We start from the raw sequence: 57,671 nt of genomic DNA on the forward strand, positions 1-57,671 counted from the left end.
ATCTCCCCACTAAACTATAGAGATCTTGTTATCAATAATCTCGTGCTCACTGTTTACCAACAATTCTATACTATAAAAATTTTAATTTTTCCTCTAATTCTCTACACACCTCTATTGTGGTAGAAAATACATGAAATAAATTCCTACTTCTATAAGCATCAAACATTACTGAAGATCCTAGGTAATAAACTGGTAAATCTATGAAATGTATCTCTCTATCCATTATAAAGTCAGAAACCTGATTCAAATAAGAGAATATCGATATATCCACAGAGAAATCTGGTATATCTAGGGAAACGAAAAGAGCATCTCTATGGAATATGCAGTAATTGTAAATAGATGGATTAATGTATCAGTACTCAGTATACAGATATACCATTATTTGTTATCTATATTTGTGTATCGATTTTAATTCCTATACACCTACATAGAGTTTAACTAGGTAGAATTAAGACCAGTATTTTTATGGTGATAGAGCTATTGGGGTTGCTTAACTTACCATACCGATTTGGGTTTTTATTTATGTCATTCCGGCGTAGGTTAAAGATCAAAAGAATGCGAAGGATATGGCAATCTTTGTAGCATTATTAGTAATACTCTGTTAGTTTTCTACTGCTAAAAGTAGTTTGCGAGCTGATGATTGTTGTTAGACTCTATGTTATCTCTATGAGCTCTTCTGGTTTAATGAACTTCACGCAGCATTTCTTGAAGGTTTGTCTATCAACTATGTGTAGCTCTATTGGGTATCCTCTATACCTACTCTTAATATATATCTTTAAAGTGTCTACATCTATATTATGGAGGTTTTCGAGAACTGTTGGTATATCTATATCGCTTAAATATGTATATCTACCTCTGGCTACTGAGCTAAAGAGATAGATCTTAGCCCTTGGCACAATTTTCTCAATATCTTTTTAACAGATAATAAGATGTTTTGTGGGTTCTTAAATAAATCTTTTATCTCTTTAGCATACCTAATATAGATTTCAAACTCCTTCGACAATCTTCTGAAACACCTCTACCATAAATTTATAGAGTGTTCGAACCTCTACTTATACAACAATAACAGCAGTACTCCAACTAATTATCATAATGTAAATACCAATATCATAATTCTTGCTAAAACAAATGACGTGATACCCAGTACACCTTTAAGATACTTACGGTGATCTAATAACACAATCAGATTCGCTCTTGAAGTCAAGTAACCACGTTATTAAGGTTATTGATGGTTTTTGGTAGCTATAAATATTTTTAATACTTTTCTCCTTGGGAATACGGATTCCGCCAAAACATGTATTACATCTGTAGAACAATACAATGCATAGTTGTGAACCGTATATAGTAAGCTGGTAAGAAAAACTCTGTACAGGTTCAAGTCCAGCTCCTGGGGAGCCGCTACTTATAAGCATTAGCGGTATTGCAGGATCAAAGTATCTTTCTTATAATGTGTATAGCATCTGTTTTTCGTGTCTATAGTTGTTAATGTTCTAGTGCGAGATGGGTATAGCTATGGCTAGAGTTATTTGAGTTCGTTATGATGAGAGGTTCTTAAGTCTTTAGATGGCTGAGACCAGAGGAGAGAGAAAACGCTGCTGAGGTAATTAAGGAATATGCTAGAGTATTGTGGAAACCGGTGCTGAGGAGTTAAAAAGCTTGGGGAAGAGGCTTGGATCCTGTAGCTGGTATTTTCATTGTTACACAGTATATGTCTAGAACATTGTTTATAGATAGAGTTAGGAGTTATTGAGATACTGCTAAGATATACCATGGCATAAAGTATTTTCACAAGGGTATGTGTTTAGATGATGCAAAGACCTTTGATCAGTTATCTTACTCTATGAACACAACCTTAACACCATTTCTTAAAGCTACATCCATCTGCTTTCTATCACTTGTTATAAGCTCTATCTTAAGCTCTTTTGCTGCTACAATGAATAGCGCATCATATACAGTTATCTTTTCGTTAACCGCTAGAGCAAAAGCTTGGGCAATAAATTTTTCTTGGTTTATAATAGGTATAGCTTTTTCTTCGGTAAGATCTTTAATTATTGTTTGCGCAATACCATAGCTCATCTCATTTTTTAGAACCTTTTTCCATAGAGTATTGACCACTTCTTTAATACCTAGATCAAGTATAACAACACCCTCTATCATCAGCTCCTTAACCTTATCCCACCCCTCTTCACGTGAAAAGAACTTAGCTAAAGATGATGAGTCAATGACTCTCACGATCCTCCCTCACAGATCTAGCTGCGAATCCTTTCTCACTAGGGGTAGTATCTTCTAAAAGCTTAACCCACTTCTCTACATATCTCTTAATCCTTATCTTAAGAACTAGCTCCTCTAGAAATCTCCTAACCTCTTCACCTATATCAATACCCTCCTCCTCTAGAAATCTCTTAACATCCTCTCTTACACGAACACTAACAACACTAGACATAAACCCACCACGTAGACTCAAACATATACAAACATATAAACATTTCTAATATACAAAAAGATAGACCTATAGTAAGCAAACTTATATAGTCTACTAATCTTGAGCTACGATATAAAGTCTTTAGCACCTAGCTACTCTCCTGGTGTAGGGTTCATCAAGGTTGATCTGAGGTACCTGCAGAGTTTGAAGATTACCTATGAGGAGAAGAAAGCTACTGCTCAATCAATTGGTAAGAAGAAGCTATTCGAGAAGTACGCTAAACGAGAGAGAAACAGGGAGAGGGACTACATAAACAAGCTCGTTAAGCAGATAACCACCTTACTCCCCAACGCTGCCCACGTTGTTGAAGACCTCAAGAAGGAAGACTTGGTTGCCAAGGGGAGAACCAGTAAAGAGAGGAGGAAGAGAAACGCTAGAACACCATGGGAAACAATACACAGAAAACTCTCAGAGAAAGCACTAATGGTTAAGATTTCTCCACACAACACCTCTCGAACCTGCCCACGATGCGGGTACGTGGTAAAGACCCGAGTGGGCAGGGTATTCAAATGCCCGAGGTGTGGTCTCGAACTGAATAGGCAGAAGCTCGCATCCGTAAACATCTACCTCAAGTACACCAAGATGTGGGGGTTTCCCCACAGCAATGAACCAGAGCTAGATGAAGGTGAGCTGTGGGTAGGGGTTATCCTGAACGGGTGGAGACCAATGACATGGGCACCGATGAAAGGTGCCCCAAGGACAATGAAGCCAAGGGTTGATATCAAATCACATCAACCAGCATGAAACCCAAACCTCTCTTTGCGAGAGTCTTTCTCAAGGTGTTTGCCTCTAGTTGCTGGTCTGGTAGTTTTGTTCTGAGCTTTTCTTCAGTGTATCTCTGATTTCTTTATTTCTTTGAATGCTGCTTTTATGTTTGGTAGGATTTTCCCTGTTATGTAGTTTATTGCTTCTTCTCTACTGATGCTATTCGTAACTTCGTTGATCAGTTTTTTTTTTGAATACAATCACGTATAACTCTGTATTGTCTTCTTTGGTCTTCTTCATTGTCACAGCCTCAATATAACTAGTTGCTGTTGCTCTCTATATGTCTTGATGGTTGATATCCTGCTAACCATAGACATACTGAACTAGTGTTTGGTCTCGGTAGATTTGGGCTGTTTGGCATACTTCTATGCGAAGTTTAACTCCGTCGTCTAGTATCTACGCCAGCTTTCTCTTGTGAGGTGAGAAAGTTGATGTTATTAGTATTCTCTTGATCTCTGGGTAACCTAGAGCTGGGATTCAGGGGTACTGTATGTTTTTAGCTGGCTTATGGTCTTCTTAAGTCCTTCTTCGATTGGTGTTGGCTTGAATTGAGTAAGCCTCGATATCTTACTGATATCGGCTATGCTGTGTGTTATGTCTCTAGGTCTTGGTGGTATGTGCACTATCGGTAGCTCTTTACCCAGTAGCTTCATGATGGTTCTAGCGAGTTCCTTGATTGTGGTAGGCTTCTCTGAGCCAACGTTGTAGACATCGTTGTTGAAAACCTCCTCTCTAACTATTACTTCAGCTACACCTCAGCATACACAAAGTCCCCTGTCTGAGTTCCGTCGCCATAGATTACTAGTGGCTCATCCCTTGAGGCCTTCTCTAAGAAGACCGTTACGACATTGGCGTATGAAGAGTTTCTGGCGAGGTCCGTACGTGTTGAATAGCCTTAGGGTTATATACTTTAAGCTGTACGTAGATGTGAAGACCTTTAGTACTTCTTCTCCCTGGAGCTTGCTCAACCTGTAGAACAATAGAGGTTTTGTTGAGTGGCTTTCATCTATGGGTAGCTTCAGCGGTTCTCTGTAGATTGTTGCTGAGCTTAGGTATACTAGGCTTTATGTTTCTCTTTCCACACATATACCAGCTTTGGCAGTACCCAAGATGTTGTTCTCTCGAGGTGCTTAATATGCTCTCTAATGGATTCCTCAATATTTGCGTAAGCTGTAGTGCGAATCTTATGTCAATGTTGTTGCAATCGTCATGTTATTTCACATCAGTTCTTATGATAGATATCCCAGGTTCATTGAGTCTTCTCCTAGCCGAATCAGCAGGAAACACTCGAAAGAGAGTAGAAAGTGAGGAAGTTAAAATATTCAGTTATGCTTTAATCTATTGTGTTGAAATCTCTAGTCTCAACAGTAGTTTATAGAGTGTTTCTACATCATTTTCCAGCTCTTTAGGCACCAAGCCACTGGATTCTTTACTATAATTAAACTCTACTATGTGTTTAGCAACAATAAACATTGTCTTAACAATTTTCTCTACATTCTTTGCATGAACAGGGTGAGAGGGGTGATAAGCATAGTCTTATATTCTACTGGTATAGCCGTTAATACTGTTTTCCAAGATTCGGAACATAGATTCTCCATCTCTAACTTTCATCTAGAATCCATATAACAAGGATCATAACGTTTAGCTTCAAACTCTGTATTCAATAGATCTAGGTTAATACTAGCTTTCTATCTACATTGAGTTTATCTAGCAGAGGTTCTAATTCTTCCTCTCTTTAAAGATCGTTCATCATTACGATGAAATAAATCCTACAAATACGGCTCTCTAGAATGAGATGGAGACATACCCCATGGTTTAGGACCATATATAATTACGATATACATATGGATCCATTAGCCTTATAGTAATATAATAGAAATCGTTATTAGCAATAACATTACCATTTTTGCACATCATTTTCAGCTTTACCTGAAAACTTTTTGCATTCTCCAAAGATTTAGATCAATACTTGCTAATCCTATCGATGCTATACTGGTTTCAAGAGTTGATACGGTATCAACCTCTCTATCATAGGGAACAATAATTATTTTTCTATGAACTTGCCTTAAGTCAATTAGACGCAACAAGCTTTAGAAACTAGCCAGACATAAGATTAGATGATTTTATCAGCTCTTATATAGAAAGTTATTTGAATCATCCAAGCTTATGCTATGGATATGTAGATAACTCTATAAGTATATGGTGAAGTATTAGGTGTTTAATAGTCCAAAGACTTAATCGAGCTTATTAACGAATATATAGGGTGGGTATAGAGCTAGTCATAATTTAAATTTAGTATCTCTTCTTAATGTGTAGAGGTGGTTATACACGAATCTACAGACACATGACATTAGCGAACTAGCCTATTTTTGGGAAAATTTAGGTGTATTGTATGGTAGTATAGATTCTCCTTGGGTACCTACTCCAAAAGAAGTAGTGGACTACGTTATGGATATAGCTTCGGTGAGTTATGGCGATATTGTCTATGATCTTGGCTGTGGTGATGGTAGAATAGTAATAGAGGCTGCTAGACGTGGAGCTAATGCTGTATGTGTAGAAATAGATACTAAGCTTATTGAAATTGCTAAAAGGAATACTGTTGAGATGGGTGTTAGCAATAGAATAGAGTTCATTAACGATGATATAATTAATGTTGATCTGTCTCGAGCATCAGTAATATACCTATATCTAACATCTAAATCAATTGAAAGAATAAAGCATAAAATGTTAAATGAAGCTAAACCAGGGACAATGATAATAGCTCTAGATTACGGTATAGAATATTTGAACTCTACAGCCATTCTAGCTATTGACGTAAATAACAAAACCTATAGAGTTTACATATACATAGTTTAGATAGAGCTAAACATTAAAATAAGCTTTAGACTAAAACACTAGAGACCATAAGCATTGATTAACTACAATAAAGATTCTAACTAGGTAACAATGCATCAGCTTAGTAAGAGATCTAAAACCTATCTGGAGATAAATGAGACAATATGTAGATTACTATATTAAGGATCTAAAAACTATATGTGTTAGTAATGTTATTAAGTAGTTCTAGGATGAAGAGTTAGCTGAGCGCTGAATAGATGATGTACCCGGTATAACTGATTAAACAATGTAGCTATAAATCATTGTATTATTTTACAACATAATTTTGATACTACACATAATGAACATTTAGGATTTCTCGATGTGCATACCCGTCTTCCATGCATAATTAACAACATATGTAATTTTGATAAACTATCAACATCACCTTCTAGGAACTTAACTACCTTTAATCTGATATCCTCGTATCCATCTCCAGGATTCGCTATACCTAGTCTTCTCACGATTCTATTTATATGTGTGTCTATTGGAAATGTAGGCTTCTTTAATACCAAGAGCAGAAACACGTCTGCTGTTTTAAAGCCTATGCCAGGTAATTCCAGAAGCATCTTTCTCGCCTCCTCAACATCAAGGGGAGCAATCTCTCTAAAAAATTCAGGTTTAGAACTTATGACATAAGCTAACTTTTTTAGGATATCGCTTTTCCTATTAGCTAAACCTGCTACCCTTATAGCGTTTTTTAGACTCCCATCATCTATTGCAAGTATATTTTTAGGTGTTACTTCTTTAACCATATTCTTTAAAGCATTAAATGCTCTTATAGCATTTCTATCACTCGTGTTTTGACTTAGTACTATTGTCACTAATATTTCAAAGTAGTTCAATTCTGTATTTTGATTAGACTTTATAGCAATATTTACAACAAATTCATTAAGATCCATAGCATAGATGTTAGATAGATTGAATATGAGTTTTTTCACCATATCTTTATTCCATAGACATTCTCTAGCCACATGCTTCACCTAAAACATGCTAGATAAAACATATCTCAAAGTCCATAGGATATACTGTCTAGTGTTTTTATGCAGATACACATAAATATTCTTAATAATTAATATCGCTCTAGAAATATCTAATATACAATAACTTAATTTTAGAAAAACATATACATATTTCTAGTGGTTAGCTAGATATTGATGTAAATAACTCATGCTAGATGGTGAACTAGGCAATGTCGTTATCAATAGTCATACCAACATTCAATGAAAGAGAAAACATAGATATACTTGTGAGAGAGATAAGGGAAAAAGTAGTATTGACACACTACGATATGGTTATGGTTGATGACAATAGTCCTGATGGTACTTGGGCTATAGCGCTAGAAAATCTAAAGAATAATGATGTAGTCATTAGAAGAATTAATATGAAAGGCTTATCTTCTGCTGTTATTGACGGTATTATTTTCTCGCTGACAGAGTATGTAGTTGTTATGGATGCAGATCTACAGCATCCTCCCGAAGTTATAAATGATATCATCAGAAAGTTGAAGGAGGGACACTATGATCTTATTGCAGCATCTAGATATATACCTGGAGGAGGTGTTAAAGGATGGTCTAAGTCAAGGTTAGTGATATCGAAAGGCGCGACCTTAATAGCTAAACTACTGCTTCCAAATGTTCGAACCTTATCAGATCCTATGTCGGGGTTCTTCATGGTTAAAAGAGATATTGTTGATAGAAACAGAGATAAGCTAAACCCCATGGGCTTCAAGATACTTCTGGAAATTGTTGAGAGATGCTATCCTAAAAAGGTTGCTGAAGTACCTTATACCTTTAGGGCTCGTGTCTATGGAAAAAGTAAATTGGGTATGAAGACTATAGCTAATTTTCTTATACATGTGCTAAGGTTATCTAACTGGAGACCAGTTAAATTTGGTCTTGTTGGTCTTAGTGGTACCTTTATAAACCTAGTTACCCTATGGCTCTTGGGTTTGGTTTCTCATGTAGTTGTTGAACAACTATTTGTATTAGGAAGTATTATAGCTATAGAGGTGAGTACTTTATGGAATTTCTTTCTACATGAGATATGGACGTTTAGGGATAGAAGAACAGGCTCAATGATGAAAAGGATTTCATTGTTTCACGTAGCAGTATTGCCTGGAGTAGCTGCACAATATATATCAGCTATATCGATTAAATACGGACTTGCTCTAAACCCCATAATTTCTCAAACAATAGGTATCGTTATAGGATTTCCAGTTAACTACATATTTAGCGAGTTAGGTATATGGAAAAGCTATAGATAGTTCTATAATCTACATATCTTCTTCACTTATTTAGACAAAAGTTCTACATACGCTTTCAATCTACTTAAAATATCCGTTTTTTGATTCTCATCTAATGTAGATAGGTATGTTGTTGCTATAACATCGAACCAGTCTAGTGCTGCCAGCATAGCATCATAAGGACATAGGTGGCTTTCTTCTGAATCTAACAGAGATTCATCTCTTGCACATGATTTATGCATAGAGGCTCCACATACAGAACATTTAATGGCTTCTTCATCTGAAACATGTTTACCACAAATGACACACACGCTCTTTGACTCCATTACTGGTCACCTGGTCCGTGAATTCATCATTTATCAGTTAACCCAGCGTTAGCTCATCTATGAATATTTAAATAGTTGCCATATAATAGGCTTATATGGTGAGTTTAATGAAAGCGGTAATTCTTGCTGGTGGTTTCGGCAAGAGATTGAGACCTTTAACTGACGATAGACCCAAATCCATGGTGGAAATATGTGGAAGACCGTTGGCTGAGTGGCAGATTCTGTGGCTAAAGAGATATGGTATTACTGAGTATGTGTTTCTCCTAGGATATGCAAAAGAGAAGGTGATAGAGTATTTTGGGAGTGGTAAAAAATTCGATGTTAGTATAAGTTATGTAGTTGAGGACGAACCCTTGGGTACTGGTGGTGCTATTAAGAATGCTGAACCAATTCTCAAAAACGAAGAGGTTTTCATCATAATTAATGGTGATGTAATAACAGATCTAAATCCTCTTGAAATGTCTAAAAAACTTGAAGATAATTCTTTAGCCGTTATTGCATTAGTTTATATGAGGAGTCCTTATGGTATAGTTAAGGTTGAGGAAGATTATGTAGTAGAATTCGTAGAAAAACCTGTAATAGAACACACGATAAATGCTGGTATATACATCATGAAATCACAAATACTAGATTATTTACCGGTAAAAGGAGATATCGAAAGAACTACATTTCCATTACTTGCAAGTAAGAAACTTCTAAAAGGCTACATATATAGAGATGCGTTTTGGAAATCCATAGATACTGTTAAGGATCTAGAGGAAGTCACACAGATTCTCAAGAATATGTACCCGGATATCTGTCTAGATGATAGATCTAATAGAGCTCGAGCCATGTAGCAGTCACATTTTATTTAAGTTCACTTAAAATACCATCGTACAGTATGTACTTTCGTGTAGCAAAATCGAGTACTCTTGGATCATGTGATACAATTACTATAGATGTTTCAAAATCTTTGCTTATTCTATTCATTAATTCGAGAACTCTCTTAGCATTATCCCAATCAAGATTAGCAGTAGGTTCGTCAGCCAAAAGGAGAGAAGGAGTAACTGTTAGAGCTCTAGCTATTGCCACTCTTTGTTTTTCCCCGCCACTAAGAAGCTTAACTTTAGTGTTTTCTTTTCCCTTTAAACCCATGTACTCTAGCAAGCTCAATATTCTGGACTGTCTCTCGTATTCGCTCAAGCCCGCTATCGCTAATGGGATCTCCATATTTTCGTACACGTTAAACTCATCTATAAGACCATAGTCTTGAGGAATATAGCTAATTACATTAGATCTAAGGGCCGCTAAACCATCTTCGTCTAACATAGATAGATTATAGCCGTCTACTATTACTTCTCCTTGATCCGGTTTCTCTAAACCGGCAAGAATTTTGAGGAGCGTAGTTTTACCGGCACCACTAGGTCCATGTATACAGACTATTTCCCCTCTATAAACATAGAGGTTGATGTTTCTCAGTACAGCAATATTTTTACCTTCAATTGTATAGTACTTCCATACATTTTTTGCAATAACAACAATACGCTTCATCTTCTAATCACCTTGTATATGACTTCGGCTACTAAGATTGTATTTACTAGATGTACCAAAACCATAACTATATATGTAAGAGTGAAACTGGTTATAAATAGAGAATATGAAACCGAAATAATAATTATACGAACTAATAGATAAACAAATAGACAGAAGATTACAGCAATCCTCTTTGCACCCGATAGAATTAATGTAATTACGAACTGTTTAACAATCTTTTTATCAGCTAGATAAGAGGCTAAAATCATTATTATGGATAATACGACCATTGATGTAAATATCTCAGGAGCTCTGTAAACAAAAAGATACATTAATGATGCAATACTGAAGAACATAGTATAAATGCTTCCCCGCCCCATTAGCGAGAGTTTTATTGATTTAAAAGCTATCTCTCTATACAACTAATAACACCACCCACAGCCTTAGAGAGTGCTAAACGTTGGATTGACGATAAGGTTCTGGTGGTGAGATCCTCAATGCTCCATACATCGACAATAGTTGTATACTTTACTCCGTGGTCTATTCTCTCAACATATATCTCTACTGATGATACTGTAGTTAGAGCTCTTCTATATATAAGCTCTATCCTGATCATGTAGTAGTTCTCTTCAACTACGCTTTCTATTTCATCTATATTAAAGAAATCATCGTCAATCAAGAAAGATTTAAGGCACTCTACCAGTACATCATTTGGCACATATTTATCAACAATATAGCTAAAGGTGCTAGAAATACTTTGTGGTTTGTATTTTCCTATTCTACTAGATAGTTGTGATGTTATAATGTAGGTGGATGCTATAGATGAGATAAGGTAGGTAACTATAGCCAAACTCTTTAGTATTCCTAAAGAAGATACTACTAGTATGGGGAAGATCATCGATGTTACTGTCAACAATATACCTAGAGTTGCTATGGCTATGAAGAGCTCTTTTGTGATTCCCTCAATAAAAAGGGTGTGACCCATATCGATTAATTTCTCTACTAAACCTCCGCTAACAGCATATACCATTATTACTGATATCATGAAAGATATAACTAGGCTTATAATTGACTTAACTGTTGGAACATAAGTTCTACTGTAAACCTTAACTCCAAACTGAGTAGGCTCTTTAAGAACTACATAGTTAAATTCTGTGACAAGGTCATCAAAAATGTCTCTATAGAGGTTGTAGTCATCAAAACCTATTATAATGGTTTTCAAACTACAGTATCTTGGACATATGTTTTCGATAACACTCCTCGTAAAAGGCATTATTATAAGTTTTTCTGGATCTTCAATCTTAAGGCTTAAACCACCTATAGTTCCTATGCTGTGAACTACGTATACACCTGGTATAAGCTCTATGTCGGTCAAAGGAGTCATGCTAGCCTTAGCAATAGTGATATTATATCTACCTAGAAGTTTAATAATAGATTTCTCTGACACTTCAGAGTTTCTATCAATTAATACTGTACCTTCATTTACACAATACTCTAAAAGTATTGTGAGGAGTTCATTATTTGGATAGTAATCAATGTCACATCTAGTTAGAAGTGAATAAAAATCTTTTCCATCAATTTGAAGTGGTGTAAAAACTTGGACTACAGCTACATACTTATGTCCGATTTTGTCGAGAATATCTGAAGGTACTATTGTATCAGATACAGTTAATAGACTAAAATTGGGTTCTATATTTAGTGAATATGAAGAGAAACTGAAGGTTGTAGCATATGATGAATTGAATGCTGAAACATATAGCGTCAAGAATATCAATAGCATCTCGATTGAGATAAAAGACTTTTTAACAATATTTTTAACAAGTTTCAATGTTGGAGAAACTAGTCTTATTTCTCCTAAGTGATCTTCTTCAACAAAACCTTGATACTTCTTTGCAATAATAAATAAAGATATAGCAAAAAGGGTCAAAGGAGGTAAGAGCACTAATAGGCTTTGATTCATATCTTTACCCTACACCGACTACTAGATACAAAATAGTGTTGAAAATTACAGCTATTCCGCATCCTAATAGGAACAGTATAGCGAATATTATCATTTTTTCATGAACCTCTACACCCAGCCTCACCATCAACATCTTTATTGCATAAACAACTAGTGAAAGCACCCCGATATCTGGAGGCATAGTCATACCCACAACAAACCCAAAGGGAGAAAGAACCTTCCTAAGTCCCGCAATAACAATCAGTAAACCTATAAAAGCACCTAGGACAATTACAGATATGGAGGTTGATCCTAGTTTTCCGCTATATATAGATGCCATCCATATTACACAAGGTATCCATCTTGTCAAAGGCATATAATCTGATTCAAATCCATATACATGTGTCATTATATTGCCGTAGATATATGTCGTGAAACTTCCTACAAATATACCTATACCAAAATATAGCAAAGCCTTCACAACACTATACTTAAAGAGTCTAGCAAGTCTTAGAAGATTCAATGAGGCACCACCAATTACTTGAGGCATAGGTATACCTGTATACGGATCTAGAGTAGCGTATATCTTAATATCTCTAAAACCAAAGAAATACATATAGAAAGTTACAAGAGGTAAAAGTGCTTGAGATCCAGTACCTGTTTCACCTACAACCCGAAGATTAGCTAAAGTTAAAAGAATATGGATGAAGATCAGAGGAAGTGTATGTATAAGAATGGTAGAGATACCACCAATTACTAGAGCGAGGTATAACATCAGCAAAATCATTGCGACACCTAGGATGAAGGCTGTTCCTTCCATTCTCATTTTCAAGATCATGTTCAGGCTCATGTAGAGAGTCGTACTGTAAATGATGAGGTAAAATAATGTGACTATTAGCACCACACCTATATTCAATCCTATAGATATTGGTGAATAATTGTAGAGAGCTTCTTCATAGCTTATGGCAGGCGCTGTTTTTACACTAAATAAAGCAATAGATAAAGGAATTAAAAGTAAATACGTAGAAACAGAGCCCATAGAAATACTCTTTAACGGATATAAGGGAATTAAGACTAGAAGACCGATAAGTATGGGCCAAAATGATAATGCTAAAACAGCACCGGGAGCCACTGTTGAGACTATAGGTGTAAGATCCAATACTAGGTTCATCCTCATGGCTATAAACTGTAATGAAAAACCTAGGATAATGAGAGTAACAACAATTTTAATGGATATTGAACTCTTCTGCAGAAGTTTAATCAAGATTGCCGAAGCCAATCCAATCGGGTACTTAAGTCTTTCTTTTTCTATGAAATGATTCCTGAATGCAAAAGCTATTAATGCTCCACCAAATGATATGAGAGCCAAAGCTATATATGTAGGTAGTGCTACGAGATCCGGAAAAGAGCCACTAAATATATATTCTGGTATGGCTATATCCATTCCATAAGCGTTCAATCTATTCGATACATGTCTTAGAAAACCAAACGTTATATACATTCCAGATGATAGTGTGGTTGTCATACAGATACCAAAAGCCAGAGCTATAGCTGTGATAAGATCGTAGCTACTATACCTAACGTCAATAATCTTAAATATAGCCATTACGAGAAAAGGCACAATAATTAAAGATATTTCTGATGTCGTATAGCCCGAAATAGCATATGTATAACTATCAATGAATCCTAGCAAAAGTCCTATAAAGAGTCCAACCAAGATGCCTTTCTTCATATTAATCGCCATAATCTTTCTGAAGACAAACCCAAATTACTAGAATATAAATGTACTTCACGACCTTATTAATTGGTGTTAATGTGACCATAAAATTATGTATTCTATTATCAACTTAATCAAAGTCTGCTACTTAGTATGTAGAATGTATGTTTATTGTTCTTCACGCTTCTCTTCTGTTTCTCTCTTACGTTGTTCTGGTACCTGCTTAAGCATTTGTTTAATTCTTTCAATTCTTTCAATTGCTTCGAGCCACATAACAATATCGCGAGCCTCATCATATGAGGCTTCATCTTCACTAATCTTCTTAACACGATTAATTAATAGATTTGATATTTTCTTCTCTAATTCAGTTAAAACACCTATTACACTAGCTTCTGCTACTTCTTCCTCGGTTTTAACTACCATAACTCTTCCATGTATAGGACACATTATTTCACCACTACGAAGTTTAAACAAAGGCGACCTACATAGGGGACATACTTCAGCTAATAGTATAGCACCACTACGCATTAATTCTACTGAACGTTTCACTACAGTATCTCTATCAATATCGCTCACCATTCTTCATACCCATGGCGAGTGATTCAACAATTTGTACTTCCCGTTAATTAGAATATAAAGACATCTGCTGCATTAACCCTAGAATAATGACACAAAGAAATATATACCGAGAACATAACCTATAGTATATGGGGGTAGACATATGGGTAAAATAGGTATAAGGTTTGGTGAGGCACTAGTAGGTGAAGGTAATGAGGTAGCTCACATCGATTTAATAATTGGTGATAAAGATGGACCTGCAGGTATAGGATTATCATTTGGCTTGGCCCATCAAACCTATGGTCATACGAAACTCTTTGCAGTCTTAACACCAAATCTGCTTGTGAAGCCAGTTACACTACTAGTTCCTAAGGTAACCATAAGAAATATGTTTCAAGCAGAACTAATATTTGGTCCAGCACAATATGCTGTAGCTAAAGCTGTAGCAGATAGTGTGGCTGAAGGAATTATACCTAAAGACATCGTAGATGATGTTGTTATAATCTGTGGGGTCTTCATACATCCTGCGGCTAAAGATAAGGATAAAGTGTATAGATATAATTATGAGGCAACAAAGATAGCTATAAAGAGAGCAATGTTAGGAGAGCCAAAGATAGACGAAATACTTGATAAAAAGGATAAAGTTGAACACCCATTCTATAGACCTAGATAATTACTTCAATAAATAGAACTACATCGTTATATTCATCTTTTTAAGTACTTCCTCAATATCTTTCACAACAATTTCTGCATCACGTGAAGCATCAATTTCTATCAACAAGTTTTTACGACGATAGTAATCTATTACAGGTTCAAAAGTTTGTTTATATACTTGGTATCTAGTTCTAACTACTTCTGGTTCATCATCCTTTCTCTTTATTAATTGGTGTCCACAAACATCACATATTCCAGGAACTTTAGGAGGTTTCCATTTAACGTTATAGATAGCACCACAATTAGGGCATATAAGTCTTCCCGATACCCTTTCTACAATAATCTCTACTGGCGCTTCAAATAGAAATACAGCATCTATTGATACTATTTTATCTAGTTCTTCTGCTTGTTTAATTGTTCTAGGAAATCCATCAAGTATAAATCCATTTCTACATTCAGGACCTTGAAGAACTTTTTTAATAACTTCTATCACAATTTCATCGGGAACCAGTAATCCTTTTTCAACATACTGCTTAATCTTTAAACCTAGATCTGTTGCTTTGGCTATCTCTTCTCGAAAGATATCTCCAGTTGATATATGTGGAATTCCGTATTTCTGTCTCAGCATCTTAGCGTATGTACCTTTACCTATACCTGGAGGACCTATGAAAACTAGTTTCAATCATTTTCACCTAACCGATATATAGTATCACGTTTGTATATTATAATTCTTATTCACAATCATGCACATTAACTACAAATATTTTTAAACTTTTTTCGAGAAATGACGTTAAGGGTTTAAGCAATATGGACAAGAGTTTAGAGTATTTATTTAAGCCTAAATCAGTAGCAATAATTGGTGCCTCGAGAGAGCCTGGAAAAGTTGGACATGCTATACTGAAAAATATAATTGAGAGCGGATATAAGGGAAAAATATATCCAGTAAATCCAAAAGCAGACAAAATACTTGGTCTGGATGTATATAAATCTGTCTCAGAAATTCCAGGCGATATAGATCTAGCAGTAGTAGTAGTACCAGCTCATGTGGCATTAAGTACCTTAGAGGAATGTGGCAAGAAGGGTGTTAAGCACGCTGTCATTATTACAGCTGGATTTAAAGAAGTAGGAGGTGAGGGTATTGAAAGAGAGAAAAAGTTAGTAGAAATAGCTAAAAAGTATGGCGTGAGAATTGTCGGCCCTAACTGTCTAGGCATTATGGATCTCTATACCCCCATTAATGCTTCATTTGGACCTACTCCTTTAAGAAGAGGAGGAATAGCATTTATATCGCAAAGCGGTGCACTACTTTCAGCAATACTTGATTGGTCTTTGAAAACCGGTATAGGATTTTCAAAAATAGTTAGCTTAGGCAATAAAGCAGATCTAAACGAATCTGATTTCATAGAGTACTTAGGTGAAGACCCTGAGACCAAGGTCATTCTGCTGTATCTTGAATCCATAACTGATGGCAGGAGATTCGTAAGCATAGGTGCTAGTGTATCTAGAAAGAAACCGGTAATTCTCCTTAAAGGAGGTACAACAGAAGCTGGTGCAAAAGCTGCTTTAAGTCACACAGGCTCTATGGCTGGAGGAATAACAGCATTAAAAGTAGCATTAAAGAAAGCAGGCATAATACATGTTACAACAGTTTCAGAATTATTCGATATGGCTATAGCATTCAGTACCCAACCGATACCCAATGGAGATAGAATAGGTATTGTGACAAATGCTGGTGGTGGTGGGGTAGTTACATCAGATATCCTAACATCGAAAGGATTAAAGTTGGCTTCTTTATCCAAACAAACTATAGACTATCTACGTAACAGTCTACCACCTATGGCATCTGTATACAATCCTGTTGATGTGCTCGGTGATGCACAAGCTGATAGGTATAGACTTGCTATAGAAGCTCTTCTTAAGGATCATAATGTAGATGGATTAATAACAATATTGACGCCACAGGTAGTTACAGAACCTGAGGAAACAGCTAAGGTGATTATAGAGCTAAGTAAGTTGTATCCTTCTAAGCCAGTAGTAGCGGTATTTATTGGTGGTGATAAAGTCGAAAAAGCATCCAAGATGCTTATCGAGAATAACATACCTGTGTATGATATGCCTGAAAAAGGCGTTATAGCAATTTATGGTCTGAGCATGTATAGAGAGTTAAGAGAATATATATTAAAGACATTAGAGCATGTGAACATATATGACGTAGATAGAAAGAAGGTACTTTCAATAATAGAAAGCATTAGAAATCAGAATAGAAAAGTGTTATTAGAGTCAGAAGCAAAAGAAGTAGTTAAATGTTATGGTATGCCTGTTGCTCCAACAATGTTAGCTACCTCCGAAGATGAAGCTGTAGAAATAGCCAACATTATGGGATATCCCGTGGTACTCAAGATAGCTTCCCCGGATATAACCCATAAATCTGATATTGGTGGTGTTGTAATGAATGTAAGATCTGACAATGATGTTAGAGAAGCATTCAGATCTATTATATTCAACGTACGAAGATTTTCACCACAATCATCAATATACGGTGTTGTTGTACAAAAGATGGTTCCAAAAGGCAAAGAGGTTATAATAGGTTCTACAAAAGACCCGGTGTTTGGCCAAATAGTTATGTTTGGTCTCGGTGGAATATATACAGAACTATTCAAGGATGTATCATTTAGATTAGCACCATTATCTCTCTACGAAGCTAAAGAGATGATTATGGAAACCAAGGCTTATACTCTTCTAAAAGGATTTAGAGGAGAACAGGCCGCAGACATAGCATCTGTGATAAATATACTGTTGAGAGTAAGCAAGCTTGTTACAGATGTACCAGAGATAGTAGAAATGGATATTAATCCCCTATTCGTATATGAAGAAGGAGCTGGAAGTATGGCTATAGATGTTAAGATGGTTATAGAATAGGTGATGGATACGGCTAAATCTATACTAATCTTGGGCGAAAGAGGTAAAACAGTAGTTATATATGGACTTTTAAAGAGATTTTCTCAAGAGGGATTAAAGGTTGGATACTTTAAGCCTATCGCTAGAGCTCGGTATAGACTTCCATCAATGAAATACATTGATCCAGACGTCTTAGCAATTAAAGAAGCTCTCGGTCTTAAAGATCCAGTAGAATGCATGAGCCCTCTAACAATATCGCGTGGTATCATAGAATTAAAAAAGGATATAGATAACTTAAAGAGACTAATCATAGATTGTTTCAATAAGGTAAGTGAAGGAAAGGATGTTGTAGTTATAGAAAGTTATCCTGTAACGGAGACCATGTCTAGTATAGGATTACCTTTACCAGAAATAGCCAAACTGCTGAATGTAAAATCCGTATATGTGGCTGTAGCTAAGGATAGAGATATTATTGATGAAGTTGTAGACAGGGTATATCTCTACAAATGTTTCTTTGAACGATATGGTGTAGCTTTAGATGGCGTTATATTCAATAATGTTCCGGTATACCATGTAGAAAGAGTGAATGATTTATTGGTACCAGTAGTCGAGAATCTAGGTATGAAGGTATACGGAGTTATATCGGAGAAACCTAGACTCTTAGCACCAACAGTTAGAGATGTAGCTGAAGCACTGAATGCCGAAGTGCTTGAAAATGAGGATAGACTTAACAATATCGTTGAAGACATTATTGTTGGAGCCATGGCTCCCACAGCAGCTTTAAGATGGTTCAGAAGAGCCATAAATGCAGCAATAATTACTGGAGGAGATAGAACAGATCTAATTATAGCAGCTTTAGAGACAAGACCTAGTGTTGTAATACTCACAGGTAATTTGTACCCTGATGTCGGAGTGTTGATTAAGGCCAAGGAGGTTAATGTACCTTTACTGCTTGTTCCTTATGATACTTATACAACAATTGAAAAATTGCGTGAAGTTCAGTCGATAGTTACAGCTGATTCACTAAAAGCTAAAGAGAATGATATAGTATCGACAATAGATAAAGAGGTTGATTGGAAAAAACTTTTAGAGTAATGTATTAGACCTAGAGCATTGAACACATAATCTAGTTTATTTCATTTAACCTATTTTTCACTTTCTGAGCCTACTTAATTGTTTTAGAAGCTCTAAATCACCTTGATAATCACCTGCACATGTAGCTATTAAACCCTCGACTAGTCCTTCAAGTTTTTCAGCAAATGTTAAAGCATTTTCAAGAGATGTTGTGGGGGTCCACCCTATTCGTGCAAGAATTTCAGCATTACGTGGAGTCTTTATCAAGAAGTATGTGTATAAAGGTACATTGAGTTTCTTTATCTCAAATGAAATTTGTTCAAGCAATGGTAGCGTAGTGTCGTCTAATCTCATGAAGAATGCAAAATCCCATCCAGTTTTAACTCTATTAATCATGTCATCAACACCAAATTGCTTTACTCCATATCTATCTCTCCAAGGTTTTGGAGACAACAGGCAACCAAGCTTAACGCGTTTCAGCTTTATTTCTTTTTTCAAGAAATCTCGACAGTCTTCTGAATTTTTCCAGTATCTAGCTGCTAAAGGTTCTCCATATTTGGGTTCGTCACCAAATGTAAGCACAAGACCGTCGAGTCCAACAGCATCAGCAGCAAGAGCTAAAGCACCAATTTCAACAGGACCTTTGTAATTTAATATGAAGATAGGTATCACTATTTTCTCTGGGTATTTAACCTTTAACACACATCCAACAGCTGTTCCACTAGGTGCAGGTATACCAGCAGCACTATCAGTTATATTCCATCCATCAACTAGGTCCTTAGTCTCTTCAGCCATTTGTAAAAATTTTCTTGTAGGAACAAACTCGTGCAATATTTTCAACTTTACCACCATTTACATATTCAAAAGAATTGCTATATAAATTTTACTAATGTTTTGTTTAATGTATATTAATACTGCATTAGAATATTAAAATATTATTACTAGAATTTTGATGAGAGGTTTAATCTATGAGACCTATGTTTTTAGCGATAATTCTTGTGGCCTGGATAGCTTTGGTATTCTGAGGAAGCGTCAATAGAGATTTCCCCTCTAGGTTATAAGTGTATATGACATCATCATTAGGTATTGTTCCTGCATATTCATAACCCAACTGAGAGGCATACCTTGCTACCTCACGGACCGTATTTTCGGACATTCTATTACCAACAAGAAAGAGTTTTTCAGGCTTTATGTTTACCTCTTTTGCTATCGTTATAATTCTTTCAGCAGTTTTTATACTCATAATGGAAGGATCTACAACAACTATGAGGGTATTAACATATCTATCAACTCTTCTACTTAGATGTTCTAAACCAGCTTCCATATCCATTAAGACAACACTATAATTCTTCATTAACTCTACAAGGATTCTTGTAAGAATTGAATTAACATAACAATAACAGCCTTCTCCTTCACCTCTACCCATAGCTATTAAGTCAAAGTGGGGTGTTTCAGTTAGTGAATCTCTAAGTATCCAATATTGGAGTAGAGATGATTTTTCGAAACCCAAATCAGATATGTTATTGCTTTTCTTTCTAAATTCTTCAACAATATCACCAATAGTTTTGTTGATATTAACGCCAAGAACCTCGGGCAAGTTTGTAGCAGGATCTGCATCTACTACGAGTATTGTGTCGTCTGTAGCGTTATCTATTAACACCTTAAGTAGAAGTGCTGTTAGAGTAGTTTTTCCAGTTCCTCCTTTACCTGAGATTGATGCTATGAAGGGTCTACGCATCGTATCACACTTAGTTAATCACTATACTAATGTTTTAGTTTATTATTTCTCTAGTTTCCAAGGTTTTATTCCTAAACTCTTTTTCCACCATGTTGGAAAAAGTTCTTGTTTTCCAGGAAGTATGAATCCTGATTCATATTCTTCCATAAAGTTGGGATCAAGCATGAGCTCTATCGTAGCAATATTTTTTGCTACTTTTTCAACATAATTAATGTACTCTCTAGATACAGTTGTCATTATTGCTCCACCTAGAGATCCATTACCTATATAGATTACTTCTGCTTTAAGAAATTCAGGTATCATGCCTATGGCTACAGCACTATCAATATTGAGGTATCTTCCAAAAGCGCCACATATGAAGACACGGGTAATCTTATATACATCTAGGTACATTCTTTTCAACAATATTGCTATAGCTGCGCATACAGAGGATTTTGCATCTATAATATTGTATATATCTTTCTCCGTAATGACTATATCTCTTCCGGTAGCAGATTCATCACCACTAACCACAATGTATTCATAACCATCACTACCCTTTCTGATATACGGTGATTCTATATCTTTATAGAACTTACCTTGTCGATCTATAACGCCATGTATGAAAAGTTGTGCAACTAGATCTATATATCCTGAACCACATATACCTATAGGTTTCACGTTTCCTATGACTGAGTATCTTGCTTTTAATGTTTGTGGATCTATTTGTACACTCTCGATAGCTCCCTGAATTGCTCTAACACCGCATTTCAATCCCCATCCTTCAAATGCAGGTCCAGCTGGTGCTGTTGTTGCTAAGAACCAGTTCTTACACCCTATAACAACCTCAGTATTAGTCCCAATATCAATTAAAAGTGCTGGTTCATCAATTAGATGAAGACCTGCAGTAACAATATCACCGATAACATCTCCTCCTAAGAATCTACCGCTACATGGTAGAACATAAACAATAGCATCTCTATTGGTATTCAGCTCGAGATCTGAGGCCTTTAATATATATGGTTTAGGGTCTATTTTAACTGGGGTTTTAAAAGAGCGTATTAATGGGTATGGATCTAAACCCACAAAAAGGTAGGTCATGACAGTATTTCCTGCTACTGAAATGTGGTAGAGTTCTCTATTATCTATCTTGTGTTTCTTGCATAAACTATCTATTAGTCCGTTTATAGTCTCTATAACGGTTGTTTTGAGTTCTCTCAAACCCTCCTTATCAATAGCATACGATATTCGTGATACAAGGTCTTCTCCATACATAATCTGTTTATTGAATTCTGATTCTACGTCGATAACCTTTCCCTGAGCTATATCTATTAGCGCTACAACAACTTTTGTTGTACCTATATCTACAGCTATACCGTAAATATGGTCTTCTGTTTTAACATCTATAACAACATTATGTATGGGGTTGATGATGACAATGGCCTTGCCATTGATGTCTAGTAATGATTCTGCTTTCTTTCTTAGTTCTTCGTCAAATTTGTAAAATGTTGCAAGTTTAACGATATCTGTATATTCAGATATGATTGATCTAGATATGATGGGGTTCACGATTAGTTTAGGTAACAATACAGATGAAAGAAGCTTAGCTTTTCTAAACTGACTTTCAGGAGGCACAAATACTTCTACATCTTCTATGATTTTAGCTAAACAAGCTAAGACGTATCCCTTGGCCTGCTCTTCTTCAGAAATCAATGTTTTGTCGGTTAGCCTGTGATCTACTTTTCCCTTTATAAGAACCTTGCATTTACCGCAAAATCCTTTACCACCGCAAACACTTCTGATGCCTATACCCAATTTTTGGGCTATCTCTAATATCGTTATTCCTTTAGTTACAGTTGCAGCTACATTGTATTGTGGAAATATTACTTTAGCATAATTCTCTTTAGTTATCGAACTTCACCCAATTTTCAGAAGAACAACCATGAGATAGATAAATCATTATAAACATTTGTAAACATTTTATTAAGTTGAAAGCTCCTGTATTTTGCTTTCTGTGAATTCTTTTTCAATAAACTTGCCTAGCTCACTAGAATCCATGGGTCCTACAATTACTCGCCATCCAGTTGAATCTTCTATGTCTCCAGAAACTCTAGCAGCTTTACCAGGTATAATTAGTATCTTGTGTTTAATCTTTTTATCGAGATTAGAGGCTCTTATCACTTCAGCTACTTTTTCACCTGTGAATTTTCTACCTGCTACAGCTACATCAACGGCAAGCCCTTCAGTATCTATAACAACAAGCCAAGCATTAATCTTAGCCTTTTCTAAATCACTCAGAACAATACTGTAGGTAAGAGCGTAATTTGATGTAACGATAACAGGAGAGAATTCATTAGGCTTACCTACTTCTCTAACACCTGATGGAACAGCTACAGGCTTTCTTGGATCTGTATATAGTTGGAATCTCCATATAACTAATGGTAATAGTACCCAACCTTCTATTGAATGCATAATCAAAAGATCTGCATATCTAGTCATCAACATAGTTCCTAGTATTGCTTCCCACCACATCTTATCCATAATATCGCCTTCATCTAAGCTCCAAACAGATATAGGTGTACTTATGAGTGGATATCCAGCATACTTCCATAGATCTTGTACTGCTTTATATCTTAGCCATGTATATGCTTTAATTGTATACGATAATCCTCCCACTCCTATGAATGTTCCAGGATCTAGAGCTAGATCGTTTACACCAAGTTCTTCACTAAGTGTTTTAGCTATGGAGACTAGCATTTCTAGATCTCCAGGACTCGATACAGCAAGAGGTACATCGAATCTTCTCGCAATTTCTGCCATTTCTCTCCAGTTATCTTTTGTTGCAGCGTATATCAATGGCCTATGTTCTTGAGGCAATACATTTAGTCCTGCCTCTATAATAGATGGATTAACAGAACATAGAATTAATGGATATGTGGTATTTTCAGCAACTAATTGAACTGTCTTCGCATACTGTTTATAGTCATTTGATACAGATCTTATTGCTATAAGATCAAGACGAAGTCTCTGTCCAACATATTCGTACTCGAACTTCTCAATTTTTTCAATTCTTTGAAGTATAATATCTCTATCCATAGAATCATCTACATCTATAGCTATAGCGGTGGGATTTATATACCTTAGCTCATGCCTATGAAGAACATATTCACCACCTATCTTTACAGTCTTCTTAGGACTTTTTAACACAATCTCCTTAACTGGTGGAGAAAGCATCATCCTCAGCTTCTGAAGATCCTCTTTATATCTACTGTCCTCAAATAAAGGTGGACATTGCTCTAGTAGTGTTTCGAAGTTAACAAGTTTAACAGCAAAAGCCATACAATTCAGCTCTCCACACTTTCCACAGTTCGTTTTAGGCAACAACTGATAGATCTGAATAGGTGTTGGTGGTTGCCAAGGCATATTTCTATACCACCGGTATCTTGGCTGATAACCAATTAAGTGTTTTTTCAGGATCCCTGGGCTTTGGTTCTGAGAATAAGTATTCACGAATTGATTTCAAGACTCTCATAGTAAGTGGATGTAGTATCATAAAGTAATCGGCTCCTGCTAATAGGCATATAATACACGTTAACGTCTCCCATAAAGGCCCTCTAATTTCTTTAGGTCCCCAGTAAGGATCCATGCTTATCCATGCCTCTCTAGCCCCCCAAGCATTAGCTGCACCAACATTGAATGGATGTTGCAGAAGTTCGTTACCTATAAGTGCAGCTAGGCGAGCCCTTTCCATTGTTGTAAATCCATACTCTGTGCCATAACCTATACCACCTATATTAAGATCAAGAATGATTCTGTTTCTTGGGATCCATGTATAAACTTTTCTGTTTATTTCTTCAGCTTTTTCGACACTCATCGGTGAGAAATTTATCACTACAGCATTTGTTTTGGCTATATTTGGACATACTTTCTCTAGATCCATGTCTAGATTTAGACTATTTAAAACCAAGCCCTCATTAGGAAATATTTCAACTATTTTATTGAAAACAATGATGTCTTTTTCAGGATTGCCACTTCCACCAGCAACAATAGGCACCTTAACTGTTTGAAGAATCTCTTCTAAAATCTTTGCACTAACCTCTGGAGATACATCCTTTACTGTAGGATCTGTACTAATTAAGTGTACATCTATTGCTTCAGCACCAAATTTCTTTACCCATATCCTAGCCCATTCCATAGGATTGTCAAGAGCGTCACCAAATACTTGCTTAACAGCTTTAGGTAAACTTATCCTCATATCAAATATGTCTCCACCAAAAGCTGGCATATGTGGAGGTTTATATCCTTGTAGATAGAAGTAAGGAGGCACTTCATGACCACCTAGAACTATAACATTATCTCTAGTACCTCCATCACTTTTTGTGGCACCTATCTTCACTTCTAAAACTTTTCCACTGAATTTTGGTTTAGGCTCTTCAAAAGGAATACGTACTATCTCAAGAATTTTTCTACCAATGGTTTCAGTAATCTTAGCTACAGCAACAGCACCTTGTACCTCTGGTTTGGGTGATTCTAGTACCTTCTGAGGTATAAGTGCTATAGGTATTGGGAGTGTCTCTAGTGATGTTTCTGGTACTTGAAGTGTAATTTCATCAAATTGTAGCTCAATGTTGTAGAGCTCCACAATTCCTTTCTCAAGTGCTTCTACAATTTTTGTTAATAAACCTATGATTTCTGCCTGATTCTTAACTTTATCATTATCCTCGTTCTTAGATATCTTTATATTGTTACTCATTTGTGTTCCACTCCCTCTCTCTTTATAACAACTTTTTCAATTCTAATTCGTACACCCTTAAGGTTAACGACTATCTTTGGTCCTTTGGATTCTACCGAAGGCATAGGTATGGTGACTGAAACCGTTATACCTCCTGGTGCAGGTACTGTTATTGTCTGTACTGTCGATGTAGCTGGAGCCACTACCTGAGGTTGGGGTAAAGCAACCGGTGTAACACCATGTTCTGCTACCTTTGTTTCTACTTTTTCCTCAATCTTTTTAGGAACTTCTTCAATTTTCTTTTCTTCAGTTTTAATTATCTTCTTCATTATTGGATGAGCTTTTTCCAGTAAGAATTTCTTTAATTCATCAATGCTATTAGCATCTTTTTCTGTTGCAATCTTATCTCTGAGCTCTATGGGTATAGCATCTAAAACTTTTTCTTTTAGATCTAGAGGCATCCAAACTATTCTTGTCCATCCACCATCAGCTTGAAACAGCTTCTTACTCTTTAGATAGAGCATGCCTATGCCTTGGAAACCAGGTACCTGCTTACCACCACCAACAGCATCAGCTATCTGGCTGAACCTTAAACCAATAGGTGTTGTACCATTAAAACCTCTATGTACAAGCCCCACCGCATCTAGTTCTGGAATATAGAATGTAGCTATTTCGAAACATCCACAGATTGTAGGTGGCGCCTCAAATAGAGAGTAGAGTCGGATTCTTTGTATGGTGCCATTTGATAACTTCTTTATAGCTTCATTTACACCTTCATACTCACCAGCGATAGGATCTAGTAACTTACCTTTGGCAACAGGTTGAATAGGTCCTTTAGGATCTATTTGAGCGGCAACTCTAGCATCTAGCCATGAGATAGCTCCACAAGCTGATGGTCTTTCAGGTGTAATTATGCATGCATGTGTTGGTGCAAAAGATTGACATAATTTACAGGCATAAAACGTATCTACATCTTCATCTTTTAGTCCAAGAGCTCTTCTATCTCTCTCTTCATATACTTTAAGCGCTTGTGGATGAAGTAATTCAACAACCTTGGCATCAGTTACAAATATTAACCTCATTTTATCTATTATAGGGAATGCTGATTTAAATAATCTATAGAGAGCCGTACCTATGTATCTAAAAGAGTTCAATCCTTTTTGGTAAGATTTCTTGCTAACCCTAAGCCAAATATCATATCTTTGATTTAAGTGCATGTATCCCTGTATATAATTGCTAAATTCATGTATACGTCTCTCTAGAACTCCTTCCCCCTCTGGCTCAAGTCCTTTACCCGATGCCTCTATTATAACAGCATAAGGATACCTTCCTCCTTCAACCATTTCGTTTAGATCAGGACCCACAATGACTATTTCTCCATCATTTATTTCATCAATCTTTCTAACAAGAAATAACTCAAACTTATGTGGAACTTTAGGACCTCCAAGTTCTACGTACATATCATTTGCCCTAACTCTCTGACCCTCATACTGAGGACCTACATCGACAGGAATGTCTGTGAATACACCTTTTGGTGGCGGTGGAGGAACTCTATATAACTTTATTGGTACATCTTTTGGCAATTCTATTCTATCAATAATTTTTAATTCACGAATTTCAATACTCATTGTTGTTACCTACATATAGTTATGTAAAATCTACGTTGTTGAAGATTTAAGTATTTCTATCATCTGTAACAAGTTCTTAAACCATAGTTGAAGCGGTAATGATGGCAGGGTCCATGTAGCATTTGGTTGAGCATATGGATCAATGGATAGTGTTTGTATATCTGCTCTATAATGTTTCAGATGGTTGAGTAATAACCATCCATATGTGTATCTAGTTCCAATCAATACAACTAATTGATAATTAAATTCTCTTCGAGACAACTTTTGTACTAATTCTAGAGGAAACGCTATTTTATAGTTAGTAAAACCTGCTTCATCAAGTCTACGGACAACTAAGGCATCTGATGTTATTATTGGAATACCAATAATTTTTGATATTTCTGTTATTATTTTAACGATATCTGCATTAAGTATTTTCTCAATGGTTCTTATATTTGATCCAATAAACATAACTGCAGAATGTCTAGACCTCTTAATAATATCGACAACCTTGCCGATGTCTGTAAGAACAGTAGCTCTTATGGGTCCTGGAGGTATATCTCCTTTCAACCAATACTCAAGAGCCATAAGCCCCACCTATAGTTTTGCGCCTTCCTTTCTTAATCTATACTTCTCTATAACATCTTCAACAAGTGTCGGATTTGCAGTAACAGGTTTTTCTTTCCAACCAACTTCTTTAAGATATGTCAATACTTCATCTCTATAGGTTATAGGTATATCGGCCTCTGTTCTTATGAACATGTGTATGTCTTTTGGTAGCTTATTAACTCCATAGAATTGTTTGTATAGAGATATATAGTTAGTCAACTTTATAGCCCTACCTTGTGGAGTGTCGGCAGGCCTTATGCATAGTTTAGGTGCCATTATCATGGCTTCCTCAAATGTTTCAGCTGCATAGAATAGATGTTGTGGTGCTGGTCCTCCATAGACTTTCTCACCAGTGATAGCATCATAGACATACCAACTATCTTCATTATCATCACCTAAAAGCATTCTTCGGTATTTTAATCCATGAGGTCCCACAATTACGGGTACACCTAGACGCCAAAATCCTGCCGCTATAGCAGCCGCTTTTTGGCTCATAGCACCCCATGCAATACCCACTGCACCAACTCTATTCAGTATATAGTCAGCTATTTCAATATAGTTTGCTCGTAAGGGCAATTTCGCAAATATGTTGGCAATCTTTATGACCGCTCCAGCTATGTGGGAATTTGCTACACATGAACCAACATTAACAATACCTCCAGCCTCAAAAACACCTGAAAATTCTTCATATGGTGTTCTACCTTCATCGTTTTTATACATAGCTATAGCCATTGCTGAACAACCAGAGGCAACAACAATGTATCTTCTAGATGCGAATTCTCTAGCCATTAGTGCAACATCTTGAGCACCTTCAGACCAATTGGCACATCCAACAAAAGCTACAACACCTGGTATTGTACCTAAAACAATGTCTCTACCAACAGCTCTTATTTCTGTATCTTGTATAGGTCCTCTACCAATTCTACATCTATATCTTTCATTTGCAATCTCTTTTGTTGATGCCAGAATAAGTGACAGAATAGGTATTTCTCTGGGACACTCATATTCACATCTCCTACAAGCAAGACATAGAGTGTATAGAGATGATAATTTTGTTATATCTCCCTTGGATGCTAATACCATAGCTGATGATATTTGAAGGTTCTGTGGACAGTTTCTTTCACAATTTCTACACATAGAACATTTCTTAGCATATTCAACAATCTCTTTTTCATTCAATAAACTCCATTTATACTTAGCTCTCATAGGAGCTATCTTCAAGGCAGTCTTAACCGCTATTTGAGCTACCTTCTCTTCATCAAGGATTACAGCACCAGGAATTTTTCCATTTACAAGTTCATCAACAACAGAGTCAGGATCAGCATAAGTTCTATCAGGAAGACCTCTCATAGCTTTATCTGTTGTAGCTATTAGGATGGCACCTATCTTTTTGATCTCTTCAAGAATATTCGTGTATATACACTGTTCATCAATTACAACAACATCTGGTATCCCTGTTCTAATAAACCTCAGTTGCCATGATATAGGGCCTACAATTTTTGCACGTCTCTTTTCATATCTAGTTATGTCATGAGCTGTACAACATAATCCACACACCTCTACTTTATCTCTTATACCCATAGCCTCTAAGTAGTCAACTATAGCTGCTGAAGGTAGAACATTATGTCCTATAACCAAAATTACAGGCTTCGTTATATCTATTGAGCCTATACCTAAATCAACAAGAGGAGCATTAGGATCAGCTTTAGGCATACCCAACGAAATTATCTGAATAACATCAGCAACTTCTAAAGCAACATGATCTAGCATTCCTAAATGAAGTACTTTAGATTCATAATCAATCCAACTCCCTTCTTGACCAGTATGAACACTTGCTAATGTTTGCACTATCTGTCTCTCAATATAATCTAAGACTATTTCGAGATCTTTAATAGTTCTAGGCCTAACACCTGTTACTAACCTAGTTATAGGCATTTCAACATAAACTTCACCACCTAAGTCAATAGGCATGTTATCACCGTATTTAGATTTAATTTTCTCAAGAAGCTCTCTAGCATGACTTGCATGTGTTGAAGCACCAATAGCACATACAAGTGTTACTAATCTCGACTGTTGTTCAGATAAATTTAATCCACAAGATCCCCTCTTATCTCTAGATAGATCACATCTTCCATAAGTACAGAGGCAACACAAATCACAATATGGAAGATAGAGAGGTTTATATCTATTTAATAGTTTATGATCCCAAGATCTTAAGGTCGCTATTGAAGGAAAGGGTGTAGGTCCGGGTGGTTCTTCCCATTCTTCAATAATATATCCTATACTGATATCAAGCCCCTTTATATTTCCTGCGGGTGTTGTAATTTCATCAATCTTTAACCGAAAATTTCTATAAGGAATACTCATACTTTATCACGTAATCAATCTTACCTTAATTATGCAGTATATGTCTTAACAAGTTAATATAGTTAAATATACGCAATGCACACAAAGTAGATATTAGGTTTGCAATTTTATTCAAGTTACATCTCTATATAGATTTTTGCCAAGATACATTAGTATTTTTTTCTTTAACTGTTCTAATGCTCTAACAGCAGGTGATGATGGCTTAAAATCTATTAAGGAGATCCCGTAGGTGTCAGCTTCAATCACAGATTCGTCATATGGTATATAGTGGAACAACTTCTTTTGTAAGTTCTTCTCAATGTTTATAATATCTTCCTCTTTCTTAATTTTGTTTGCAACAATCTCAATTTTTTTAATACCTATTTCATTAGCAAATTTTTCCATTTTTAGAGCAACATCAATAGCTTTTATGGAAGGCTCTACAACACATAACATCAAGTCTATGTTCTTTATAGTTCCTCTACTCAAGGGTTCTAATCCTGCAACCATATCGAGAATAACTACGTCTTTTCTACCTAAAATTAGATGGGATAGAAGAGCTCTTAAGAATGCGTATTCAGGGCAGAGGCATCTAGATCCTGCTTTCCTAACTTCACCAAATTTTATTACGGTTACATTATCTGGACCTTTGATACCAAATTTCTCTACTACGTCATCAACTTTTGGATTCATTATATAGATATTATTAGATAGAATTGTTCGAGAACGTATGAATTCTTCTTCATTAAATAGTATAGGTGCTTTTTCGGCTATATCATGTGGAATACCTACAGATACGGCTAGGTTTAGACTTGGATCTGCATCAATAGCTATAACATTGTAACCTTCTCTACCTATAAATCTTGCAAGACCTGCAACTATTGTTGTTTTTCCTACACCACCTTTTCCTACAACAGCTATTTTCATCTGCTGTAAACCTGGATAGCAGTATCATTATTTATTCTTCTTTAGAATAACTTTATGGTTCAAGAAGTCAATGTAATCTATAGAAACATTATCTAGTTCATACCTCTTGCCCGATATATCAATGACTATGAAGCCCCCTTCCTTAGGCGTAAGGGATACAGCATTCTCTACAATGAGTTCATAATATTCACCTTCTCTCATATAAATCTTAGATTCACACATATCTAGCACCAGCTCATTCTCTATAGATATTAAATAAGCTAATAAAGTTTAAGAAGAATATATGAGTTAAGCATTATTGAAACCATTTAGTGAGTAGTTATGGTCAAGATACTTCTTACGGAATATGTTGTAAGTACATACGGTCTGAATAACTATTCCTATATCTCTCTTCTTGCTGAAGCCTATGCCATGACTAGATCGCTTGTCAAGGTATTAAAACATGCTGGTGTTGATGTAATAATTACGCTTTCTAATCAAATCCATAATATGCTTGGTAGGGATATTAAGGTAGATGACGTGGTTATTATAGAAGGTAACTACATCAATGTTTTAGAAGAACTCAGAGAAGATGTAGATTATGCTATAGCAATAGCGCCTCCACATGAGATGATAACTATAGTAGAGATTCTTAGAGATAAATTTTTGGGTCCTTCTTACGACTTAACGAAAATTTTATCTGATAAATATGAGGCTACATTAATGTTACGTAAATGTGGTTTGAAAACACCTCTAACACTTTCCGCATATAGCTCTTCTGAGAAAATAAGTATTGACGAAGTTTCCTTTCCTGTTGTTGTAAAGCCTTCAATGTCAGCTGGTGCAGAATGTGTATATATTGCTAGAGATAAAGATAGTTTTGTTGAGTCTATTCGTAAGATTACTAAGTGTGATCCTAAAGGATATGTAGTTATTCAAGAGTATGTTGAAGGTTTTCACGGAAGTATTTCGATGGTGGTGTATAATAGTGAAATCTATCTTTATAGCCTTAATCTTCAGCTTATTTCTATATTAAATAATAGAATTGTATATAATGGTAATGTATTACCTTTAAGAAATAAAGATTATGTTCAAGTAGCAAGAAGTGTTGTAGAGAAAATAGTGAAATGCTTGAGTGGATTGAAAGGGTACATAGGGATTGATGTCGTATGGAATGATGAGGACATGTATGTTATTGAGGTTAATCCAAGATTTACAACAGCTGGAGTAGCGATATCTGAACTTTATCCAGATTTAGGGAAGATACTTATAGGGTACAGGTTACCCGGTAAAGAACGATATCTTGGTAATTTGGTTCAAGGTTATGCATACATCATTAAAAACGTAGATCATATTGAGAGAAACTGTTTGGATTCAAGTTCCCCAAATTTTGATCTATGTTTAGATAAACTAATAACTATAGGGAGGGTAGCGGAATTTAAAGATGTATTAAATATTTTACTTAAACAGTATGGAGATTTGGTGAAAAACCTAGCATACAACATAACGATAGTGAGTAACGAAATTAATTAAAAGATTTATGAATAATCTTCAACTTTACCAGAATTACTGGATAATGCTTAACCTTATTCATATCGATCCATTTAATATCTTTAAAGTCTCTCTTATTGAGATTCATGAGCATCTCTACAGCAGTTCTACCAAGTCCATGGCCCATAAATTTTTCGACAAATTTAGCTATATAGAGAATTAAATGTAGACTAAGTCTAATTCCTTTATATGCTATAGGTGTAGGGTAAGCAACAAACAGATTTCTAAATTTCTTACCAAGAATGTAGCTAACGAAGCCTAAATCTATGACACCTTTTATGGTAGAGAATCTAGTTGCAAAGACAACATTCTTTAAATATTTCATTCGATATGTTTTATCTGTATCTATAACGAGGATATTCACATATTTCTTTAGATTTCTGTATATTTCAATCTGTATCTTATTAAGAACATGATCTATATTCAGTAATGGCAACGACACATAACTGTAAGGCAAATTAGTAGTATCTATACCAGCTTCAGATACTGGTTTCAAGAAATGCTTAAGACCTCCGTAACGTAGCGCCAACTTTTTATGAGCTCCAAGCACTTTTATTGATGTGTTATCGAGAATCGATAATATATCTTGAGATTTAAGAAGAGATCTTAATAACTTTGTCCAGAGGATTTTTACAGTCATAAACGTGAATAGTTTGGTAATTATGTCTACATGTATTATCTCTTCATCATATATATTGCCTAGAGCAATAGACAACGCTTTTTCAGATATGACAAGGATATCTCCATTTTCTATATGATTTCCGTATCTATCAATTATTTCGTTAATAAAATTAGCTCCAGGATACCAATACTTAAATGGTCTTCTAAGTATTCTTAGAATAATTCTATACTTAGTCACTGTGGAAACCATCTATCAAATTCTGTCGTCATTAAAATTCCCTACAAATCAATAAGTTTCATAGCGAAACCTTGATTTATTTCGTTATTAAATTTATATAGAGTAAACTACATTATTTTCTTACTTTGTTGATTATGTACTTCGCAATTTCTTCAGCTATGTTAAGCTCTGAATGAACTTCTTGTAGTCCTTTCCAACCTGGTTGGCTATTGACCTCTAGTATGTATATAGAATCTCGTAATGAAACTACATCTACTCCAGCTATATCACACTCTAGAATCTTTGCAGCTTTTAAAACTACATCCTCTATGTATGGATCAAGTCTATCTATTTTCAATGGCTTTCCTCCTCTAGCAATATTTGTTTTCCATTGCCCAGGATAGGCATATCTATACATAGCAGCTAAAACTCTATCGCCTAATACAAAAGCTCTTATATCAACTCCTTTATGAGGTATAAACTCTTGAATATATGCTGTACGCCTTACAAAGGTCATCGATCGTACTACTTCCCACAGAATATCACGATCTCTAATACAGATCTTAGTACTTCCATGACCTCTAGAACCAAACATAGGTTTTACAACAACATCACTACTACTCAACATGTATAGAGATCTTAAGGCAAGAGAGGATCTCTCTGTAACTATAGTCCGAGGTACTGGCAAGCCGTTCATTTTTAATATATACAGAGATCTGAACTTATCAACACATTTCTCTATAGCTGAAGGCTTATTAAATACCGGTATTCCATTATCTTGTATAGAGTACAGAAGATCTATTCTAAATATAGCTTGATCAAGACTCACACGACCAAAGGGTCTAACAACTATAGCTGAAAAGGTCTTTAGTATATCTTCATCATTAACTATAAGCTTCAATTTATCTGAATCTATAAATGCAATAATATCGTTAAATCTAAACGTTGTAACACTATGTCCAAGTGTATGAAATGCTTTTATCAATTGTGATGAACTCCAACTTGAGGGGTTTCTAGTGATTATACCTATATTCATACATATTGTCCCAGACTCTGGAAATAATTCAGCTCACAATTTTATAAACTAGTTTATGAAGTACCGTAATGTTCTATTCAAAGACCTGATCCTTGATTAATACAGATAAAGTTTTAATCGTGAAATACGATAATGAGATGTATGTGAGACTCTTGGAAAGAGGATTTAGAGATAGAGACTTCATAGAAACTATTGAAGGAATGATATTCTGTGTTATAGGTAATGTTCATCCTAAGAATAGTGTTGTAGCCTACCTTAAGTATGTACCTTATGCAGAATCTAGTATAAGAGTTAAATGGTCTAGAGATGGTGTTATGTATGGTCGTGTACTACCTTTCTATAGTGCTATTGGTGTACAGAGTGTTATTGAGTATCTGAAGCGAAATTATCCACATTATGTTGTTTATGATGAATATAGAAACATAGAACTTATAGAAGTTGAAAAAAGATGGATAAAAAAACACTATAGACCTGAAGAGAGACTAAATGAGATTCTTAATGAGCCTAAGGATTCTTTGGAGCAAATGGCGAAAGAGCTCGTTACGAAGCTATCTGAGGAATCTGGAGTATCTTTAAAATACTTTGGTATAACAGGCTCTATTCTGCTGAATATTCATAATCCATCGATATCCGATATAGATATTGTTGTTTATGGTAAAGAGAACTCATATAGGGTTAAGGAGGCTTTACTTAGACTTTATGCAAATGCGGTGTCTTCTAACTTTTCTTTACCACAAGGCGATATCTTGATGGAGTGGGCAAGAGATATCATCAAAATACATCCACTAAATCTTGATGAAGCATTACTTCTGTATGGTAAGTTTAAATGGAATAGAGCTCTATACATGGGACGACAGTTTTCTATTCATCCTGTTAAACTTGAGAATGAAGTAAATGAAGAATGGGAACAGAAGAGGTATAGGCCTATGGGTATTGCTACAATAAAAGCAAAGGTTGTAGACTCTAGTGATTCAATATTCATGCCAGCAATATACAATGTAGATGATGTTGAGGTAATTGAAGGTAATGAAGAAGCTATTAAGGTATCTAAGGTCGTAAGTTATGAAGGTTTGTACATAGATTTAGCAACACCAGGTGAAGATGTGATTGTTAGAGGTAAACTTGAAGAGGTTATAGATCTAAAGACTAGTGAAAAGCATTATCAGATTACTGTAGGAACTTACGAAGCTGGTGGAAAAGACTATATAAAACCAGTTAAATGGTTTAAACATAAATAACTTGAGTGAAAAAAATGAGGTTACTGGTATCAATAAAAGATGCTAACGAAGTTGAAGATGCCATTTTAGGTGGAGCAGATATTATAGATGTTAAAGATCCTTCTACTGGTAGTCTTGGGCTTCCCGAATTTGCTGTACTTAAAGATGTTGTGAATATCGTGAAAAGTTATTCTAGTAAAGAGGTGAGTATGGCTTTAGGCGATATAAGTGGATACTGCAAGAAGCTTAGTTATGTAGCGTTTTCCGCCTCGATGTTGAATGTAGATTATCTAAAGCTGGGCATAGCGCTAAAGGATGTAGATGAAATTAAACGCATTATAATGAGTGTCTCAGAGGCTATTGATTCATTATCTAGACCAAAACTTGTAGTTGTAGGTTATGCAGACTTTCGTTATGAAGGTTTTATCGAACCTACTGTATTGATAGATATAGCTATTGCAACAAAGGTTCAGGGTGTTATGATAGATACGTTTAGAAAGAATGGTATTAATACATTCAATTTACTTACTATTGATTACCTTAGGAACTTCGTTACATTTGCTCATAATCAAGGTCTTTTAGCCGCCATAGCTGGTGGAATAAATATGGAGCATCTTCCGCTCTGTGCTAAACTAGGATTTGATGTTGTTGGTGTAAGAGGAGCAGTATGTGTGGGAAAGAGAACTGATAGAATATCTAGAGAACGGGTTAAACTATTTAAGGAACTCCTTAAAAGTTTAGAAATAAGTAAGGAGAAGAGTATCTCTACATCCAGTACGTAACGTAGAGTATTTCATAGTTAAGGCATCACTATCGTGTATGTATCTTCCTCCATACTCACAATTTTATAAAGTAGTTCTGGTCTTAATACATTGAATATGATTAAAGGTATTTTATACATTTTAACCAAATTTATTGTGTAGCTATCGAAAACATTTTGTCGTTTTATATCATCTGACTTAATTATCTTCATTATCTCTCCTTTTTCATTAGTTATACCATTAACCATCTTTCCCAAGAGCACCATATTTGCTCTTAAGAGTTTAGCTATAAATATAGATATGGAATCGCTCGTAATGTCCCATGTGTGAGGAAGTTCATCATTTGTTTTAAGTATTTGGTATGGCATAACTATCGGTATAAGTCTTAAGCTTAAAGCTTTATAAACATCGTCTATGGTATAAGCTTCTACACAATTTGTATTAAAGTGTTTTAGGTATAGTCCGTATATCTCCATAGACTTTATGGCCATCCAATGAGCTGTATCATCATCTATTTCTGTATTATCTTGAATCTCCTTAACTAAGTCAGAGAATATACTTCCCCCAGGAACAATAGCTATACGAGTTCTTTCACTATTCAGTTTTGCTACAACATTCATTAAATCTTTAACTTTATTGGGAAGGTTGATAAGATGCCCGCTTACCTTAAGCACCACTAAATCCATTTTTCTTTACAGCCTCTATCACCATTAAGGCTGCGCCATAGGCTGGTATAACTGAGGCTAAAGGTTTTCCAAGAATATTGTCGATATCTATTATTTTCTTGAAACCTGCTCTTCTTGAAGCTTCGGTAGCGATATGCTTACCTATTCCAGCAACAATAGCTACAAAGTTCTCCAGATCTATACCTATAGAGGCCAGCCAAGACCTTATCTGAATGATTGCATTAAATACTTTATTTACTTGTACTTCATATACATATCTAGCTATCTCCTTAATTTCATACTGATTAAGCATATCTATATCACTACATACAATGCGTGACATTCTAGCCAAGGCTTCATCTAGAGTTTTTCCACGTCCATCAGCTGTCTCTGTAGTATAGTCTGAACTCTCTATATATCCTAAAATAAGCTGAACATCTCCAGCTAAAGCAAATTTTTCTCTACATATACTTATGTAAAAGCCTTTGAAAGGTACCTTATCTACTATTGATGATACATCTGTTCTAAGTGTACCTATGTACACAAGCTCACCATAGAGAAGTTTTTCAGGATCTGTCTTACCTCTAACCAAGGTCTTTCCATTAACCAGAGGAATTATGGTAGTAGTTGTACTACCTATATCAATAAAGAAAGCGTTTGTATAGCCTTGTACAGCGATTAACTTCTCTAATAGCCATGCGCTAGCAGCCCAGTTAGCAGCAGCTACAGATAAAGGATTACTATACAGTTTACTGAGATCTACTAGATTCATATCATAAGTTACATAGAATCTTCTAATAGCATCACTAAAAACATCCTCAACTACATTAACAACACTTTTAACACCAATATCTTTGGTTGGAAATATATCGCTTAGCTCAGCAGTCATACATGTACCAACAAAATAGTTCAAGCAATTACTACAAATTCTATCCTTAATCTCTCTGAGTTTCTTCCTAAGCCCATCAATACCCTTAATCCATATCGGAAAGTACTCTCTAACAATATGTACAACATGTGTATCTCCTAAATGATAGCTAACCTTAACAGCCTTGATATTTGCGCCACCAATATCAAGACCTATTACATCCATTGTGTTATACCCCATATTTTAGTAAAGAGAATTATCTGAATTAGTATTCACATCGATCAATGACGCCCTTATGTATTGCTGTAGCCACTAGAGCATAATTCACACCAAATTTCTTTAAAAGCAACAGCTCTTCTGCATTTCTTAAACCTCCACCTACTGCTACATCTATATTGTTGCAAGTTTTCTTAACCATGTTGACCACCTCTAAATTGATACCTTTTGATGTACCCACACGATCAAGAAATAGAATCAGGATCATTTTAGCACCTTTATCGCAAACTAATTTAGCAGCATGAACTACATCTAGTTTAGTGTTTTGAAACAATACATAGTTTTGTTTGATATCAAGACTAACAAATTTATTCTTTAGGAGATAGAGATCATCAGGATACACCAAATACTCAGTACCAATTATATACCTTATATCGTCACTATCAGTTTTCGTAAGACCTTCTCTTCCAATATCGGTCCATACTTTAAGCCCTAACGATAAAGCTATCTCTATAACATAATCATTCTTACCCTTGCCTACTATAGCATCTATATCGGCTATATATACTGTATCACATCCCAGATTCTTGAATCCTCTCAAAACATCTCTAGGATCAGGAGAACGAGATACAATACTGTAGATTAGTGGTCCATATTTATCTCTCTCACCTGCTATTGCTTGAACAACATAACCATTCATTATATCTAGAACAGGTATTACTTTTATAATATCTATCACCATATTTAGGTATCTATCGAAACTATATTAACGATTAAGGTAATAAACTCAATATCTTTACTATATCTTTACTATGAGTTCTGGTACAGTAGATTCTTCCTATATCATAGAATTCAGCAATAAAAAGAGGGTTCAGATTTATTGTAGATAATGTTTTGGTATCATATATTCTACTTCTATGTTTATTGAATTTAAGGCCTTGCTCCATTAGAGCTGACATCATTAGTTTCATTCATTTCATTAAAAACAACATACATCTATAGTCTTAATTAATGGATTTCTTAAGTTCATGGCTGTTGGGGGAACAGTATTCTGTGAACTTGAGGTAGATGTTTAGTAATTCAAACACATGTGTATTTAACTCAAAACTATATTTCATATATCTATATTTCATATATCTAAACATTTTATGCATCTCGATCTCTACAAAATACCAACATTTGTGATACGCATTACATAGAATAAGGATAATAAAAATAATTGAAGTAGGATCAGTCTATGTAACACTTTTATAATAATATTTACATACTCTATATCTTAGGTAATCCAAACATCAGGAGACCTCCTATGAGTTCGATTGTAGCTGCTACAAGTATTGTTCCTTCAAGCCCTATTGATGCTAATAGCGTTCCTGATAAAAATCCTCCTATTATTGATGCGATAGAGATAGATATAAATATGGTCGTTATTGCTACAGAGACTAGTTCTGGTTTAACGCTTCTTGAAGCTACATAACTTGTTCCAGGTGCACCTACAACTCCGAAAAGCGTCACTAACCAGAATAATATTATGTAAGCCCACATACTTCCTAAAGCAGGATACATTACAAATGTGATAATAGCTGAAGCGATTATAGCTATTATAAGTGTTTTCTTACCTCCTAATCTATCTATCACTGGTCCCCATACGTATGTACCTATACCAAGCATTATTGATGCTACACCCATACCTATAGATGCAATCTCAGGCGGTGCTTTATATATAACATTAAGTACTAATGATAATGATGGATACATTAAGTTCCATCCTATTAGATAGATACATATAGCTATACATGTCCAATAAACTCCTCTCATTTTTAAAGCTGTAGCAATATCTGAACCTTTCATAGCTGGAAGCTGAACCCTGGGAGCTTTGACAGGCAATAGTAAGAGTAATGCTATAGTTGTTAATCCTGCTGCAAGGAAGTATATAGGTTGATATCCTCCTAATGCTGTAGCAAGGGCTCCTGCAAATATTTGGGAGACTCCCATACCGAGCATCATAGATCCTCCTAGAATACCTAGAACTGTACCTCGTATTTTTTCTGGTGCTGTAAGAGCACCTAAAGCCATATATAACGATGTGAATGAGAATACAATACCGCTTATAGTTCTGTATATAGCCAGCTCAATCCAACTTCTAGCCACACCAAGTAACGCATTAAATACTATACCAAGTACAAGACCTACAGCTATGATTTCCTTCCTTCTTCCTGTCCTATCAGCTGTTATACCTATAGGCAATAATAGGAATACAGCTAATATTGATGGAAGGGCCATAACCATAGCTGTTGCCCATGCTTCTGGAGCTCCCCACTCCAATGCATGGACTACCAATAGTGGTGCATATATTCCAAAACCTGCACCTGCAAGCAAAGCTGATAGTGCTAGAAATACTACTGGCAGTAAAGAGGATTTTTGTTGTTGAGATGTATTGGGCATCTATTACACCTAATTATACTTCACCCAAACTATATGTGAATACATTTATTTAAATATTCATGAAAATTAACATAAAGATATAAAGATTAGATAATACTTTATTTTAAATGAGGGAAAGAGAAAACATACTACGTAAAACTATTAATGGATTTTGTAACTATTTAGTATTTGTAACAATCTTATCTATTCTTAATTATTTATTCAACATTTAAATATAGTGGACTGAAACAAATATGTTTTTAACAAGTATGAGCAAGATTTTAAGATATTACATAACTCTTTAATAGTATGCATCTTAAAAAATAATATTAAAAACTATTATAAGATTTAGTATACTCCATACTTGAGAACAGCATTAATATATGCTCTCACATTAGCTACAGGTGTACCTTTAGGTAATTCATTTACTCCAGGTGATATTATGAAACCTCCTTCAGGTTTTATTTTATTCAATAGATCCTTTATATATTCGTCAATTTTCTCTGGAGTTCCACCAACAAGAAGTGATGTGGGCACTCCTCCCATTACTGTGGTATGTCCCTTAAGTTTTTCCCAAACCTTAATAAAGTCTCTAGGTCTTTCAAACCATGCTATACCCCAGCCCTTAGGAAGCTCTAGTATAGTATCAACATGAGGTAAATGATCCCCTTCAAAGAATACAAATCCCTTGTATCCCTTACCAACTAGAGTTTCAATAACTTTCTTTAAATAAGGCCAATAGAATTCATTGTATAGTTTTGGTGGCAACATTTCGTTAAGATGGAGAGGTATGAAGAATGTTGTTAGTGGAGGTATTGGTGGAATAGCTGTAGCAATCTTGAGTATAGGCTCTACTAGCACCTCGCACGCCATCTTGAATTCTTCTGGATATCTCCTCATATCTAACATGGCTCCTGTAGGATGTCTAAGGAAATCACCTATGATATCAGCAGGTGTATATGCGTTAGTTAATGGAAATCCTATATTACCTCTTTTTCCTAATTCTGCAAAGAGTTGTGCTTGGAATGATGATATTCTCTGCATCGTCATACCTATTCTTATCCATGCTCCATTCCATTGAGGAGTTCCTGGAGTTCCTAACCCGGGACATACTCTTGGTAATATGGTGTTATGAATGAACTCTATTGGATTCTCTATAAGCTTTTTATATTCATTAGGATGCATGAATTCTCCTCCACGAAATTGTGGATGCATATCTTCCTTAATTTCCCTACCTGGCCATTGGCTCCACTTATCTTTCAGAATATCATGTATGGGGCCTGTTAAAAATCTGATTGTGTTTGAGAAATCAGGGAAATCAGCAAAAGCTAATCCCAAGATGAATCCTTCAAGCATCATTGGTGCAAACACTATGCCCCAATCACTTGGAAAGTCATGAACAAATTTGAAGACTGCAGAAGGGATTTTTTCTAATTCATATGATAGTTCATACCATGTGAGTCCTGTGTATTGGCATAGGAAATCTCCACCAATACCTGCTACAGGTACTCTATCAGGAACTTTAAGTTCCACGGCTTTCAGAAATCTATCGAATTTCTCTTTTGCAACGACATCAGATTCTTTTTCATGTCTTTCTATCCAGAGATCAATAGGCTCTTTTGTCATAGTTACACACCTTTCTTCTTTTCTTCTATCCATTTAAGCATTATTTTTACTCCTGTTGCAGCATCATTTGTCCAAGCATCTGCTTCTACATACTGACATGCGTATTGATCTACCCTTCCTCCTCCTATTATTATTTTCACCTTATCTCTTAATCCTGCTTGCTTTATTGCCTCTATAGTTTTTTTCATCGATTCTATCCCTACAGTTATTAGACAAGACATCCCCACAATATCTGGATTGTACTGTCTAATGGCATCTACAAATCTTTGTGGCGATACATCAACACCTAAATCAATTACTTCAAATCCTGCAGCTTCAGCCATAGTTATAACAATGTTTTTGCCAATATCATGGATATCTCCTTCAACAGTACCTATAACGAATTTTCCCAATGTCTCTCTGTTTTTCCCAAGTTCTCTTAGTTTTTCTCTCGCCATATCTGAAATTGTTTTAAGAATTTCTCCAGCCATAACTAAATCGGCTACAAAATATTCTCCTCTTTCATATTTTTCTCCAACAACTTCGGCAGCCTTCTTTAAATCATTTAATATATTAACAGGATCTTCAACACTAAGCCTCTTTTTTGCTAGATCAAGAGCTTTACTTTCATTTAGTTCAACAATAGCAGTGATAAACTCTTCTGACAAAGACATACTATTACCTATAGCTACAATTAATTTGTACAAATATATAAAACTTTTACATAGATATGGTTAGTCTAGCCACATTGTATATGTTCTCTGATGCTTATGTATATAAAATTTATAGCTAAAAACTTATACTTGCTTAGCTACTTAATAGCGGTTGGTTGAAATCAGTAATCTCGAGTGATCCTAAATTATGGTACATGAGGTCTCTGTCAATGTTGATGTTAAGCGTATAGATCTAGATAAGAATATAGTAGTTGATATTATTGACGAAATTGCTAACGAAGTTATTGTCAACATATATATCCAAGGCAGACTTGCAGTCTCTATTCCAACATCTCCTTATATGTTTTTAGAACTTGGTCTAGGTTACGCATTAACTCATGGCTTATATGTGGATGAGACTAGGATTATTGTTAAAAATTTAGATATAATGTTAAATGGTGTTTTGAAAAAGGTTATGATCTGTAAAGACAATAAAAATGTGAATAAGATAGACGCACAGAGCGTATATAGATTATTCAAGGAAGTAATGAATAAAGCTAATTTATTTAAAAGAACGGGATGTTTTCATGTTGCAGCTATAGCGTCATTGGATGGATATATTTTAGATCTAGTTGAAGATATATCAAGACATTGCGCATTATATAAAGTTGTTGGTAAGGTATTCCAAAGAGGCATAGACTTTAGCAAATCTATAGTCATAATGTCTTCGAGAGCAGCTTCAAAACTTATTGAAGGTATAGCCAATATATGTATACCTATAGCGGTCTTTCGTGGAGCACCTACAGAGAGAGCTATAGAAATAGCTAAAAGAAATGGGATTACATTAATAGCTCATGTTAGAGAGAATAAGATGAACGTATACACAGGATTTGAAAGAATATTACTTGAAAAAACATAGGAACGTATGCTCAAAACTAACTTAATGATGATAGGGGTACAGCGCGATAATCATTAGTCAGATGATTGGAAGGTAAAGTTCTATAGTGATTTTGTAACGTATTATTTGTGTTACCACAATATGATTATGATTCAGTATGTATCATACTAGTGAATAGAAATTATGGAATAAGCATTCTTTTAAGCATATTAATATTTATGAAACCTGCACTATAAGTAGTACCGGTTTTAATATTGTTTACAGTTACTACGGCTGGTGCGAATACTGATGGATCAACTTTGTATAGAAATTCCCATCCATACATCTTTACAAGCTCTGTAAATGATTTACCATAATCTTTTGAGGCACTGCTTGGAATCTTTTCAACTATTTCCTTTAGTTTTACATCATCTTCGTGTTCGACAAGATAGAACGTTGATCCACCATAAAGAAGCATATCATTGGTTCTACCAGTCATAATTAAAGGATCTGGATGAAGTGGTGATATAGGACATACACCAAATCCGTAGCGAATAGTCTTTATATTGTATCCAATTGTGTACATTTTGAATATCCCTGTCTCAACTACCCTTGCACTTACTTGAATAGAGCCAGCAATACTCGAGGGAGAGACTAGGACTAAGTATATGTTCTCTGGCTCTACCTTAACCTCTCTAGCCACATAATTTACCACTTCTTCAGATGGGTACTGATTGGTCTCTAAAACAAGTACAGCCTCATTAGAGTATTCCACATATTCTATGAACTCAAATATCTTCTTCGGTTTTCTTGCTAAAGCTCTTGCAGGTCCACTACCATTAGCAAAGAATTCCCCGACTTGTATTCTCCAACCAGCTAATTGCGAAGCTATACACGCTTCTATAGGATAGTCCGTAGATACAGAGACTGCTGGTAACATAATTTCTCCAATAGATAAATTGGTCAACGTTACATTGGCTAGCCCACCAAGGCATACTCTTGAAACTATAACCCCTGCCTCAAAGCTTCCTTGAGTTTTAACACCCATATCGATAACATTTGCTTTCCCTATCTTAGATACTGATATTCTAAGTTCTTTCTCTCTATCGATAGCATCTTTAAGAATGTTTAGTGCAAGTTCATTCATAGGTTTAACCAAGTTCATATTGTTTCCTCCACCAATTGTTTATAGGTATCCACAATATGTTTATTATCTTCATACGATATTTGCAGAAATCCTCTACCGCCAACAAGGACATCACCTATAAATGTAGCAAAAGGTTTGAAGAAAACAACTCCTTTAACCTTTAATGAAGAAACTAGAGAATCTATATAGAAACTAGGCAATATGGATGGAATGTGGCCGCCTATAACGATTCGTCCACCAATCATTCTTAACCCAGGATAAACACCGGAACTACCTTTGATGATTACTGTTCCTCCCAACATATCGGTCCCTACAAGATTTCCACTACTTCCATCAACAACTATTGTTCCTCCTTTCATACCCCAACCTATTTCTGCTCCAGCATTTCCATGTATATGTATTGTTCCTCCTTTCATACCCTTTCCAGGTCTCTCTCCATGTAGTTTACTTCCAACTCTATGCATAACATTTCCATATACCTCTATATTACCATTAACCATTTTGGCTCCTAGATAATTTCTAACATTACCGTATATAGTTATATTTCCTCCCTTCATTTTATAGCCTATGAAGTGTCCTACATCGCCTCTTATAATTATTCTTCCGTTACTCATTTTATAACCTATGAAGCAAAGTTTATCATTACTGTTGTTTATGGTTATCTCCATGTTTTTTGTTTCTTGAGGAGCTACTGAAGGACCATCTATGTCAAATAATGTGTCTAATGTTATTGGTAAACCTCCTTCAATTATTTTCAAGTTCCTAATTTCATCTAACTTCTTGTTAACGAATTTATCTGGGGATATGTTTCTAGCATCAGTAAGAACATTAGGCTTAGATCTTAGTTTAAGTATGTAACTCATACCTTCACCCCTATTGAACATTCACTTGCGTAGATATTTTCACAGGATTTCTGACTTCATGGTCCTTTATAATGAAGTTATCTAAAGTAACTGTATAGTATTGCTTAAACCTAGGTTCAATGTACTTAATGAGATCTTTTTCAAGATCTTCTGGCATCTTTGGATTAATGTAGAAGGTCTTTCCATGAATTGTTTTGACTATTTCTCCATCCTTTACAACTATTTCTCCATCTTTTATAACAATCCATGCACGGCTAAAAGCTTTGATAAGTGCTTCATAGTTCTTGGATATATCTACCTCGTGTGGATTAATATCGTATATAGCGATATCAGCATCAGCACCTATACCTAAGTGACCCTTTATTTTATCAAGACCAAGTAGTTTAGCAGGTGAGGCTCGGGTCATTACAGCTATATCGTATAGATTATATTCTCTATCTATTGATGGAAGTATAGATTTTCTAAGAGCTCTCTGATTTACCTCTTTCATTGTATCTTCTCTAGCCTTTTTACTCACAAGCCACGCAAATATTTTTGGATAGTCGAAGAATGTGCCCGCATTTGGATGATCTGTTGTTATGAATATTCTCCAAGGATCTCTAGCTAATAAAGCGATTTCTAGACCTATAACCCATTGAACTGTATTGACGTAGCTTTTCTTTTTGTATCTATAAGGAACAATACCAGCAGCTGCATCAACTTCCGTATCCATGCTCGCCCATTTCCATCGCGTAAGATGATATAGCACATACTCAAAGGGTGCATCTGCAGTCATAGTCGTTGCAGGTCTATCGAGAATTACTTGTCCTAAGTCTAACGTTATATAGGGATTTCTATTGAGTTCTTTTGCTATATCCTCTCCTCCACTTTCAAGAGTACTCCAAGAATCACCTTTATATCCCGCAAACTGGGTGTGAGTGATATGCATTACAGGTCCATCACTTAATTTTGTTAATTCATCAGTAAGAGACATAGTCTTTAATGTTGTTTCATAGTTACCTGGATAACCAAGTCTATTACAATGTACATGGACTTTATGCGGTATATTCAAGTATTGTGCAGCTTCAGCAACACTCTTAATAATGTCTCTTGGTGTTAGACCGTATTCTGGTATCTCTTCATCTATATCTACTCCCCTACCTTTTAGAACCCATGAAATGTCTGAACCAGGATCAACAAGCTTAAGGGCATAGGTTTTTGTAGCAGACAAAAGCCATGCAAGGTACGCCACTATCTGATCTTTTGATCCTTCCTTGATCAGATCTAGAGCAAGCCAGTTAGAGTCTACTAGAACGTAAGTAGCTTTATCTATTATGGGTATGGCATCTAGTTCATGATGCGTATGTCTAGTTTTTATAGGAGGTGTAGCAGGTTCAACTACAAATGTATATCCTAGACGTGCGTATCCATATCCTATCTTAAAAACATTTGGAACTGTAAGTCCTGTTTCAGCTCTTCTATATGGTAGCTTATGTGGTCTATTCGTTAGATAATGATCTTCAGGTCTTATAAGCCTTCCGATATTAACCTTCGGTCCAGCTATATGGCTATGGATATCTATACCTCCAGCCATAACTACTTTATTTTTAGCATCTATTACGATTGTCTTACTAGCCTCTACCTCACTAGCTTCAACTATCTTTCCATCTTTAATAGCGATATCCATAGGCTCTCCATTAACACCGTTTAGCGGATCATAAACGATTCCATTTTTGATCAATATCTGAACCATTATTACACCTTCTTCAACTCTTTAACTTTATTTAGAAGTAATTCCAAAAGGTCTTTATCACATAACACATTAGGTGGAGGATCAACAAGCTTCTTCATGTATATGGGTACGCCATCCATTCTGTAAGCTGTACCCTCACACTCTATACCTACCAAGCCTGCGGGAAGTATCACATCTGCAAAAGCTGTTGTGAGAGACCATTTAGCGTCTATGACGATTACAGGAATTTTGGAAAGATGCTCGACAGCTTTTCTTGGAAGATGTGCAGCTGGATCACTAGCTACTATTAATGCAGCATCAACATCACCATATGTTAATAGATCTGGTGCAGAAGTGACTCCAACAATCATTCGCGGAAATCCTCTAGCAAAATCAACTGCAAATGGGTAACCAGTATTCCACAGCAAAACATGATTTGCACCAGTAACATTGTAGTGTCCACGCATGGGAAGTAATACAAATTTAGTCCATTCATTAAGGTCTTGGATAAGCCTTATAGCTTCTTCTATATTCTTATATCTAGCTTCATTCTGTGTTAAACCCATGCCAAAGAATATAACTCCGTATCTAGCACTTCTCATTATATCTGCAAGCTCTAGCACCTTCTCTCTAGGAACGCCTGCGATAACAGGATTCTCTATCTCTAGATCTCTTACAGCCATCCGTAAAGCCGTTATAAGCTCTAGATCTTTTCCAGGTTCAATCTGTATGAATATGTCAGCAAGATCTGCGGTTAAAGTTTTTCTGACATCTATTACAACAATTTTTCTCTGTCTGCGTCCTTCAGAAAACCTTCCCTTAGCCATCACCAGTCTTGTTATGTGATTCATATGTGCTTCTCTTGGGTTACATCCCCAGAACACAACTAAATCGGATAGATGGAGTATTGGAGCAAAGGTTGAAGTTACAACACCAACCTCTTGTTCTGCTAGAACAGTAGGGCCATGACAAACCACAGATGTGTTATCTATAACCCCATGAAGTATCTCTGCAAGCTCTACAGCCTTCTCTATAGCCTCTACACATGTATTTGAGAGACCAAATATTAGTGGGTATTTCGATGAAATTAGTATTTCCGCAGCTCTTTCTATAGCCTTCTCTACATCAGTTTCTATCAACTCATTATCAATTCTTATATAGGGTTTAATTATTCGATGTTTGTGATAATTCAAAAATTTTGATATTGATATTGCACATCCACCGATATTTCTAACTATTTTATTACCCTCAATCTCGATTTTGAGATAGTCGCAAAGATCTCCACAGAATGGACATACAACATTTTCTTCTACACGTTTATCTCCAATCCTTATCTCTTTGTCCGCTAGAGGCACCTTTATTATTTTTGCATTTAGAGATCTGAGAAGATCATTTAGGGTTGTTACAGGCTCTTCTGTGGGCTCTATTACGACTCTTGTACTCTTTAGATATGGAATGCCAGTACCATCGGTATCTGGATTAACTATGAAGTTTGCCCAGGGACCCATAGGTATAAAGATGGAGCCTCTACGAATTCTATCGCTTATTCTTACTGGAAGGACTATAGAACCATATTCACTCGATATCTTTACTCTATTGGTGATGCCTAAGAACTTCGCATCATCAGGATTCATCTCGACATATGCAATAGATTTTATATATTGCTCAGACCACTTACCTTCACTTTCCATTGAAACTCCTTGCATAATAGACCTGCCAATATTTAAAACAAATAGAGATGGTGAAACACTTTGTTGCATAATTTATCACCAACTTACACACGGATGTCTATATTCTTTACTATTTCTAGAGCATCTCTCAGATACAGATGGTAAGGTCCCAGTTTACCCCCATAGTTACCAGCATCAATCTTTACGACACCAGGAACCGAGGCTGCAGCCTTTATCGCTATACCCATCGCTTTAAGTACGTACTCCTTCCTAAGTCCGTTTATGACTATTTCAAAAACGCTGTTAACTTCTTGAGGAATTTTTGTATCCTTAACCATTTCTTTTAATGTAGGACAGTAAAGATGATTCGTGGTAGCTCTTAATTTAGGGTATTTAAGAGATCCTACCTTTGAACCTGATCTAACGATGCCTCCCGGAAATGGTGTTATAATGCCTCTTGCGTACTTTCTAATAGCTTTTACAGATTTTTCGGCTGCTTTGAGACCGGATTCAAGATCTTTAGCTAATATTAGTATATTACCACCAGCTACAGCTTTAATAACACCAAAACTATCCTCAATAATGAATTCTCCCTCCATAACAGGTATTCTCCATACTTTTCTTCCATACATTGTATCTTCTTTTTCAAAACCATCACCAAATTTCGCTAAAGCTTTACCTATACTGATTCTTCTCTTCATTTTTGGTAATCCATCGAATGCTGCTGTCGTTGGTGCGGTAAGAATGCATTGCCCTACTCGTGTAAGTGTAACTATCTTCAGATTAGCTGGATCAGTATGGTATATCTGTATTGCTACTCCAGGTCTTGAATCAGGTGTTATCTTAGGTGAAAGTAGCGTCTCTATACCGCATTCTCCCGGAGAAGCAATAACTGAGGTGCCGAATCCTGTCGCAACTTTAGCTGCTATAAGTGCCCATTTATGGTTTATAGCTGTAACGATTATTCGTGTAGCATACATAGGAAATGCTTCTGCAAATGTGTCTTCAACTACTACTGAGCCAAGTTTAAGTGTCAATACATACACCGAATTTATTTAATTACTTGCTTACGAGCTGTTTTGCTATTTCCCATGCAATTCTATAATCAAATATACCTTTAGGTACTTCAGCAACACGTTTAAATAGTTCAGCAAGGATCTTGTTCTTTAAGGAGCCTATCCTTAAAGCTCCAACACCATAAACTCCCGGAAGGATCTCTTTATCTTCATCATTTGGTTCTAGTCCTTCTATACCAGTTGGTGGTACAGCATTAACATCTGCAACTATTTTAACCTTTTTACCGCATTTCTTAAGTGTTTCTAGACTCAGTAATCGGATACCAGCAGCACCTGAAGCAAGTATTAGGTCAGCTTCTTCAATACCTTTACATATCTCTTCTTGAGTATGAGCCTTAATACCTTCAACGACATTAAGACCTACCTCTTTATTTACTCTATCCGCAATAGCTTTTGCTTTTTCAATGCTACGTGAAGTCACGTATACACTTGCACCTTCGAGACCAAACATAACAGCTGCAGCAAAACCTACAGGACCTGTTCCAGCAAGTATTACAACTTTATTGTTTTTGAAGTCGCTAAAGCCGTGTTTTATAGATAGCTGGTACATCTTGGCTACAGCTGCAGCAGCAGTAGTGTTTGAACCACGTGGATCAACTATTACTGCAAATTCAAAAGGTGGAAACATAGTTTTTTTAACTATTTCAACTATTTTTTCAACTTTTTCAACATCATAACCCCCTATAAACATCTTTGTGTATTTAATGCCCTTAGATCCTCTTGGAAACATGGCATCCTGTACTATTCTTTGAACATCTTCCGGCTCAACATTACTGTACAAGAGTATATGAGCTTCAGGAAACAGATCTATAACCATCAATGGTTCAAATGGACTCACGTGCTTATCTGTATCTAGAAACAGTATGGCTAATTTTGGCTGGTTAAATGAACTAGACATATGTACACCTTGGAATTATTATGTAAAATCTATTTAAAAATTTTTTACATGTATAAGCAATCCTATATGGAGATAATATTTAAATAACTAAATATATAATCAACTGATATAATACCGTTATTATGAGTTTTTGCAATAGGCTTAGAATTAATCTGAATAGTGGAACTGCTTTTCACTAAGCTTAAACGCTCCAACCAATCTATAGAGTGTTCTTTCTCGTGATCTCTTTACAATTTCATCGGGGTTTCCCCATATGATTGCATTAGTTGGGCATGTAGCAATACATCCCGGTTCCAGATCTTCAGATCGTAGTTTAGAGCATAGATCGCACTTAATTACGTATCCTATAGGAGTTAGTTCTGGTATACCAAATGGACATGCAATTATACATGAAGTACAACCTATACATCTAGTAGTTCTATCAATTACTGCACCACTTTTATCAAATATTAGTGCATTGGTTGGACATACTGTTACGCATGGTGCTTTAACGCAATGGAAACACGATATAGGTTTACTTAAACCACTTTCAATTTCATACAATTTTATAAATGCATATTCACTATTTAGGAATTTACACACTTCTTCACAGGTATAACAGCCTATACACTTATCATATAGTATGAACCTTCTAACTCTAATTTCTAATCCTGGAGCAGTTCCTTTATCTGGGTTAGACATACTAATTACCTTCATTAGATATCTACATTTTTCTGTAGGTTAAAAAACTATCTAGATATTTAGCTGCTCTAAGTCCCGAGCTGAAAGCTCTACCTATGAAGCTAGGACCTATTACTACGTCTCCAGCCGCAAATACTTTATCTAGGTTTGTTTGATAGAATTTGTTTACAATTATTCTTCGAGATCTATCTAACGAGATACTTGAGAACTTGTCTATGAATGGTGGTGTAGGTATTTCGCCTACAGCAAGAATAATAAGATCGGCATTTATTTCGAACTCTGAACCTGGTACGGGAATAGGCTTAGGTCTACCAGTTTCATCAGGTTCACCAAGTCTCATCTTAGTGAGTACGATTCCTGTGGCAATATTGTTAGAGGTTATTATTTTAGATGGTTGGACAAGCTCTATGAAATGTGCCCCTTCCCTAATTAGGCTATTTATTGTATATATACCTGCAGGGGCTTCTGCTATAGTTCTTCTATAGGCTATATAGACTTCAGCTCCTTCTTCTAATGCTTTTTCAGCTGCATCAATAGCTGAAAGACCTGCGCCAATAACTACTACCTTGTCTCCTTTAATTGGCTTCTCTTGTATTAGACCTTCTTCATAGAGTCTCCAATGATATAGATATTCAAGTGCTGTTAAAACATTCTTACTGTCTTCACCTTCAATGCCAAGTTTCCTTGAGCTCCATGTGCCTGTAGCAATGAGAACTGTGTCATATTTTTCCACAAGCTCTTCAAGAGCTGTGGTATTTTCAACAAATTCGTCTCCTTCATCATGTCTTGATTGACCTTTCGTAAAGACTTTAGTCTTTAGGTAAAACTTAACAGACATCCTATCTCGAAGATCTTCAACACCTTCTATAACATTATCGGGATATATTCTATAGCTAGGTATGGCAAACATCATTAAGCCTCCAGCATAAGGGAGTTTATCATAAACATCAACGTCGTAACCCATGCATGATAAATAGCCTGTAGCTGCTAATCCAGCTGGACCTCCACCAATTATGGCTATAGAACCTCTCTTACCTCCTCTATTTTTACATAGAAATGCGTAACGCATATCTATCCCTATATCATTACTATACATACAGATTCAATATTCTACTATAAAAATTTTTACATACTCATTTTCAGCTAGGCTTACCCCTATAATTTCTAAGGCTTTTGCTGGATCATCTATAATGCTATAACCTCTATTCTTTAGCATTTCTATAACGTCCTTTGGTAGCTTATTAACGTCAACTTCTTTAAGGTGCTTACATAACGCTATAGGAGCTACGATATGTCTTGGTAGTAGTGTTGGAATAGATGATTGTCCAATTACTCTACATAAAACTGATTTTAGACGCATCAAGCTTCAACTCTTTTATAGTGTTTTTTTGGTTTCAATAAACCTAAGAGTATTGCTGCACCATATATTATCGCTTCAGGTCTAGCTGGACATCCAGGAACATAGACTACTTTGTCTATCACTACATCTATCTCGTGCAGTTTGTCGAGAATTTTATAGAAGCCTCCTATCGTTGAATATGATTCAAACCATATATTTCCACCTACAGCACAAGATCCTATAGCCATAACTAGCCGGGGTCTAGGTACAGCTCTTAATGCTTTGATAACTTTTGATAAAGTCTTTACAGTTATGGGGCCTGTGAGAAGAACTAGATCGGCATGTCTGGGGCTGGCCACAAGTCTTATGCCAAATCTTTCTACATCAAACCAAGGAGTTAGCACATCAAGAATCTCTATATCACAGCCATTACAGCTTCCAGTATTAAGATGGTATACCCATATGCTTCTCTTTAATTTCGATAAAGCCTTCTCTAGATCCTTTTCACTAAAATTAGTTATTGTATCAATCTTCATAGGCGTTTCATCTCGTGGTTGTCGTTCTTAATAATGATTCAATTCTTCTACAATTTGGACACAACTCCAACAGTTCTTCTGGAAGTTCTTTAACAAGGTTCTTTACTTTATTCATTAATTTTCTTGTAACAAATTTTTTGCCACATTTTCTACATATGCTAAGGCTGTGTTGTACATCGCTATAAAGTTCGTAGATCTGATCTGAAGCTAGTTCAAATTCTTTTGTAATCTTTATAGCTTTCTCAGGACATGTATCGGCACACATACCACAGAAGATACATCTTCCCACAAAATATCTCAGTATTAATGTCTCTCCTTCTTGAATAAAGCTTAATGCTTTAGGTGGACATATTCGTGTACATGCACCACACCCTATACATTTATCTGGATCAACCTCTATAGCGCCTCTGAATGACTCTGTAACTAGAGGTCTATCATAGGGATACATTACTGTAACTGTACCTATTTTAGCTGAAATAGGTAGTATCTTAAGGAATTGAACCATATTCTTCACCTAACAGCTTCTAACTTTTTTCTAGACAAAACATACAGAGGTACACCCTCTATCTTGCCCGTCTTAATGTTTATAATTAGTGCTCGATCAGTACATGAAAAACAAGGATCAATACTAGCTATGGTAATAGGAGCATCAGCTAGTTCTATTTCTCTAAGCATTATTGGTACTGCAGGAAGATTTTGATATGTGGGAGCACGTACCCTCCATCTATATGGAGAGTAAATACCTGTTATAACCATATGTATAACCTCTCCTCGTGGAGCTTCAACAGATCCTATACCTATCCTATGTGGCTCGGGATCCCAACTTTCTACAGCTATAGCGCCTTTTGGAAGCTTATCTAGAAGTTGTCTCAATATGTCTATACTTTCAAAGATTTCATCAATACGTACTAATGCTCGAGCCATATTATCACATTCATCTTGAACAGCTACATCGAAGTGTATGTACCTATATGCAGCATAAGGATAATCCTTCCTTATATCTCGAGGTATACCAGAACCCCTAACAGTTGGACCTACTAGTGAAAGTGCGTGTGCTTCTGATTTAGGCAGAATACCTGTTCCCTTAAGTCGTGCTTTAACCTGTGGAACAGATACAGCTATATCGATAAATGTCTTGAATTCCTTCTCAACATTCTTCAGTACTTCTAGAGATTTCCTAATTTTGTCTTCATCAATATCTCTTCTGACTCCTCCAACAATATTGATTCCATAAGTCTTCCTACTACCTGTTAAAAGTTCTGCTAAAATCATTACCTGTTCCCTGATTCTCCACGAGTGCATGAAACCTGTATCATAACCTAGGAGGTGGAAGGCTACACCAAGCCATAACAAATGGCTATGTAGCCTCTCTAGCTCAAGTACTATAGATCGTATGTATTGCGCTCTTTCAGGTACATCAATTTGAAGAGCCTGTTCAACTGCTTGACAATAAGATGTAGAATGTACGAAACCACATATACCACAGATCCTTTCAGCTAGAAAAGGTACTTGATTGTACTTCATTGATTCTCCAAGTTTCTCTATACCTCTATGCACCATGAATCCTACGTACCTAACATCAACAATTTTTTCACCTCTTACGTATAGTTCAAAATACTCAGGCTCATGTAATGCTGGATGATAAGGACCTATAGGGATAATTGTTACTGCTTCAGCTTCAACTTCTTTAGCACGCTCAATAACTTTTGGTGTATAGAGTTTCATTAGATCTTGAATAGCGTAATCCTTTCTTAAGGGATATACATCAGTAGGCCAATCATCTGGTAATACAAATCTATACTGATTCCTTCCAGCAAATTTTATGCCCATGAGATCATGGGCCTCTCTTTCGTACCAATCAACTGCTTTAACTAAATTAACTAGTGTGGGCACAATAAGATCGTTTTCTGTTAGTGGAACTTCAATAATAACACTCTTGCTTAATGTATCTATTCCAAAAACGTAATAAAGCTTAAAGAAACCGTTAATGGTCCTTTCATCAGATGAAACCATAGTCCTCAGATAAACATCCTTAATCTTCAGTAACTTCTCAATAACATTGTAGAGATTATTCTTCAGTGTTACAACTCTTAGAAAATCCGTCCCTCTTTCCTCAATTCTTGCCATGCCCTGTATACTTTGTATAAATTCGTTTAAGTAAACCTCATTGAACTTACTGTTAGCATCAACGTTATAGAGTTTGCTCAAATATGTATACACCAATCCAGATAATTATGGCTAGTGAGTATATTAGTATTAAGGTTTTGAAAGCTAAATCAATTCTCGATCTTCCGAGAATTGTACTAACTATAGAGAAAACCATATAGATTATTGCTGCAAATATGTGAAGAAGAAGCAGATGTAAACTCTGGTTACCTACGTTCAATCCAAACATTAACATAATTAAAGCTACAGGTATAGAGATAAGTAAATATTTTTCAAGAAGATGGTTATATATGTATAATCCCAATATAGGACCTGATAGCTCTATTATTGAACCTGAAGCTAGTTCAGGTTCAGCTTCATGTAAATCATATGGAAGTCTCCTACTAGATACATACACAGCTATCAATAGAGGTATAAAGGATAGTATAAAAAGGGATAGACTAGCTGAGCTATTAACATAACGTGACACCATAGTTAATACCAAGAAGGCTGCAAAGCCAACTTCATTAGCCACATCTATAGAGATAATCCTAAATGTGCCTATGATTGAGAAAGGATTTGCTGAAGATATGTATAGTAGTAGATGTAGTGCATGTATAGATATCACAATCACAAGAAATAAGGCAGCATAGGGATAAAATGATAATAGAGATGTGGTAGATACTATAGAAAGTGATATGACTATGGCTAGAAATAGTGTTAAGGTTAACGATATAGATAGAGGTAGAATTAGATATCTAACTTTTGTAGACATAATTAATTCCTTAGACATTAATTTAAGTATATCATACCATGTCTGAAAAATTGTTGGAGGACCATACCTAGTCTGTATATTGGCCTTAATCTTACGCTCTATACCATCAAGTATAGGTGGTATAAATATATACAAACATACAGACAGAAATGTGGTTAAGATCGTTATTAGCTCCACCAAGCGACCACCAATACTGTGACTATGGCGAGTACGGAAAGTAGTTCTAAGAATAGAGATTGAGTTGAAAGAGAATCTTCTAGAGAGCCTTGGATTTTTTGAAGTGTTATAGCTATAGCTTTAGCTATATCAATGACCTTGTCCTCTTTTGATAATGCCTTATGTACATATACGAAGATGTTTACTAGTTTACTGAATTTCGTTTTACTATCAGCTATTATCTTACTTCCTTTACGTTTCAATGTTTCAGTAATTCTCTCTATTATAGATGCGACTGTATAATTCAAGGTAGTTCTCCTCCAAGCCATATAGTATCGTGAGTTATGTGCTTAACTCGTGAGTATACATACATTGTTACTATAGTGAATAACGTTAATGCTAATATTAACGAAATAATTACATCCATAGTTATGGGTATGTTAAGAATCAGAGGCATCAAAGGTGATAGTACTAAACTTAATATAGCTGGTATATATTCCCATTTCACTAACTGTTCTTCAGATACATGGACAACGTCTATTTTCTTTGTTTTCCAAGATCCCCAGTAAACCGTCAAATACTTTATGCTGTATATTATTGCTAGAGACAAAGCCATTACTATAGAAACAAGTAGAAATATCCCCCATAGAGTATTAAATGTTATGAACTCTATCAACAATACGAACAATAAAAGTTTAGCTATAAATCCAAGTGTAGGCGGTATACCCATTAGCGATAGAGCTGAAATTAATGCTGATGTAGATGCTTTTGGAGCTATTTTCACTAAAAAACCTAACCTATCTATATCTCTTGTATGAGCAATTACTTCAACTGTTCCTGCATTGAGAAATAATGCAGATTTAAATAATGAATGAGCTAATGCTAGAGATATTGACGTGCTATATGCTAGTACACTATTTGTCAATTTGTAGATCATAAGAGAGATCATCATTAGTCCTGTATTTTCTATTGTGCTATATGCTAAGATCCTCTTTATATCTATTT

58 protein-coding genes and 1 pseudogene (1 of these 59 running past the window's edge) are annotated in these 57,671 nt (G+C 35.6%); 11 read left to right on the top strand and 48 right to left on the bottom strand.

The window, feature by feature from the left end; translation table 11 throughout:
* Nucleotides 1-653: 653 nt before the first annotated feature.
* The 3 genes from QXK50_06405 to QXK50_06415 form a co-directional block, all read right to left on the bottom strand.
* Entirely contained in the window at nucleotides 654-896 is a 243-nt protein-coding gene (locus tag QXK50_06405; GenBank protein MEM2008782.1) for a nucleotidyltransferase domain-containing protein, read from the bottom strand.
* A gap of 937 nt (nucleotides 897-1,833) precedes the next feature.
* Nucleotides 1,834-2,232 (bottom strand): type II toxin-antitoxin system VapC family toxin, encoded by a 399-nt coding sequence (locus QXK50_06410; GenBank protein MEM2008783.1) that lies wholly within the window; start codon nucleotides 2,230-2,232, stop codon nucleotides 1,834-1,836.
* A complete protein-coding gene (locus QXK50_06415) occupies nucleotides 2,219-2,443 on the bottom strand; it encodes a VapB-type antitoxin (protein MEM2008784.1) in 225 nt (74 codons plus the stop codon). Before QXK50_06415 ends, QXK50_06410 begins: the two co-directional genes overlap by 14 nt.
* Before the next feature lie 99 nt (nucleotides 2,444-2,542).
* Here QXK50_06415 and QXK50_06420 point away from each other — a divergent pair, with 99 nt between their 5' ends.
* Nucleotides 2,543-3,226 carry a zinc ribbon domain-containing protein gene (locus QXK50_06420; protein MEM2008785.1) on the top strand — a complete coding sequence of 228 codons (684 nt, stop codon included), beginning with the start codon at nucleotides 2,543-2,545 and terminating at the stop codon, nucleotides 3,224-3,226.
* Nucleotides 3,227-3,309: 83 nt separating this feature from the next.
* Here QXK50_06420 and QXK50_06425 read toward each other — a convergent pair whose 3' ends face one another.
* The 4 genes and pseudogenes from QXK50_06425 to QXK50_06440 all read right to left on the bottom strand — a co-directional run bounded on the left by QXK50_06425 (nucleotide 3,310) and on the right by QXK50_06440 (nucleotide 5,331).
* Complete coding sequence (locus tag QXK50_06425; protein MEM2008786.1) at nucleotides 3,310-3,447, bottom strand: hypothetical protein; 138 nt, start codon at nucleotides 3,445-3,447, stop codon at nucleotides 3,310-3,312.
* A gap of 264 nt (nucleotides 3,448-3,711) precedes the next feature.
* Nucleotides 3,712-3,900: a hypothetical protein gene (locus tag QXK50_06430; protein ID MEM2008787.1), complete on the bottom strand. Its 189-nt coding sequence runs from the start codon at nucleotides 3,898-3,900 to the stop codon at nucleotides 3,712-3,714.
* A 156-nt stretch (nucleotides 3,901-4,056) separates the two neighbouring features.
* A pseudogene (locus QXK50_06435) lies at nucleotides 4,057-4,296 on the bottom strand (NAD-dependent epimerase/dehydratase family protein).
* Between the two features lie 876 nt (nucleotides 4,297-5,172).
* Nucleotides 5,173-5,331: a hypothetical protein gene (locus tag QXK50_06440; protein ID MEM2008788.1), complete on the bottom strand. Its 159-nt coding sequence runs from the start codon at nucleotides 5,329-5,331 to the stop codon at nucleotides 5,173-5,175.
* 304 nt (nucleotides 5,332-5,635) lie between these two features.
* Here QXK50_06440 and QXK50_06445 point away from each other — a divergent pair, with 304 nt between their 5' ends.
* The gene (locus QXK50_06445) at nucleotides 5,636-6,103 is read left to right on the top strand and encodes a methyltransferase domain-containing protein (GenBank protein ID MEM2008789.1); all 468 of its coding nucleotides are present in this window, start codon (nucleotides 5,636-5,638) and stop codon (nucleotides 6,101-6,103) included.
* Between the two features lie 278 nt (nucleotides 6,104-6,381).
* On the opposite strand, the gene QXK50_06450 is transcribed toward QXK50_06445, so the two are convergent.
* Nucleotides 6,382-7,095: an endonuclease III gene (locus QXK50_06450; GenBank protein MEM2008790.1), complete on the bottom strand. Its 714-nt coding sequence runs from the start codon at nucleotides 7,093-7,095 to the stop codon at nucleotides 6,382-6,384.
* A gap of 218 nt (nucleotides 7,096-7,313) precedes the next feature.
* On the opposite strand from QXK50_06450, the gene QXK50_06455 reads away from it, so the two are divergent.
* Complete coding sequence (locus tag QXK50_06455; GenBank protein MEM2008791.1) at nucleotides 7,314-8,387, top strand: glycosyltransferase family 2 protein; 1,074 nt, start codon at nucleotides 7,314-7,316, stop codon at nucleotides 8,385-8,387.
* Nucleotides 8,388-8,413: 26 nt separating this feature from the next.
* Here the strand turns inward: QXK50_06455 and QXK50_06460 are convergent, their stop codons facing one another.
* Entirely contained in the window at nucleotides 8,414-8,692 is a 279-nt protein-coding gene (locus QXK50_06460) for a hypothetical protein (protein MEM2008792.1), read from the bottom strand.
* A gap of 107 nt (nucleotides 8,693-8,799) precedes the next feature.
* Between QXK50_06460 and QXK50_06465 the strand changes: the two genes are divergently transcribed.
* Nucleotides 8,800-9,528 (top strand): nucleotidyltransferase family protein, encoded by a 729-nt coding sequence (locus QXK50_06465; protein MEM2008793.1) that lies wholly within the window; start codon nucleotides 8,800-8,802, stop codon nucleotides 9,526-9,528.
* Between the two features lie 10 nt (nucleotides 9,529-9,538).
* Here the strand turns inward: QXK50_06465 and QXK50_06470 are convergent, their stop codons facing one another.
* The 5 genes from QXK50_06470 to QXK50_06490 all read right to left on the bottom strand — a co-directional run bounded on the left by QXK50_06470 (nucleotide 9,539) and on the right by QXK50_06490 (nucleotide 14,439).
* The gene (locus tag QXK50_06470; GenBank protein ID MEM2008794.1) at nucleotides 9,539-10,222 is read right to left on the bottom strand and encodes an ABC transporter ATP-binding protein; all 684 of its coding nucleotides are present in this window, start codon (nucleotides 10,220-10,222) and stop codon (nucleotides 9,539-9,541) included.
* A complete protein-coding gene (locus tag QXK50_06475; GenBank protein MEM2008795.1) occupies nucleotides 10,219-10,626 on the bottom strand; it encodes a hypothetical protein in 408 nt (135 codons plus the stop codon). The genes QXK50_06470 and QXK50_06475 overlap by 4 nt, the downstream gene beginning before the upstream one ends.
* Nucleotides 10,611-12,164, bottom strand: a complete 1,554-nt coding sequence (locus QXK50_06480) for a hypothetical protein (GenBank protein ID MEM2008796.1) — start codon at nucleotides 12,162-12,164, stop codon at nucleotides 10,611-10,613. Before QXK50_06480 ends, QXK50_06475 begins: the two co-directional genes overlap by 16 nt.
* Before the next feature lie 4 nt (nucleotides 12,165-12,168).
* Nucleotides 12,169-13,875: a hypothetical protein gene (locus QXK50_06485; protein MEM2008797.1), complete on the bottom strand. Its 1,707-nt coding sequence runs from the start codon at nucleotides 13,873-13,875 to the stop codon at nucleotides 12,169-12,171.
* A 153-nt stretch (nucleotides 13,876-14,028) separates the two neighbouring features.
* Complete coding sequence (locus QXK50_06490) at nucleotides 14,029-14,439, bottom strand: Sjogren's syndrome/scleroderma autoantigen 1 family protein (protein ID MEM2008798.1); 411 nt, start codon at nucleotides 14,437-14,439, stop codon at nucleotides 14,029-14,031.
* 142 nt (nucleotides 14,440-14,581) lie between these two features.
* Between QXK50_06490 and fae the strand changes: the two genes are divergently transcribed.
* Nucleotides 14,582-15,091 carry a formaldehyde-activating enzyme gene (gene fae, locus QXK50_06495; GenBank protein MEM2008799.1) on the top strand — a complete coding sequence of 170 codons (510 nt, stop codon included), beginning with the start codon at nucleotides 14,582-14,584 and terminating at the stop codon, nucleotides 15,089-15,091.
* A gap of 18 nt (nucleotides 15,092-15,109) precedes the next feature.
* On the opposite strand, the gene QXK50_06500 is transcribed toward fae, so the two are convergent.
* Nucleotides 15,110-15,754: an adenylate kinase gene (locus QXK50_06500; GenBank protein MEM2008800.1), complete on the bottom strand. Its 645-nt coding sequence runs from the start codon at nucleotides 15,752-15,754 to the stop codon at nucleotides 15,110-15,112.
* 125 nt (nucleotides 15,755-15,879) lie between these two features.
* Between QXK50_06500 and QXK50_06505 the strand changes: the two genes are divergently transcribed.
* Both QXK50_06505 and QXK50_06510 read left to right on the top strand, forming a co-directional pair.
* A complete protein-coding gene (locus QXK50_06505) occupies nucleotides 15,880-17,991 on the top strand; it encodes an acetate--CoA ligase (GenBank protein MEM2008801.1) in 2,112 nt (703 codons plus the stop codon).
* A 3-nt stretch (nucleotides 17,992-17,994) separates the two neighbouring features.
* The gene (locus QXK50_06510; GenBank protein ID MEM2008802.1) at nucleotides 17,995-19,065 is read left to right on the top strand and encodes a DRTGG domain-containing protein; all 1,071 of its coding nucleotides are present in this window, start codon (nucleotides 17,995-17,997) and stop codon (nucleotides 19,063-19,065) included.
* A gap of 57 nt (nucleotides 19,066-19,122) precedes the next feature.
* Here QXK50_06510 and QXK50_06515 read toward each other — a convergent pair whose 3' ends face one another.
* The 10 genes from QXK50_06515 to QXK50_06560 all read right to left on the bottom strand — a co-directional run bounded on the left by QXK50_06515 (nucleotide 19,123) and on the right by QXK50_06560 (nucleotide 31,204).
* On the bottom strand, nucleotides 19,123-19,884 hold the full coding sequence (locus QXK50_06515; protein ID MEM2008803.1) for a hypothetical protein: 762 nt from the start codon (nucleotides 19,882-19,884) through the stop codon (nucleotides 19,123-19,125).
* Nucleotides 19,885-20,005: 121 nt separating this feature from the next.
* Complete coding sequence (locus QXK50_06520; GenBank protein MEM2008804.1) at nucleotides 20,006-20,782, bottom strand: AAA family ATPase; 777 nt, start codon at nucleotides 20,780-20,782, stop codon at nucleotides 20,006-20,008.
* Nucleotides 20,783-20,824: 42 nt separating this feature from the next.
* Nucleotides 20,825-22,672 carry an ASKHA domain-containing protein gene (locus QXK50_06525; GenBank protein ID MEM2008805.1) on the bottom strand — a complete coding sequence of 616 codons (1,848 nt, stop codon included), beginning with the start codon at nucleotides 22,670-22,672 and terminating at the stop codon, nucleotides 20,825-20,827.
* Between the two features lie 72 nt (nucleotides 22,673-22,744).
* A complete protein-coding gene (acsC, locus tag QXK50_06530) occupies nucleotides 22,745-24,184 on the bottom strand; it encodes an acetyl-CoA decarbonylase/synthase complex subunit gamma (protein MEM2008806.1) in 1,440 nt (479 codons plus the stop codon).
* A 4-nt stretch (nucleotides 24,185-24,188) separates the two neighbouring features.
* The gene (gene cdhD, locus QXK50_06535; protein MEM2008807.1) at nucleotides 24,189-25,514 is read right to left on the bottom strand and encodes a CO dehydrogenase/acetyl-CoA synthase subunit delta; all 1,326 of its coding nucleotides are present in this window, start codon (nucleotides 25,512-25,514) and stop codon (nucleotides 24,189-24,191) included.
* Complete coding sequence (gene cdhC, locus QXK50_06540; protein ID MEM2008808.1) at nucleotides 25,511-27,121, bottom strand: CO dehydrogenase/CO-methylating acetyl-CoA synthase complex subunit beta; 1,611 nt, start codon at nucleotides 27,119-27,121, stop codon at nucleotides 25,511-25,513. The genes cdhD and cdhC overlap by 4 nt, the downstream gene beginning before the upstream one ends.
* A 30-nt stretch (nucleotides 27,122-27,151) precedes the next feature.
* Nucleotides 27,152-27,688 carry a carbon monoxide dehydrogenase beta subunit family protein gene (locus QXK50_06545; GenBank protein ID MEM2008809.1) on the bottom strand — a complete coding sequence of 179 codons (537 nt, stop codon included), beginning with the start codon at nucleotides 27,686-27,688 and terminating at the stop codon, nucleotides 27,152-27,154.
* A gap of 9 nt (nucleotides 27,689-27,697) precedes the next feature.
* Nucleotides 27,698-30,076, bottom strand: a complete 2,379-nt coding sequence (gene cdhA / locus QXK50_06550; protein ID MEM2008810.1) for a CO dehydrogenase/acetyl-CoA synthase complex subunit alpha — start codon at nucleotides 30,074-30,076, stop codon at nucleotides 27,698-27,700.
* Between the two features lie 111 nt (nucleotides 30,077-30,187).
* Nucleotides 30,188-30,982, bottom strand: coding sequence for an AAA family ATPase (locus QXK50_06555; protein MEM2008811.1), 795 nt, complete (start codon nucleotides 30,980-30,982; stop codon nucleotides 30,188-30,190).
* A gap of 27 nt (nucleotides 30,983-31,009) precedes the next feature.
* A complete protein-coding gene (locus QXK50_06560; GenBank protein MEM2008812.1) occupies nucleotides 31,010-31,204 on the bottom strand; it encodes a CooT family nickel-binding protein in 195 nt (64 codons plus the stop codon).
* Nucleotides 31,205-31,303: 99 nt separating this feature from the next.
* On the opposite strand from QXK50_06560, the gene QXK50_06565 reads away from it, so the two are divergent.
* Entirely contained in the window at nucleotides 31,304-32,494 is a 1,191-nt protein-coding gene (locus QXK50_06565) for an ATP-grasp domain-containing protein (protein ID MEM2008813.1), read from the top strand.
* On the opposite strand, the gene QXK50_06570 is transcribed toward QXK50_06565, so the two are convergent.
* Entirely contained in the window at nucleotides 32,487-33,371 is an 885-nt protein-coding gene (locus QXK50_06570; protein ID MEM2008814.1) for a coenzyme F420-0:L-glutamate ligase, read from the bottom strand. The genes QXK50_06565 and QXK50_06570 overlap by 8 nt on opposite strands.
* A 112-nt stretch (nucleotides 33,372-33,483) precedes the next feature.
* Nucleotides 33,484-34,386 carry a RimK family alpha-L-glutamate ligase gene (locus QXK50_06575; protein MEM2008815.1) on the bottom strand — a complete coding sequence of 301 codons (903 nt, stop codon included), beginning with the start codon at nucleotides 34,384-34,386 and terminating at the stop codon, nucleotides 33,484-33,486.
* Between the two features lie 152 nt (nucleotides 34,387-34,538).
* Between QXK50_06575 and QXK50_06580 the strand changes: the two genes are divergently transcribed.
* Both QXK50_06580 and QXK50_06585 read left to right on the top strand, forming a co-directional pair.
* Entirely contained in the window at nucleotides 34,539-35,624 is a 1,086-nt protein-coding gene (locus QXK50_06580) for a nucleotidyltransferase domain-containing protein (protein ID MEM2008816.1), read from the top strand.
* Between the two features lie 14 nt (nucleotides 35,625-35,638).
* Complete coding sequence (locus QXK50_06585; protein MEM2008817.1) at nucleotides 35,639-36,385, top strand: (5-formylfuran-3-yl)methyl phosphate synthase; 747 nt, start codon at nucleotides 35,639-35,641, stop codon at nucleotides 36,383-36,385.
* 17 nt (nucleotides 36,386-36,402) lie between these two features.
* On the opposite strand, the gene QXK50_06590 is transcribed toward QXK50_06585, so the two are convergent.
* The 6 genes from QXK50_06590 to QXK50_06615 form a co-directional block, all read right to left on the bottom strand.
* Complete coding sequence (locus QXK50_06590) at nucleotides 36,403-37,050, bottom strand: hypothetical protein (GenBank protein ID MEM2008818.1); 648 nt, start codon at nucleotides 37,048-37,050, stop codon at nucleotides 36,403-36,405.
* Nucleotides 37,031-38,122, bottom strand: a complete 1,092-nt coding sequence (locus tag QXK50_06595) for a hydantoinase/oxoprolinase family protein (protein ID MEM2008819.1) — start codon at nucleotides 38,120-38,122, stop codon at nucleotides 37,031-37,033. Before QXK50_06595 ends, QXK50_06590 begins: the two co-directional genes overlap by 20 nt.
* A 40-nt stretch (nucleotides 38,123-38,162) precedes the next feature.
* Nucleotides 38,163-38,855 carry a HisA/HisF-related TIM barrel protein gene (locus QXK50_06600; GenBank protein MEM2008820.1) on the bottom strand — a complete coding sequence of 231 codons (693 nt, stop codon included), beginning with the start codon at nucleotides 38,853-38,855 and terminating at the stop codon, nucleotides 38,163-38,165.
* 527 nt (nucleotides 38,856-39,382) lie between these two features.
* Entirely contained in the window at nucleotides 39,383-40,555 is a 1,173-nt protein-coding gene (locus QXK50_06605) for an MFS transporter (protein MEM2008821.1), read from the bottom strand.
* 327 nt (nucleotides 40,556-40,882) lie between these two features.
* On the bottom strand, nucleotides 40,883-42,160 hold the full coding sequence (locus QXK50_06610) for a uroporphyrinogen decarboxylase family protein (protein MEM2008822.1): 1,278 nt from the start codon (nucleotides 42,158-42,160) through the stop codon (nucleotides 40,883-40,885).
* Nucleotides 42,161-42,162: 2 nt separating this feature from the next.
* The gene (locus tag QXK50_06615; protein ID MEM2008823.1) at nucleotides 42,163-42,813 is read right to left on the bottom strand and encodes a cobalamin-dependent protein; all 651 of its coding nucleotides are present in this window, start codon (nucleotides 42,811-42,813) and stop codon (nucleotides 42,163-42,165) included.
* A gap of 187 nt (nucleotides 42,814-43,000) precedes the next feature.
* On the opposite strand from QXK50_06615, the gene QXK50_06620 reads away from it, so the two are divergent.
* Nucleotides 43,001-43,711 (top strand): formate dehydrogenase accessory sulfurtransferase FdhD, encoded by a 711-nt coding sequence (locus QXK50_06620; GenBank protein MEM2008824.1) that lies wholly within the window; start codon nucleotides 43,001-43,003, stop codon nucleotides 43,709-43,711.
* 160 nt (nucleotides 43,712-43,871) lie between these two features.
* On the opposite strand, the gene mch is transcribed toward QXK50_06620, so the two are convergent.
* The 15 genes from mch to QXK50_06695 form a co-directional block, all read right to left on the bottom strand.
* Entirely contained in the window at nucleotides 43,872-44,834 is a 963-nt protein-coding gene (mch, locus tag QXK50_06625; GenBank protein ID MEM2008825.1) for a methenyltetrahydromethanopterin cyclohydrolase, read from the bottom strand.
* A complete protein-coding gene (locus tag QXK50_06630; GenBank protein ID MEM2008826.1) occupies nucleotides 44,831-45,679 on the bottom strand; it encodes a formylmethanofuran dehydrogenase subunit C in 849 nt (282 codons plus the stop codon). The genes mch and QXK50_06630 overlap by 4 nt, the downstream gene beginning before the upstream one ends.
* A gap of 10 nt (nucleotides 45,680-45,689) precedes the next feature.
* Complete coding sequence (locus QXK50_06635; protein MEM2008827.1) at nucleotides 45,690-47,411, bottom strand: formylmethanofuran dehydrogenase subunit A; 1,722 nt, start codon at nucleotides 47,409-47,411, stop codon at nucleotides 45,690-45,692.
* 2 nt (nucleotides 47,412-47,413) lie between these two features.
* Nucleotides 47,414-49,150 carry a formylmethanofuran dehydrogenase subunit B gene (locus QXK50_06640; GenBank protein MEM2008828.1) on the bottom strand — a complete coding sequence of 579 codons (1,737 nt, stop codon included), beginning with the start codon at nucleotides 49,148-49,150 and terminating at the stop codon, nucleotides 47,414-47,416.
* 14 nt (nucleotides 49,151-49,164) lie between these two features.
* A complete protein-coding gene (gene fhcD, locus QXK50_06645; protein MEM2008829.1) occupies nucleotides 49,165-50,097 on the bottom strand; it encodes a formylmethanofuran--tetrahydromethanopterin N-formyltransferase in 933 nt (310 codons plus the stop codon).
* A gap of 22 nt (nucleotides 50,098-50,119) precedes the next feature.
* The gene (locus tag QXK50_06650) at nucleotides 50,120-51,034 is read right to left on the bottom strand and encodes a methylene-tetrahydromethanopterin dehydrogenase N-terminal domain-containing protein (GenBank protein ID MEM2008830.1); all 915 of its coding nucleotides are present in this window, start codon (nucleotides 51,032-51,034) and stop codon (nucleotides 50,120-50,122) included.
* Between the two features lie 147 nt (nucleotides 51,035-51,181).
* Complete coding sequence (locus QXK50_06655; GenBank protein ID MEM2008831.1) at nucleotides 51,182-51,715, bottom strand: 4Fe-4S dicluster domain-containing protein; 534 nt, start codon at nucleotides 51,713-51,715, stop codon at nucleotides 51,182-51,184.
* Nucleotides 51,716-51,737: 22 nt separating this feature from the next.
* Nucleotides 51,738-52,811, bottom strand: a complete 1,074-nt coding sequence (locus QXK50_06660) for an FAD-dependent oxidoreductase (GenBank protein ID MEM2008832.1) — start codon at nucleotides 52,809-52,811, stop codon at nucleotides 51,738-51,740.
* Nucleotides 52,812-52,817: 6 nt separating this feature from the next.
* Nucleotides 52,818-53,075, bottom strand: a complete 258-nt coding sequence (locus QXK50_06665) for a hypothetical protein (GenBank protein MEM2008833.1) — start codon at nucleotides 53,073-53,075, stop codon at nucleotides 52,818-52,820.
* The gene (locus tag QXK50_06670; protein MEM2008834.1) at nucleotides 53,075-53,590 is read right to left on the bottom strand and encodes an NADH:ubiquinone oxidoreductase; all 516 of its coding nucleotides are present in this window, start codon (nucleotides 53,588-53,590) and stop codon (nucleotides 53,075-53,077) included. Before QXK50_06670 ends, QXK50_06665 begins: the two co-directional genes overlap by 1 nt.
* 7 nt (nucleotides 53,591-53,597) lie before the next feature.
* Entirely contained in the window at nucleotides 53,598-54,095 is a 498-nt protein-coding gene (locus tag QXK50_06675) for a 4Fe-4S binding protein (GenBank protein MEM2008835.1), read from the bottom strand.
* Nucleotides 54,096-54,100: 5 nt separating this feature from the next.
* Entirely contained in the window at nucleotides 54,101-55,798 is a 1,698-nt protein-coding gene (locus tag QXK50_06680; protein MEM2008836.1) for an NADH-quinone oxidoreductase subunit C, read from the bottom strand.
* On the bottom strand, nucleotides 55,782-56,687 hold the full coding sequence (locus tag QXK50_06685) for an NADH-quinone oxidoreductase subunit H (protein MEM2008837.1): 906 nt from the start codon (nucleotides 56,685-56,687) through the stop codon (nucleotides 55,782-55,784). The genes QXK50_06680 and QXK50_06685 overlap by 17 nt, the downstream gene beginning before the upstream one ends.
* Entirely contained in the window at nucleotides 56,678-56,974 is a 297-nt protein-coding gene (locus QXK50_06690) for a hypothetical protein (GenBank protein ID MEM2008838.1), read from the bottom strand. The genes QXK50_06685 and QXK50_06690 overlap by 10 nt, the downstream gene beginning before the upstream one ends.
* A protein-coding gene (locus tag QXK50_06695) for a proton-conducting transporter membrane subunit (protein ID MEM2008839.1) crosses the window boundary here: on the bottom strand, nucleotides 56,971-57,671 show its 3' end. The gene runs 817 nt beyond the window's last position; only the last 701 of its 1,518 coding nucleotides appear in the window; the start codon falls outside the window, past its right edge; it ends in the stop codon at nucleotides 56,971-56,973. The genes QXK50_06690 and QXK50_06695 overlap by 4 nt, the downstream gene beginning before the upstream one ends.

Source organism: Ignisphaera sp. (genome assembly GCA_038831005.1).
Lineage (GTDB): Archaea > Thermoproteota > Thermoprotei_A > Sulfolobales > Ignisphaeraceae > Ignisphaera.

What these genes read in the sequence shown, in the direction of transcription:
- QXK50_06415 (MEM2008784.1), bottom strand. Translation starts at nt 2,443, where the DNA reads ATGTCTAGTGTTGTTAGTGTTCGTGTAAGAGAGGATGTTAAGAGATTT.
- QXK50_06430 (MEM2008787.1), bottom strand. Translation starts at nt 3,900, where the DNA reads ATGAAGCTACTGGGTAAAGAGCTACCGATAGTGCACATACCACCAAGA.
- QXK50_06455 (MEM2008791.1), top strand. Translation starts at nt 7,314, where the DNA reads ATGTCGTTATCAATAGTCATACCAACATTCAATGAAAGAGAAAACATA.
- QXK50_06460 (MEM2008792.1), bottom strand. Translation starts at nt 8,692, where the DNA reads ATGGAGTCAAAGAGCGTGTGTGTCATTTGTGGTAAACATGTTTCAGAT.
- QXK50_06465 (MEM2008793.1), top strand. Translation starts at nt 8,800, where the DNA reads ATGAAAGCGGTAATTCTTGCTGGTGGTTTCGGCAAGAGATTGAGACCT.
- QXK50_06470 (MEM2008794.1), bottom strand. Translation starts at nt 10,222, where the DNA reads ATGAAGCGTATTGTTGTTATTGCAAAAAATGTATGGAAGTACTATACA.
- QXK50_06480 (MEM2008796.1), bottom strand. Translation starts at nt 12,164, where the DNA reads ATGAATCAAAGCCTATTAGTGCTCTTACCTCCTTTGACCCTTTTTGCT.
- QXK50_06485 (MEM2008797.1), bottom strand. Translation starts at nt 13,875, where the DNA reads ATGAAGAAAGGCATCTTGGTTGGACTCTTTATAGGACTTTTGCTAGGA.
- QXK50_06490 (MEM2008798.1), bottom strand. Translation starts at nt 14,439, where the DNA reads ATGGTGAGCGATATTGATAGAGATACTGTAGTGAAACGTTCAGTAGAA.
- fae (MEM2008799.1), top strand. Translation starts at nt 14,582, where the DNA reads ATGGGTAAAATAGGTATAAGGTTTGGTGAGGCACTAGTAGGTGAAGGT.
- QXK50_06505 (MEM2008801.1), top strand. Translation starts at nt 15,880, where the DNA reads ATGGACAAGAGTTTAGAGTATTTATTTAAGCCTAAATCAGTAGCAATA.
- QXK50_06510 (MEM2008802.1), top strand. Translation starts at nt 17,995, where the DNA reads ATGGATACGGCTAAATCTATACTAATCTTGGGCGAAAGAGGTAAAACA.
- QXK50_06520 (MEM2008804.1), bottom strand. Translation starts at nt 20,782, where the DNA reads ATGCGTAGACCCTTCATAGCATCAATCTCAGGTAAAGGAGGAACTGGA.
- acsC (MEM2008806.1), bottom strand. Translation starts at nt 24,184, where the DNA reads ATGCCTTGGCAACCACCAACACCTATTCAGATCTATCAGTTGTTGCCT.
- cdhD (MEM2008807.1), bottom strand. Translation starts at nt 25,514, where the DNA reads ATGAGTAACAATATAAAGATATCTAAGAACGAGGATAATGATAAAGTT.
- cdhC (MEM2008808.1), bottom strand. Translation starts at nt 27,121, where the DNA reads ATGAGTATTGAAATTCGTGAATTAAAAATTATTGATAGAATAGAATTG.
- QXK50_06545 (MEM2008809.1), bottom strand. Translation starts at nt 27,688, where the DNA reads ATGGCTCTTGAGTATTGGTTGAAAGGAGATATACCTCCAGGACCCATA.
- cdhA (MEM2008810.1), bottom strand. Translation starts at nt 30,076, where the DNA reads ATGAGTATTCCTTATAGAAATTTTCGGTTAAAGATTGATGAAATTACA.
- QXK50_06555 (MEM2008811.1), bottom strand. Translation starts at nt 30,982, where the DNA reads ATGAAAATAGCTGTTGTAGGAAAAGGTGGTGTAGGAAAAACAACAATA.
- QXK50_06560 (MEM2008812.1), bottom strand. Translation starts at nt 31,204, where the DNA reads ATGTGTGAATCTAAGATTTATATGAGAGAAGGTGAATATTATGAACTC.
- QXK50_06565 (MEM2008813.1), top strand. Translation starts at nt 31,304, where the DNA reads ATGGTCAAGATACTTCTTACGGAATATGTTGTAAGTACATACGGTCTG.
- QXK50_06575 (MEM2008815.1), bottom strand. Translation starts at nt 34,386, where the DNA reads ATGAATATAGGTATAATCACTAGAAACCCCTCAAGTTGGAGTTCATCA.
- QXK50_06585 (MEM2008817.1), top strand. Translation starts at nt 35,639, where the DNA reads ATGAGGTTACTGGTATCAATAAAAGATGCTAACGAAGTTGAAGATGCC.
- QXK50_06590 (MEM2008818.1), bottom strand. Translation starts at nt 37,050, where the DNA reads ATGGATTTAGTGGTGCTTAAGGTAAGCGGGCATCTTATCAACCTTCCC.
- QXK50_06595 (MEM2008819.1), bottom strand. Translation starts at nt 38,122, where the DNA reads ATGGATGTAATAGGTCTTGATATTGGTGGCGCAAATATCAAGGCTGTT.
- QXK50_06600 (MEM2008820.1), bottom strand. Translation starts at nt 38,855, where the DNA reads ATGGTGATAGATATTATAAAAGTAATACCTGTTCTAGATATAATGAAT.
- QXK50_06605 (MEM2008821.1), bottom strand. Translation starts at nt 40,555, where the DNA reads ATGCCCAATACATCTCAACAACAAAAATCCTCTTTACTGCCAGTAGTA.
- QXK50_06610 (MEM2008822.1), bottom strand. Translation starts at nt 42,160, where the DNA reads ATGACAAAAGAGCCTATTGATCTCTGGATAGAAAGACATGAAAAAGAA.
- QXK50_06615 (MEM2008823.1), bottom strand. Translation starts at nt 42,813, where the DNA reads ATGTCTTTGTCAGAAGAGTTTATCACTGCTATTGTTGAACTAAATGAA.
- QXK50_06620 (MEM2008824.1), top strand. Translation starts at nt 43,001, where the DNA reads ATGGTACATGAGGTCTCTGTCAATGTTGATGTTAAGCGTATAGATCTA.
- mch (MEM2008825.1), bottom strand. Translation starts at nt 44,834, where the DNA reads ATGAACTTGGTTAAACCTATGAATGAACTTGCACTAAACATTCTTAAA.
- QXK50_06630 (MEM2008826.1), bottom strand. Translation starts at nt 45,679, where the DNA reads ATGAGTTACATACTTAAACTAAGATCTAAGCCTAATGTTCTTACTGAT.
- QXK50_06635 (MEM2008827.1), bottom strand. Translation starts at nt 47,411, where the DNA reads ATGGTTCAGATATTGATCAAAAATGGAATCGTTTATGATCCGCTAAAC.
- QXK50_06640 (MEM2008828.1), bottom strand. Translation starts at nt 49,150, where the DNA reads ATGCAACAAAGTGTTTCACCATCTCTATTTGTTTTAAATATTGGCAGG.
- QXK50_06650 (MEM2008830.1), bottom strand. Translation starts at nt 51,034, where the DNA reads ATGTCTAGTTCATTTAACCAGCCAAAATTAGCCATACTGTTTCTAGAT.
- QXK50_06655 (MEM2008831.1), bottom strand. Translation starts at nt 51,715, where the DNA reads ATGTCTAACCCAGATAAAGGAACTGCTCCAGGATTAGAAATTAGAGTT.
- QXK50_06660 (MEM2008832.1), bottom strand. Translation starts at nt 52,811, where the DNA reads ATGTATAGTAATGATATAGGGATAGATATGCGTTACGCATTTCTATGT.
- QXK50_06665 (MEM2008833.1), bottom strand. Translation starts at nt 53,075, where the DNA reads ATGCGTCTAAAATCAGTTTTATGTAGAGTAATTGGACAATCATCTATT.
- QXK50_06670 (MEM2008834.1), bottom strand. Translation starts at nt 53,590, where the DNA reads ATGAAGATTGATACAATAACTAATTTTAGTGAAAAGGATCTAGAGAAG.
- QXK50_06675 (MEM2008835.1), bottom strand. Translation starts at nt 54,095, where the DNA reads ATGGTTCAATTCCTTAAGATACTACCTATTTCAGCTAAAATAGGTACA.